Below are 40454 nucleotides of genomic sequence, written 5' to 3'. Positions count from 1 at the left end.
AATCCCAGCAAACACGCGCGCCCACCCACCAAACAGGCGAACCACGCGCATTGCCTCAAAGAAATCCCCACCACAAACCACCCCACCAACGGGACGGCCTGCGGCCACGGGGCGATCCACCCACCCCAAAAGGGCGAATGAACCGAAAAGGCACTGGCTTTTAACACGCTGTTGAGTTCTCAAGAAACGGACACCCACCGCGCCAGACCCGCTCACGCAAGCCCAGCCTCGGGGCAACCCTTCCATGGTACCCGAATCGTCCGATTTGTCAAGATTCGACCGATTCGGTAGCCCTCGCAGCATCGACCGCACGGATCGTCTCCGTGCCATCGAGTCATGAGGGATCCCCCGGGCCGGCCGCCTCTCGGCGTCCCGCTCCCCTTGGGGCAGATAAGAGATTAGGTCGGCCCCGTCACAGCGTCAAATCCGCGCCCACACGCCATGAAGTCGCAGGTGAAGGGCCGTTTTCGGGCGCTGGAACACACTCGGGCACGGGCCTTGTGACCGCACTGTTACCAGATTTCAGCGATCTTTTTCCTGGACGCCCCCCGCGAACGCGCCGGAACCCAGTCGAAGTCGACCCCGGCTCCCACGTCACGCCAAGCCCTGGGCATCCGCGACGCCGTGCGGGGACGCCTGTCAGGGATATCGGTTCAGAGGCGGCTTCAGCCGAGCATCCGCGCCGGCTGGGATGCGCGTCGTCCTCGCCCCTGTGAAGGACGACGCGTCAGGCCGCCGCGAGGAGCCGGCACGGTGCGTAAGCGCGGTTCACAGCATCCAAAGCCCAGCGCATCCTCTCCCTGTAGACCTCCGGATGGTCACCGGCCTCCTGCGCGACATGAGCGGCGCAGACGTCCGGACCGGCCATGAGCAGCCGCTCCCCTATGGCCGCCCGCACCCGCGCCGCCGTCGGGCGGCCGGAAGCCTGCAGCGTCGTGGTGTACAGCACCTGCGCCAGATCCGAGGCGTTCATGATGGCCTTCTCTCCCAGCGGTGGCCTCCCGCTCCACCAAGAACGCTACGCGGGGGGTCTGACAATTTCGGGACGGGCCGAGACCGCTCAGGAGATCACATAGCGGTCGTACCCCAACCGCGCGAGCCGCTCATGGGCCGCCCAAGCCACCTCATCGACCTCCATAGGGGGTCCAAGGCGTACCCCCCAGCTCCCCGTTTCAGGCCGGACAGCACCGGTTGGCCGGCACGTCCACCCGCCGCTGAGTTCACTCGCCATGGGCTCCTTCCCGCCCTTCACCCATAGCGCTTGGGGCGGTTGAGGCCGCACTGGACAGCGCGAGCGCGACAGTGGCCAACCGCGTTCAGCACGTCCTGACAGACAACGCCTGGGCCTACCGCAAACCGGCCGCCTGACACCAGACCCCGAACCAGCCAGGCGTCTCCGCACGACTCACCCACGCCTACCTGCGCCGCCGTGGCATCGCCGCCGACCTGAACCCGACACCGGCAACCGATGCGACCGTCCACCCGCCTCCGCCCCGACCGACCATCAGGCATCACGTCCTGCAGCGCGAAACCAACCACCTCACACACCACCGCCTTACACCAGACCCCGAACCAACCAAACATCCCCGCACAACTCACCCACACCCACCCCCACCGCCACGACATCACCGCCAACCAGAACCCAGCACCAGCAACCGATACAACCACCCACCCGCCTCCACCCCAACCATCGGCATCACCACCCGCAGCACGGAACCAACCACCTCACACACCACCGCCTTACACCAGACCCCGAACCAGCCAGGCGTCTCCGCACGACTCACCCACGCCTACCTGCGCCGCCACGGCATCACCGCCGACCTGAACCCGACACCGGCAACCGATGCGACCGTCCACCCGCCTCCGCCCCGACCGACCATCAGGCATCACGACCTGGAGTGCGGCATCAACCGCCTCACGCGTCACCGCGCCGTGGTTACCAAGCTCTCCGTCCGTTACCAGGCCAGCCTCCGCATCACCGCTATCAAGGACTCCGCCTACTTCGCACACGTCATAGAACGCCATCGGTGGATGATGGGCTCAGCCGCTCGTGTGCCACCGGCCTCCGGATGCTTTTCGTGGCATCGGGTCCTTTTCGGGCGGCTGATTCCCCTGGGCCGCCGCAGTACGGCGCCACGGGGCACGGCCCCGGTTGACGGGCACCATGGTCCTCCTCTGGCTGGGCGCGGGAGCATGGACGGCAGGCCGATTGGGGGTACCAAGATGCACTGGGCCGGGATCGGTGTAGCCGATCCCGGCCCAGGGGCGTGTCGCCTTCCTTCCCGGTGGCCGGTGCCGCGCCGGGGACGGCGTCCCTGCGTTGTCAGGGGCGCGTGACCTCGATGCCGCCCACGTTGCGCTTGCCTCGGCGCAGGACGAGGAACCGGCCGTGGAGGAGGTCCTCGGCCGTCGGGACGGCGTCCTCCGACTCGACCTTGACGTTGTTCACGTACGCGCCGCCCTGGCTGATGGTGCGCCTGGCCTCGGACTTGCTCTTGCACAGGCCGGACGCGGCGAGCAGGTCGACCACCGGCGGCAGGTCGCCGGGGGGGACCTCGGCTCGGGGCACCTCGGACAGGGCCGCGACCAGGGTCCGTTCGTCCAGCTCGGTCAGGGCGCCCTGGCCGAACAGGGCACGCGACGCGGCGATCACGCGGGCCGTCTCGTCGGCGCCGTGGACGAGGGTGGTGACCTCCTCGGCCAGGGCGCGCTGCGGGACGCGGGCGGCGGGACGGTCGATGCCCTGCTTGACCAGGTCCTCGATCTCCTCCCTCGGCCGGAAGGAGAACACCTTGAGGTAGCGTTCCACGTCGCGGTCGTCGGCGTTGAGCCAGAACTGGTAGAAGGCGTACGGCGTGGTCAGCTCGGGGTCGAGCCAGTACGTCTCGCCGCCGGCGGTCTTGCCGAACTTGGTGCCGTCGGCCTTGGTGAGCAGCGGGGTGGTGAGGGCGTGCGCGGAGCCGCCCTCGACACGCCTGATCAGGTCCACCCCCGCGGTCAGGTTGCCCCACTGGTCGCTGCCGCCGGTCTGCAGGACGCAGCCGTACCGACGGTACAGCTCCAGGAAATCCATGGCCTGGAGGAGGACGTAGCTGAACTCGGTGTAGCTCATCCCCGTCTCAAGGCGGCTGCGGACGGTCTCCCGGGCCAGCATGCGGTTCACCGGGAAGTGCTTGCCGATGTCGCGCAGGAACGCGATGGCCGACAGGGAGCCGGTCCATTCGAGGTTGCTGACCATGGTGGCCGCGTTGGGGGCGTCACCGAAGTCCAGGTAGCGGGACACTTGGACGCGGATCCGCTCGACCCAGCCGGCGACGGTCTCCTCGGAGTTCAGCGTCCGCTCGGCGCTCTTGCCGCTGGGGTCGCCGATCAGCCCGGTGGCGCCGCCGACCAGCCCGATCGGACGATGCCCGGCCTGCTGGAAGCGGCGCAGGACGAGGATCTGGATGAGGTTGCCGAGGTGCAGCGAGGGCGCCGTGGGGTCGAAGCCGCAATAGAGCGTGACCGGTCCCGCGGCGAGCCGTGCCCGCAGTTCGTCCAGGTCGGTGGACTGCGCGATCAGGTCGCGCCACGCGAGATCCTCAAGGATGTCGGTCACGTTCTCCCTCGTCTCTCCTTCGGCTCAGGTGCCACTGGTGGTGCGTTCCCACCAGGGTGCCCGATGGCTCGCCGTTCACGGTAACGGTATTCACCGGCCGACCATGAAATACCGGGACGGCATGAAGATCTTGTGTCCGGAGGTGAACCGCGCGTCGGCGGGCCTGCCGGTGTAGAGGCTGTACCGCTTCGCGCCGCCGAGGTCCCAGGACGATCCCGGCGTAGTGGGTGCCGCCGTCGGCGTAGTGATCGTGGCAGGCTGCCGATGCCGGTCACGGAACGCGGCGCCTGGTCATGATCGGCCTCCGTCCCCGCGCGAGCCGCCGGACGCCGCCGGTCTGCGCTTGCGTGGGACGTGGGGACGGTACGGGGAGACGGTCGGGTCTCCGTCGATCCAGAACCGCCAGGGGGTGTCCTTGCCCCCGTTCACGCCCGTCCGGGGTCCGGTCCGGATGAGGGACGGGTAGGCGGGCTGTCCCGGTGTGATCCGCATGGGACCGGTGGGCGAGCACACGTCCAGGCCGTTCTGCTCACGGGCGATGCCCAGCGCCATGCACAGCCGTGCGGGGCCGCGCGCCAGGTCGCGGTCGGTGGAACGGGGCCGCCGTGAACGGGCGGTCTCCTTCCCCGCGACGATCTCGCCCGCGCGCAGCAGGACGGCGGAGGCCGTGCCGTCCGGCCCGCAGACGAGGTTGACGCAGTAATGCATGCCGTAGGTGAAGTACACGTAGGCGTGCCCAGGGGGGCCGAACATCACGGCGGTGCGAGGGGTGAGTCCCCGGTACGCGTGCGAGGCCGGGTCGAGGGGACCCGCGTACGCCTCGACCTCGGTGAGGCGCACCGCGACGTTCTCGTGGGCGAACACCCGTCCGAGCAGGTCCGGGGCCACCTCCTCGACGGGACGGTCGAAGAAGTCCCGCGGCAGCGGTTCGGGAGGTTCCGCCGTCATCCCCTCATCCCCGCTCAGAGGCCGGTGCCGTTGTTCTCGGAGCCCGCTGCCCAGGCGGCGTGCCCGTCCACGAGGCCGCGCAGCTCGGCGATCTGCTCGCGGACGCGGTCGGGCGCGGTGCCTCCGTGCGCCTTGCGGGACGCCAGCGCGCCCTGCACGTTGAGGACCTCGCGCACGTCCGGGGTCAGGTGCGGCGACACGTTGAGCAGTTCGTCGTCGGTGAGGTCGTCGAAGTCCTTGTCGTTGACCTGGCACCAGACGACGAGGTGCCCGACGACCTCGTGCGCGTCCCGGAACGCCACGCCACGCCGGACCAGCAGCTCGGCAAGGTCGGTGGCGAGCGCGAAGCCGTCGGGCGCGGACGCCTCCAGGCGCTCGGTGTTCACCCGCATGGTGGCGACGAGCCCGGACATGGCGGGCAGGACGAGCAGCAGCGTCTCGACGGCGTCGAACGCGCCCTCCTTGTCCTCCTGGAGGTCGCGGTTGTAGGTGAGCGGCAGTCCCTTCAGCGTGGTCAGCAGCCCGACCAGGTGGCCGATGAGCCGCCCGGCCTTGCCGCGGGCCAGCTCGGCGACGTCCGGGTTCTTCTTCTGCGGCATGATCGACGACCCGGTGGCGTAGGTGTCGTCCATCTCGATCCACCGGAACTCCTGGGACGCCCAGAGGCAGATCTCCTCGCCGAGCCGGGACAGGTGGACGCCGGTCAGCGCGGCGGCGAAGAGGAACTCGGCGACGAAGTCGCGGTCGGCGACGGCGTCCATGGAGTTCGGCGCGGCCGAGTCGAAGCCCAGCTCGGCGGCGGTGGCCTGCGGGTCGAGCGGCAGGGACGAGCCGGCCAGCGCGCCCGAGCCCAGCGGGGACACCGCGGCGCGCCGGTCCCAGTCGCGCAGCCGGTCGATGTCGCGGGTGAGCGGCTGGACGTGGGCGAGGAGCTGGTGGGAGAACAGCACGGGCTGGGCGTGCTGCAGATGGGTCATGCCGGGGGCGGCGACGCCGAGGTTGTGCTCGGCCTGGGTGATCAGCGCGGTCTCCAGCTCGACCAGCCGCGACACGATCTGCCGGACGTGGTCGCGCAGGTAGAGCCGGAGGTCGGTGGCGACCTGGTCGTTGCGGCTGCGGCCGGCGCGCAGCTTGCCGCCCAGGGCGCCGAGCCGTTCCAGCAGGCCGCGTTCCAGGGCGGTGTGCACGTCCTCGTCGGCGGCGGTGGGACGGAACGCGCCGGACCGGCACGCCTCCTCCAGGTCGTCCAGGGCACCGAGCATGCGGTCCAGCTCGTCGGCGGTGAGCAGCCCCGCCCGGTGGAGCACGCGGGCGTGGGCGCGCGAGCCCATCAGGTCGTAGGGGGCGAGCCGCCAGTCGAACTGGACGCTCACCGAGAGCCGCGCGAGCGCGTCCGACGGGCCGCCCTCGAACCGGCCGCCCCACAGTCGCGTCGGTGCCTTGGTCACGTGGATTCCTCTTCTTCCCACCGTCGGGGGTCGTCCGGGCATGCCACCGCGGGCCTTCCGGCATGGGCCGGCCGGAAGGCCGCGCGCGATGTGCCCCTTACGGTACTGCCACCGGCGTGCGCACCGGCAACGGACGGCGGGGACCCCGTCCCCGGGCCGCCCGGGCGCACGCTGCCGCGGTCAGAGCGCCTGCTCGCGGTCCCGCATGGCGGCGATCTTGCTGGGCAGGCTCCACAGCTCCACGAAGCCCTTGGCCAGGCTCTGGTCGAAGGTGTCGCCGGTGTCGTAGGTGGCAAGGTCGTAGCTGTAGAGGGACGAGCCGGAGCGCCGTCCCGTCACCACGGCGCGGCCGCCGTGCAGGGTCATCCGGATGTCGCCCGAGACGTGCTTCTGGGCGTCGGCGATGAAGGCGTCCAGGGACTCCTTGAGCGGCGAGAACCACAGGCCGTCGTACACCAGCTCGCCCCAGCGCTGGTCCACCGACCGCTTGAAGCGGGCCAGGTCGCGCTCGACGGTGACGTTCTCCAGCTCCATGTGCGCGGTGATCAGCGCGATCGCGGCGGGCGCCTCGTACACCTCGCGGCTCTTGATGCCGACCAGCCGGTCCTCGACCATGTCGATGCGGCCGACGCCCTGCGCGCCGGCGCGCCGGTTGAGCTCGGCGACGATCTGGTACGGGGTGAGGCGGCGGCCGTCCAGCGCGACCGGGACCCCGGCCTCGAAGGTGATGATCACCTCGTCGGGCTCGCGGGGCGCGGCCGGGTCGGAGGTGTAGTCGTAGACGTCCTCGATGGGGCCGTTCCAGACGTCCTCCAGGAAGCCGGTCTCGATGGCGCGGCCCCACAGGTTCTGGTCGATGGAGTACGGCGACTTGGCCGACACGTCGATCGGCAGGCCCTTCTCCTCGGCGAAGGCGATGGCCTTGTCCCGCGTCCAGGCGAAGTCCCGCGCGGGGGCGATCACCTTGAGCTCGGGGTGCAGGGCGGAGAGGCCGGCCTCGAACCGGACCTGGTCGTTGCCCTTGCCGGTGCAGCCGTGGGAGACCGCGGTGCCGCCGAACTCCTTGGCGGCGGCCACCAGATGCTTGACGATCAGCGGCCGGGACAGCGCGGACACCAGCGGGTAGCGGTCCATGTAGAGGGCGTTGGCGCGCAGTGCCGGGACGCAGAAGTCGGCGGCGAACTCCTCCTTGGCGTCCACCACGACGGCCTCGACGGCGCCGCAGGCCAGGGCCCGCTTGCGGATGGTGTCCAGGTCCTCGCCGCCCTGGCCGACGTCGACGGCCACGGCGATGACCTCGCCGCCGGTCTGCTCGGCCAGGAACGGGATGGCGACGGAGGTGTCCAGGCCCCCCGAATAGGCGAGTACGACACGCTCGCTCATGCTGTTCGGTCTCCTCTGGAAAGAATGCGGGATGTCGGATGGACGGCTGGTCACGGGGCCTGGGCGGTGCCGCCGCCAGGCCCCTGGCTTCGTCGTTCGCGGCCAGCGGCCAGCCTGAGCAGGGCCTGCGCCAGCTCCTCCCCGCCGTCCGGGCTGCGGGCGATCACCAGGATCGAGTCGTCGCCCGCGACCGTGCCCAGCACCGAGGGCCACTCGGCGTGGTCGATGGCCGAGGCCAGGTACTGCGCGGCGCCCGGCGGGGTGCGGACCATGACCAGGTTCGCCGACGCCTCCGCCGAGACCAGCAGCTCGGCGGCCAGCCGGCCGAGCCGCCCGGTGAACGACTCGGTGTCCCCGCCGGTGCGGGCCCGCCGGATCCGCTCGCCGCCCTCCCCCGGGACGGCGTAGATCAGGCTGCCGTCGTCGGCGCGAAGCCGGACCGCCCCGATCTCCACCAGGTCACGCGAGAGCGTGGCCTGGGTCACCTCGACGCCCTCGTCGGCCAGCAGCTTGGCCAGCTCGGCCTGGGAGTGGACGGGGTGACGCGTCAGGATGTCCACGACCTTGGCCAGCCGCGCCGCCTTGGTCATCGGGATGCTCATGGGACCACCCCTCCGCCACGGTGGGGCCACGGCCCGCCGCGCCCTCCGGCCGGGGCCGCCGGCATGTCCGCGCCGTGCCCGGTCATGACAGCAGCCATGTGAGGAGGGCCTTCTGGGCGTGCAGGCGGTTCTCGGCCTCGTCCCAGACCAGGCTGCGCGGGCCGTCCAGCACGGCGGCGGAGATCTCCTTGCCGCGGTAGGCGGGCAGGCAGTGCAGGACGACCGCCTCGGAGTCGGCCTGGGCCAGCAGCGCCTCGTCGACGCGGTACGGCTCGTACAGGGCGGTGTCCTTGCCCTCCTGGCCCATCGACACCCACGTGTCGGTGGCCAGGACGTCGGCGCCGGCCGCGGCCCGCCTGGCGTCGGAGGTGACGGTCACCGAGCCGCCGGTGGACGCGGCGATCTCCTCGGCGCGGGCGACGACGGCGGCGTCGGGCGGCAGCTCCTCGGGGGCGCCGATCCGGACGTGCATCCCCGCGGTGGCGCAACCCAGCAGGTAGGAGTGGGCCATGTTGTTGGCGCCGTCGCCGAAGTAGGCGAGGGTGACCCCGGCGAGGCCGCCCTTGGCCTCCCGTACCGTCTGCAGGTCGGCCAGCACCTGGCAGGGGTGGAACTCGTCGGTGAGCGCGTTGATCACCGGGACGGTGGTGCCGTCGGCCATCTCCTCGATCCGCGACTGCCCGGCCGTGCGCCACACGATCGCGGCGGCCTGCCGTTCCAGCACGCGGGCGGTGTCGGCGATGGTCTCGCCGCGCCCGAGCTGGCTGGTGCCGGCGTCCAGGACGAGGGCGTGCCCGCCGAGCTCGGCGATGGCGACGGCGAAGGACACCCGGGTGCGGGTGGACGGCTTGTCGAACAGCACCGCCACGGTCTTGGGGCCGTCGAGGGGACGCTTGGCGAACCGGTCCCGTTTGAGGGCGGCGGCCAGGTCCAGCACCTCGGCCTGCTCGGCGGGCGCCAGATCGTCGTCCCGGAGGAAGTGCCTGGTCATGAAGTCTCCTTCCGGTCGGCGTCCTCGGTCGCCGCGTCCAGGATGGCGGGGAGGGCGTCCACGAAAGTCCGCGCCTGCTCGTGGGTGAGGACGAGGGGAGGCGCGAGCCGTACCGCGTCCGGCTGGAGGGCGTTCACCAGGAACCCGGCGTCGCGGGCGGCGGCCTCGACCTTCGCCGCCCGGTCGGCCGTCAGCACCAGCGCCCGCCACAGGCCGCGTCCCCGGACGCCGTCCAGCAGCGGATGGTCGATGGCGGTGATCCCGGCGGCCAGCCGTTCCCCCACCTCGGCGGCACGGTCGAGCAGGCCCTCCCCGGCGATGGTGTCCAGCACGGCCAGGGCCGCCGCGGCGCCGACCGGGTTGCCGCCGAAGGTGCTGCCGTGATCGCCCTTGGCGAAGATCGTGCCGTGCGGGCCGAACGCGACGCACGCGCCGATCGGCAGCCCGCCGCCCAGCCCCTTGGCCAGCGTCAGGATGTCCGGGGTGGCGGTGCCCAGCTCGTGCTGGAAGGCGAACCAGGCCCCGGTCCGCCCGATCGCCGACTGGATCTCGTCGGCCACCAGCAGCGCGCCGGTGGCGTCGCACACCTGCCGGGCCGCCGCGAGGTACCCCTCGGGCGGCGGGACGACTCCGGCCTCGCCCTGCGTGGGCTCCAGGAACACCGCCGCGCAGTCCTCGGTCACCGCGGCCTTGAGCGCGTCCGCGTCCCCGTACGGGACGAACCGCACGTCCCAGGCGAAGGGGCCGAACGGCTCGCGGATGGACGCCTTGCCGGTCAGCGACAGCGCGCCCAGGCTCCGGCCGTGGAAGCCGTTCTCGGCCGCGACGAAGTACGAGCGGCCGGTGGCCTTGCCGTGTTTGATCGCGAGCTTGAGCGCGGCCTCGTTGGCCTCGGTGCCGCTGTTGGCCAGGAACACCCTGGCCTCGGCGCCCAGCAGTTCCAGCAGCCGCTCCGCCAGCAGCACCTCGGGCTCGTTCAGGAACAGGTTCGAGGTGTGCGCGATGCCCGCGACCTGCGACGACACCGCCTGGACCAGCGCCGGGTGGCCGTGCCCCAGGCTGCTGACCGCGATACCGGCGATCAGGTCGAGGTAGGCGTTGCCGTCGGCGTCCCAGACCCGGCAGCCCTCGCCGCGCACCAGCGGCAGCGGCGGCACCCCGTAGTTGGGCATGAACGCGGCCTCGAACCGCTTTCTCAGGTCGTCGTTACCACTGGTCATGGGGTGGTCTCCTCGGCGTCGGCGGGGGTGGCGCCATCGAAGGCGGCGGGCAGCACCATCGTCCCGACGCCCTCATCGGTGAAGATCTCCAGCAGCAGCGCGTGCGGTACGCGGCCGTCCAGCACGTGCGCCTGCGGCACGCCGCCGCGCACCGCGCGCAGGCACGCCTCCATCTTCGGGACCATGCCCGACGACAGGCCCGGCAGCAGCTCGGCCAGCTCGTCGGTGGTCAGGCTGTCGATCACGTCGTCGGAGTCGGGCCAGTCCGCGTACAGGCCCTCCACGTCGGTGAGGACGACCAGCTTCTCCGCGTCCAGCGCGACCGCCAGGGCCGCGGCGGCGGTGTCGGCGTTGACGTTGTAGACCTCGCCGTCGTCGCCGCGCGCCACGCTGGAGACCACCGGGATCCGGCCGTCGTCCAGCAGCGCCTTCACCGCGCCGACCTGCACCTCGACGATCTCGCCGACCTGGCCGATGTCGACCGGCTCGCCGTCCACCACCGCCCGCTTGCGCTCGGCGGTGAACAGGTTGGCGTCCTCGCCCGACATCCCGACCGCGAACGGGCCGTGCCGGTTGACCAGGCCGACCACGTCCCGTCCGACCTGGCCGACCAGGACCATCCGGACGACCTCCATCGCCTCGGGCGTGGTCACCCGCAGCCCGGCGGTGAAGGTGGACTCGATCCCGGCGCGGTCCAGCGCCGCGTTGATCTGCGGGCCGCCGCCGTGCACGATCACCGGCCGCAGCCCCGCGTACCGCAGGAACACGATGTCCTCGGCGAACGAGGAGCGCAGCGCCTCGTCCGTCATCGCGTGCCCGCCGTACTTGATCACGACGGTCCTGCCGTGGAACCGCTCCAGCCACGGCAGCGCCTCGATCAGCGTGGCGGCCTTCTCCAGGGCGCGCTTCCTCCGCTCGGTGCCGGTCATGTCGAGTACGCCGAGTTCTCGTGGACGTAGTCGGCCGTCAGGTCGGTCGTCCAGACCGTGGCGCTGTGCGGGCCGGCGGACAGGTCGACGGTGATGGTGACGTCGCGGGCACGGAGGTCCACCTTGTCGCGGTCGTCGCCGATCGAGCCGTTGCGGCAGACCCAGACGCCGTTGATGGCGACGTTGAGCTGGTCCGGCTCGAAGACCGCGCCGGTGGTGCCGACCGCGGCCAGCACCCGGCCCCAGTTGGGGTCCTCGCCGTGGATGGCGCACTTGAGCAGGTTGTTGCGGGCGATGGCGCGGCCCGCCTCGACCGCGTCGTCCTCGCTGTCGGCGCCGACGACCTCGATGGTGATGGCCTTGGCCGCGCCCTCGGCGTCCACCAGGAGCTGGCGGGTGAGGTCGGCGGCGACCTCGGTGAGCAGCGCGGTGAACGCGGCCTCGTCCGGGGTGACGCCGGACGCGCCGGAGGCCATCAGCAGGACGGTGTCGTTGGTGGACAGGCAGCCGTCGGAGTCCAGCCGGTCGAAGGTGACGCGGGTGGCGGCGCGCAGGGCGCGGTCGAGCGCGGCGGCGTCCAGGTCCGCGTCGGTGGTGATCACGCAGAGCATGGTGGCCAGGGACGGGGCCAGCATGCCCGCGCCCTTGGCCATCGCGCCGATCCGGTAGCCGCCCTCGCCCTGCCGGAAGGCGATCTTGGCGACGGTGTCGGTGGTGCGGATCGCGTCGGCGGCGGCCAGCCCGCCGTCGCCGCGCGACAGCTCGGCGCCCGCGGTCTCGATTCCGGCCAGCAGCGCGTCCAGGGGAAGCCGCTCGCCGATCAGCCCGGTGGAGCAGACCGCGATCTCCCCGGCCGAGTCGTCCAGCACGGCGGCGGCCTTCTCGGCGGTGGCGTGGGTGTCCTGGAAGCCCTCCGAGCCGGTGCAGGCGTTGGCGCCGCCGGAGTTGAGCACCACGGCGCGCAGCCTGCCGCCCTTCAGCACCTGCTCGGACCACAGCACCGGCGCGGCCTTCACGCGGTTGCGGGTGAAGACGCCGGCGGCGGCGCGGGACGGCCCGTCGTTGACGACCAGTGCCAGGTCGCGGGCTCCGCCGCCCTTCAGCCCTGCGACGACGCCGGCGGCGCGGAAGCCCTGTGGGGCCGTGACGCTCATGGGGACACTCCGATCGTGGTGAGACCGAGTTGCTCGGGGAGGCCGAGGGCGAGGTTGGCGCTCTGGACGGCGCCGCCCGCGGTGCCCTTGGTGAGGTTGTCGATGGCGACGACCACGACGGCGCGCCCGGCCCGCGCGTCGTGGGCGACCTGGACCAGCGCGGTGTTCGCGCCGAGCGTCATGGACGTGGCGGGCCACTGCCCCTCGGGCAGCAGCGAGACGAACGGCTCGCCGTCGTAGGCCAGCCCGTAGGCGTCCCGGAGGGTCCGCAGGGTGACGCCGGGCAGGACCTTGGCCGTGCAGGTGGCCAGGATGCCCCGGCTCATGGGCGCCAGCGTGGGGGTGAACGAGACGGTGACAGGCTTGCCGGCGACCCGGCTGAGGTTCTGGACCATCTCCGGGGTGTGCCGGTGGACGCCGCCGACCCCGTACGCGGACATCGAGCCCATGACCTCGCTGCCCAGCAGGTGCGGCTTGAGGGAGCGGCCCGCTCCGGAGGTGCCGGACGCGGCGACGACGACCACGTCGGGCTCGACCAGCCCGGCGGCGTACGCGGGGAACATCGCCAGCGTCACGGCCGTCGGGTAGCAGCCGGGCACCGCGATGCGCCTGGTGCCGGTCAGGGCCTCCCGCTGGCCGGGGAGCTCGGGCAGCCCGTACGGCCAGGTGCCGGCGTGCGGGGTGCCGTAGAAGGCGGTCCAGTCGGCGGGGTCGGCGAGCCGGAAGTCGGCGCCGCAGTCGACGATCAGGACGTCCTCGCCCAGCCGCTCGGCCAGCGGCCCGGACTGCCCGTGCGGCAGCGCGAGGAAGACCGCGTCGTGCCCGGACAGGGTCTCGGGGGTGGTCTCCGCCAGGACGCGCCCCGCCAGGGAGCGAAGCTGCGGCTGGAGCGTTCCGAGTTCGGCGCCGGCGTTGGAGCCCGCCGTGAGGGTGCCGATCTCGAACTCGGGGTGGCCGGCGAGGAGGCGCAGCACCTCGCCCCCGGCGTATCCGCTGGCGCCGGCGACCGCCACCTTGATGCCCATGTGTCCCGTCCTCCCCAGGTCAGCAAGCAAGATTATGCATGAGCTTGAAAGAGTATTCAAACACGGGTGCCGTTCCGAGGCGCTTCGCCGACTAATGATTTGACAACTAAATATTCGAGAACTCAGGATGTCGGCCATGGACGACCGGGAGTTCGGCTTCGGGGACCTGACGGCCCTCGGCCCGATGGAGGACTGGCCCATCGGCCGCCTGTTCCTCGCCGCGGCCCGGCTCTCCGGGCCGGTCATGTGGCGGCGGATCGAAGGGCACGGGATCAGCCCCGCGGGGTTCTTCCTGCTGCGCGCGCTGGCCGGCGACGACTGCCTGCGCGCCGGTGACCTCGCCAAACGACTGATGATCTCCCCCGCCACGGTCACCTCGGTGGTCGATACCCTGGAACGCAACGGCCATGTGGAACGGCACCGCGACCGGCGCGACCGGCGGGCGGTGGTGGTGCGGATCACCGAGTCCGGGCTCGCCCTGGTGAAGGTCACCGGGGAGGCGATGGCCGACGACCTCTGGGACCTGTACGAGGTCGTCGACGAGGAGGACGAGCCCGCCGTCCGCCGCTTCCTGATCCGGCTGATCGAACGCTTCGGCTCGGCCCAGAACGGCAGGCCCCCCGGCGAAGCGTCCACGCACTCGAAAGGTTCCACGGCCGCTCCCACGTCCCCGGGTCCCCGCGACACCCCCGAAGGGCGGGACGACCCGATGACGACATCGTGAGAGGAGACAACGTGTCCGCACCCCCCGAGGTCCCGGTGGACACCGGGCCGGACGGAGGCCCGCCCATGGCCGTGCGCGCGGTAGGTCTGCACAAGACCTTCTCCAGCGCGCGCGGCGAGGTGAAGGCGGTCCAGGGCGTCGACCTGGACGTGGCGCAGGGCGAGTTCTTCGGCCTGCTCGGCCCCAACGGCGCCGGCAAGTCCACCACGATCGGCATGCTCACGACGCTGGTGGTGCCCACCGCCGGGCGCGCCGAGGTGTGCGGCCTGGACGTCACCAAGAGCCCCGTCGACGTCAAGCGGCGGATCGGCATGGTGTCGCAGAACAACACCCTCGACACCGACCTCGACGCGTTCGAGAACCTGGAGTTCCGCGGCCGCTTCTTCGGGATGGGACGCAAGGACGCCCGCCGCCGCGCCGACGAGCTGCTGGAGATGTTCAACCTGACCGACCGGCGCAAGGGCAAGCCGATGGAGCTGTCGGGCGGCCAGGCCAAGCGGCTGATGATCTGCCGGGCCCTGGTGCACCGTCCCGAGGTGCTGTTCCTGGACGAGCCGACCGCGGGCCTGGACCCGCAGACCCGGGTCAACCTCTGGGAGGTGCTGCGCAAGCTCCAGGCCGACGGGCAGACCACCGTCCTCACCACGCACTACATGGAGGAGGCCGAGGCCCTGTGCGACCGGGTCGCGGTCATCGACCACGGCAGGGTGCTGGCCATGGACACGGTGGAGGGCCTCAAGACGTCCGCGGGCGCCGACACCGTGATCACCGTGACCTATGACGGCCCGGCCCCCGAGGGCGTGGCCGCACTGCGCGACCGCGAGGCCATCGGCAAGGTGGAGATCACCGGGTCGCAGGTGCGGGTGTTCGCCCGCGAATCCGAGGGCGTGCTCGGCGAGCTGGTCGCCGCCGGGGCCGCCGCGGGCGTCGGCGTCACCGACGCCGCGCAGCTACGGCCCAGCCTGGAGAGCGCCTTCCTCACCCTCACCGGACGGGAGTACCGAGAGTGACCACCGACCAGGCGCTGCTCGCGCCACCGGCGATGCGGACCGGCCTGTCGCGCACGTTCCTGGCGATGATGGCGCGCGACGCGCGGGTGCTGCGCAAGAACTTCACCGGCACCTTCCTGCGGGTGCTGATGCAGCCGATCATGTTCGTCTTCGTGTTCTCCTACGTGCTGCCCAAGATCGGCGCGGCCGGGGCGATGGGCGGCGCCGCGGGCGACGCGAGCTTCGCCACCATCCTGGTCCCCGGGCTGGTGGCCTCCTCGATGGTCATGCAGGCGATGATGGCCGCGATCATGCCGCTGATGATGGAGCTGACCTGGCAGCGCTCCATCACCGACCGGGCGCTGGCGCCACTGCCGATCCCGCTGCTGGCGATCCAGAAGATCACCGCGGCCGCCCTGCAGGGCCTGCTGGGCGGGCTGCTGGTGTTCCCCGCCGTGCTGTTCATCCACGCCGAGGGCCAGGCCCCCGAGGTCCACGTGGGGAACTGGGCGGTGCTGATCGTGATGCTGGTGGCGGGCTCGCTGCTGGCCGCGTCCGGCGGGATGCTCATGGGCACGGTGATCGACCCGCAGAAGGCGCAGATCCTGTTCGCCGTGATCCTGCTGCCGGTCACCATGCTGGGCTGCGTCTACTACCCCTGGGCGGCGCTGCACGACGTGCGGTGGCTGCAGATCGCCAGCCTGGCCAACCCGCTGGTGTACGTGAGCGAAGGGTTGCGGGCGGCGCTCACCCCCGATGTGGGGCACATGGCCACCTGGGCGTTCATGCTCGCGGTCCTGGGCGGCACCGCCGTGCTGATGTGGATCGCCACCCGCACCTTCACCAAGCGCGTGCTCACCTAGCCCGACATCAGCCCTCCATGGGCTCGATCTCGGCCAGCCCGGCGTCCCGGTCCATGCGCAGCCAGCGGGTGATCCCGATCTCGCGCAGGAACGGGACGTCGTGGCTGACCACGATCAGCGCGCCCTGATAGGCGTCCAGGGCCTCGGCGAGGCGGCGGACGCTGTTCAGGTCGAGACTGTTGGTCGGCTCGTCCAGGAGCAGGAGCTGCGGCGCGGGCTCGGCCAGCAGCAGCGAGGCCAGCACCGCCCGGAACCGCTCCCCGCCCGACAGCGTCCCGGCGGCCCGCTCCGCCCGGTCGCCGCGGAACCCGAACCGCGCCAGTCCCGCCCGGATCCGGTTGACCGGGGCGGACGGCGCGGCGGCCCGCACGTTGCCGGCCACGCTCAGCGTGTCGTCCAGGACGTCGAGCCGCTGCGGCAGGTAGCGGACGCCCTCGACCGTGGTTTCGGCCGTCAGCCCGGTGCGCCCCTCGTCCTGCCCGAGGATCGCGCGCAGAAGGGTCGTCTTGCCCGCGCCGTTGGGTCCGGTCAGGGCGATCCGCTCGGGCCCGCGGACGACCAGCTCGGCCAGGGCGGGCGGCTCGGGCGCGTCCAGCCCGGTGAGGGTCAGGACGGTCCGGCCCGCCGGTACGCGGGTCGCGGGCAGGTCGATGCGGATCCCGGCGTCCTCGCGCACGGCGTCCTCCGCCTCCGCCAGCCGCTCCCTGGCGTCCGCCAGCCGTTCCTCGTGCATGATGCGGTGCTTGCCGGCCGACACCTGCGCCGCCCTCTTCCGCGCCCCCATGACGATCTTCGGCTCGCGCTTGCTCTCGTACATCTTGGTGCCGTACCGGGCGCGGCGGGCCAGCTTGACGTGCGCCTCGTCCAGCTCCCTGCGCTGCCTGCGCACCTCGCCCTCGGCCGCGCGGACGGCGCGTTCGGCGGCCTCCCGCTCCACCTCCAGCAGCTCCTCGTAGGCGGACAGGGTGCCGCCGAAGACGCGGACGGAGCCGTCCCGCAGGTCGGCGATCTCGTCCACGCGTTCCAGCAGCTCCCGGTCGTGGCTGACCACCACCAGCACGCCCGGCCAGGACTCCACCGCCTCGTACAGCCGGCGCCGCGCGTCCAGGTCGAGGTTGTTGGTGGGCTCGTCCAACAGCAGCACGTCGGGCCGCGCCAGGAACCGGGCCGCCAGCCCCACCATGACCGTCTCGCCGCCGGACAGCGTGGCGACCGTGCGGTCGAGGCCGACGTGCGCGAGGCCGAGGCGGTCCAGCTCGGCCCGGGCGCGTTCCTCCACGTCCCAGTCGTCGCCGACCGCGGTGAAGTTCTCCTCGGTCGCCTCGCCTTGCTCGATCGCGTGCAGCGCCCGCCGCACGCCGGTGACGCCGAGCAGGTCCGACACCGTGCGGGCCGTGCCCAGCGGAAGGTCCTGCGGCAGGTACCCCACCTCGCCGGAGACGCCGACCGTCCCGGACGTCGGGCGCAGCTCGCCCGCGACCAGCCGGAGCAGGGTCGACTTGCCTGACCCGTTGAGGCCGATCAGGCCGGTGCGGCCCTGGCCGAAGGCGGCGTCCAGGCCGTCCAGGACGACCGTGCCGTCCGGCCACGCGAACGACACCGCGGAACAGACGACGGAAAAGGGGGAAGACATCGCGGACCTCCGAGAACGCGTCGACATGGATCACTGACACGTGGGAGACACCGCGAACGCGCAGCGCGCGGGCACGAAAAAGCCCGGGACGAGGGTCCACACCGAGGTCACGAACGCGTGTGGCGACGGCCACCACGCGGTGTCTGCGACCTCAGTTCTTCAACGGACTCCCCTACCGGGCGACGACAGGACCAGGCCAGCCTACACGACGCCGGCCTCGACGGCACGGACGCGGAAGCGGCTCCACGTCACAACGCGGAGCCGCTTCCCAGGTATTCCTGCGGCCCGGTCAGCCGCGCAGCACGGCCCCCGTGCGCTCGGCCGCGGAGGCGACCGCGGCGTCGCGGGACGCGTTGGCCTCCTCGGTGGTCAGGGTCCGGTCGGGGGCGCGGAAGCGCAGGCTGTAGGCCAGCGACTTGCGGCCCTCCCCCACCTGCTCGCCGGTGTAGACGTCGAACAGCCGGATCGACTCCAGCAGCTCGCCCGCGCCGGCGCGCAGCGCGGCCTCCACCTCGGCGGCGGGCACGGCGTCGTCCACGACCAGCGCCACGTCCTGCGTGGCGACCGGGTAGGACGACACGCGCGGCGCCCTCACCACGCCCGGCTCGCCGAGCAGGCCCAGTTCGAGCTCCATGGCGCAGGTGCGCGCGGGAAGCCCGTACGCCTGGATGACGCGGGGATGCAGCTCGCCGGCGTGACCGACCAGCGTCTCCCCGCGGTAGAGCGCGGCGCAGCGGCCCGGGTGCCAGGGCGCGTGCTGGTCGGCCTTGACCGTCAGCTCCACCCCGGCCTCGGCGGCCACCGTGCGGGCGGCCTGGACGGCGTCGGCCCAGGACGCCGGGCGGCCCCTGCCCCACCAGCCGGACGGCTCCCGCTCCCCGGCCAGCACGACCGCGACCCGCTCGGGCTGGTCGGGCAGCGCGGCCTCCACCGTGGCGATCTCCTCGGCCGTCGGGCCGCGGTCGACGGCGAGCCGCGGCGCGCGCGACGGGGCGCCGGGACGGGGCCGGAACACCAGGCCCATCTCGTACAGGCCCACGTCGCCGAATCCCCGGCCCACGTTGCGGGCCAGCGCCTTCAGCAGACCGGGCAGCAGCGTGGTGCGCAGCAGCGGCTCGTCCTCCGACAGCGGGTTGGCCAGCCGCAGCGCGCGGCGGCGCGCGTCGCCGGCCGGGAGCTGGAGGGCGTCGGCGTCCTTCTCGGCGGTGAACGGGAAGCTCAGCACCTCCACGTACCCGGCGCCGGCCAGCGCGCGGCCGACCCGGCGGCGCAGCCGCTGGCGGGCGGTGAGGCCGCGCCCGGCGACCGGGCGCGGCGCCCGTGCCGGGATCTCCTCGTAGCCCTCCAGCCGGATGACCTCCTCGGCCAGGTCGTTGGGGTCGCGCAGGTCCGGACGCCACGACGGCGGCGTCACCGTCAGCGTGCCGTCCCCTTCGACGGAGCAGCCGATCTGCTGGAGGCGGCGCACCACCGTCTCGCGGCCGTAGCCGACGCCCGCGACGCGGTCGGGGTGCCCGGCCGCCATCGTGACCGTGACCCGCCCGACCGGCGCCTGCACGTGCGTGACCCCCGGGACGATCTCCGCGCCGCCCAGCTCGGCCAGCAGCCGCACCGCCCGCAGCGACGCGTACAGCGGCAGCTCGCGGTCGACGCCGCGCTCGAACCGGTAGGACGCCTCGCTGTGCAGCTTGTGGCGGCGCCCCATCCGGGCGGTGCCGATGTCGTCGAAGTGCGCGGCCTCGATGACCATGTCCCGGGACCGCTCGTCGATCTCGGTGGCCAGGCCGCCCATCGTCCCGGCCATGGAGATCGGGCCGGACCGGTCGGTGATGAGGATGTCCTCGGGGTGCAGCTCGCGCTTGACGTGGTCGAGGGTCTCCAGCCGCTCGCCCTGCCGCGCGCGCCGCACCACGATCTCGCCGGTGAGCTTGGCGCGGTCGAAGGCGTGCAGCGGCTGGCCCAGCTCCAGCATCACGTAGTTGGTGACGTCGACGGCCAGCGACACCGGGCGCATCCCCGCGCGGTGCAGCCGCACCCGCATCCACATCGGGGACTGGGCGGACGGGTCGAAGCCGCGCACCTCCCGCAGCACGAACCGGTCGCACGCGGTCGGGTCGGCGATGCTCGCCGGGTACGCCTCGCCCCGCTGATCCTCGGGCGGAAGCTCGATCGCGGCCGGATCGGTGAACGGGACGCCGTAGGCGATGGCGGCCTCACGGGCGATGCCGCGGATCGACAGCGCGTACCCGCGGTCGGGGGTGACCGCGATGTCGAGGATGTCGTCGCGCAGGCCCAGCAGCTCCATCGCGTCCGCGCCGGGCTCCTCGTCACCGGGCGGCAGGACGAGGATGCCGGTGTGGTCGTCGCCGATACCCAGCTCGCGCACCGAGCAGATCATGCCCTCGGAGACCTTGCCGTAGGTCTTCCGGGCGTCGATCCGGAACCCGCCGGGCAGCACGCCGCCGGGCAGGATCACCACGACCCGGTCGCCCACCGCGAAGTTGGTGGCGCCGCAGATGATGTTCTGCGGCTCGCCGGTGCCGTTGGCGTCCCCCACGTCCACCTGGACGTAGCGGATCGGCTTCTTGAACCCGGTCAGCTCCTCGATGGCCAGCACCCGGCCGACCACCAGCGGGCCGGTCACATCGGCGCCCGCCCGCTCGACCGTCTCCACCTCGAGCCCGGCAGCGATCAGCCGCGCGGCCAGCTCCCGGCCCGTCACCTCGGCCGGGAGCGCCACGTACTCCCGCAGCCACGAAAGCGGGACCCGCATCAGATCTCCATCCCGAACGGGAGGGTGAACCGCACGTCGCCCTCCACCATGTCGTGCATGTCCTCGACGCCGTGCCGGAACATCAGCGAGCGCTCCACGCCGAGCCCGAACGCCCAGCCGCTGTAGCGGTCGGGGTCGATGCCGCAGGCCACCAGCACGCGCGGGTTGACCATGCCGCAGCCGCCCAGCTCGATCCAGCCCTCGGAGGCACAGGTGCGGCACGGCTCCGCGCCCGGCTCGACCGACCCCCCGCGGCACACGAAGCACTGCATGTCCACCTCGGCCGACGGCTCGGTGAACGGGAAGTACGACGGCCGGAACCGCGTGCCCAGGCCCTCGCCGAACATGCCGTGGACGAAGGCGTCGATGGCGCCGCGCAGGTCGGCCATGGTGAGGCCCTCGTCCACCGCCAGGCCCTCCAACTGGTGGAAGACCGGGCTGTGCGTGGCGTCCAGCTCGTCGGTGCGGTACGTGCGCCCCGGCACGACCACGTACACCGGGAGGGGACGCGACAGCATCGCGCGGACCTGCACCGGCGAGGTGTGGGTGCGCAGCACCAGGTCGGTGTCCTCGGACTCCACGAAGAAGGTGTCCTGCATGGTGCGCGCCGGATGGTCCGGCTTGAAGTTGAGGGCGTCGAAGTTGAACCAGCCGGCCTCGACCTCGGGGCCCTCGGCCACCTCGAACCCCATGGAGACGAAGACGTCGGCCATCCGTTCCTGGAGTGTGGTCAGCGGATGCCGGGCGCCGCGCGGCGCGCGGTCCCACGGCAGCGTGACATCGACGGTCTCCTCGGCCAGCACGCGCTGGTCGCGTTCCTCCTCCAGCTCGGCCTGGCGCGCCTTGAGCGCCTGGCCCACGGCGGCGCGGGCGGCGCCGATCCGCCGGCCGGCGTCGGCGCGGGCCGCGGGCGGCAGCGCGCCGATCTCGCGGTTGGCCAGGGCCAGCGGGGACCGGTCGCCGGCATGGGCCAGCCGGACCTTCTTCAGCTCTTCGAGATCGGCCGCCGCGGCGATGGCCGCGATGGCCTCGTCGCGTGCCGCGTCGAGCGCTTCGGGTTGCAACGCGGACACCTCGACAGGGTCGTAGGACTTGTTGGGTGCAGACATGGTGGTGTGAGAACTCCGGTCGGCGTGGAACGCCCGCAGTCTAGTGGGCGGGCGGGAAGGATCCGGAAGGCTCGGCCCGGCCCGCCAGGCCCGCCCGGAAGGCGTGGACGCGAGGTGGTGCCGGGCGTACGGCCCGCACGGAGCTCCTAGGAGGGGTAGTCCGGGGCTCCGGCGGGCACGGTAAATCGGAACTCGGCGCCACCGCCGGGGGCGCGCCGGACGGAGATGGCACCGCCGTGCGCCTCCACCAGGCCCTTCACGATGTAGAGGCCGAGGCCGGTGCCGCCGCGGCGGTTGCCGCCTGGCCCGCGCCAGAACTGCCGGAAGACGCGCTGGGCCGCCTCGGGCGGTATGCCCTCGCCCTCGTCGCGTACCGACACCGCGGCCCCCTCCTTGTGCGCGTCGGGTTCCACCATAACGGTGACGGTGCCGGCGCCGTGCCGCACCGCGTTCTCCAGGAGGTTGCCGAGGATCTGGTCGATCTTGTCGGGGTCGAGCCACATCTCGGGCAGCTCCCCGCGCTCCTCGAACCGGAACCGGTCCTCGGGGTCGCCCGCCGCGACCCGTCCGGCGATCACCTTGCGGACCTGCTCGGGCAGGTCCACCACCTGGCGGCGCATCTCCAGCCGCCCCGACTCGATCCTGGACACGTCCAGCAGCTCGGTGATCAGCCGGGTCACCCGGTCGGCGTCGGCGTTGACCGTCTCCAGCATCACCCGCTTCTGGTCGTCGTTGAAGCGGTGCCACTTGGCCAGCAGCGTCGCGGTGAACCCCTTCACGCTGGTCAGCGGGGAACGCAGCTCGTGGGCCACGGTGGAGACCAGATCGGCCCTGTCACGTTCCTGCCGGGCGCGGTGCGCGGCGTCGCGCAGGCACACGGTGAACCGGCTGACCTTCCCGTTCTCGTCGCGGCGGTAGGCCGCGGTCACCAGCAGCTCGCAGCCGCCGGGCAGGAACAGCGACCGCTCGGGATGCCGGGTGCGGGTGGACAGCCCTTCATAGGGCGCCAGGTACTTCCACCAGTCGCGGCCCTCGGCGTCGTGGAGGGGCAGCACGTCGCGGAAGTCACGGCCGATGGCCGACTCCGCGGGGATCTTGGTCATCCGTGCGGCGGCGGCGTTGAAGGCGATGACGCGGGCGTCACCGTCCGCCACCACCAGCCCGTCGGGCAGATCGTCGCTCATGTCCTCTTGTACGGAACGGGACGCGGCCCCCGCCGGGGGCACGCGGCGAGGCGCGCGGGGGGATTCTCCGCCCACAACGGCCTCCAGGATGCGGGAACAGGATCGGACGCGGCCTGTCGAGAAGAGACTCTATCCGGAGACGGGCGCCTTACGGGACCCGCGAAACTCCGTGTGGCAAGGCTTTTGTGGCCCTCGCGTGCAGAATCCCGCTCTGTCACCCGCCCTGCCTGCGCACGGGCTCGCTTACCCGGCCGGGCCGGATCTCCGCCCCCGGCGCGTCAGCCGCGGGGGAAGGCCGCTTGGACGGAGGGGCCGCCCAGCGCGGCGCCGGGACCGTCGTCCAGAGGGAAGACGCGGTGCAGGCCGGTGACGCGCAGCAGCTTGCGCTGGGCCGGGCGCACGGCGGCCAGGCGGATCTCGCCGCCGGCCGAGGCGACGCGGTTGTGGGCGGCGACCAGCGCGCCGAGCCCGGCGGCGTCGCAGAACACGACCGCGCCGAAGTCGACCACCAGTGTGCGGTAGCCGGCGTCGGCCAGGTCGAGCAGCCGGCCGCGCAGCAGGTCGGCGGTCTGCAGATCGATCTCCCCGGCGACGGCGACCGTCGCGGTGCGGCCGCGGGTCTCCACGACCTCGGCGGTCAGCAGCGGTCCGGCGCCGCCGGGCCGGTCGGCGGCCGGGATGTGATCACGGCCGGGCCGGGCACGGCCGTGGGCGGCCCGGCAGCGCAGAGCGGGCCCCCGGCGATCGTGCCGCCGTCCCGTTCTGCCATCGTCGATCATCACGTTCGCCCCCCAAGTCGCACGGCCTCGTCGCCGTCCTCACCAACACCGTAGGCCCCGGGCGGATTCCGCTGGATCCGCCGCCGGACCGGTATCACGCTCCTCCTTAGGAACGAGTCGGCCGATCGGTCGGCCCCGGGAAGCGGGGATTCAGGCGCGCTGGGCGCGGGCGGAGGCGTACAGGCACACCGCCGCGGCGGTGGCCAGGTTGAGGCTCTCGGCACGGCCGTGGATGGGGACGCGGACCACGTCGTCGACGTGCCCGAGGATCTCCTCGGGCAGGCCCCACGCCTCGTTGCCGAAGACCCACGCGGTGGGACGGGCCAGCAGCCCGTCGTCGATGGCGTCGTCGAGGGTGAGCTTGCCCGCCCCGTCGGCGGCCAGGACCGTCAGCCCGGCCGCCCGCAGGTCGGCGATCAGCTCCTCGAAGCGCGGGCCGACCACGACGGGCAGGTGGAACAGGCTGCCCGCCGACGCGCGGACGCACTTGCCGTTGTAGGGGTCGACGGAGGCGTCGGTGAACACCACCGCCTCGGACCCGGACGCGTCCGCGGTGCGCAGGACGGTGCCCGCGTTCCCCGGGTCGCGGACATGGGCGAGCACGGTCACAAGGCGGGGGGACGTCCCCAGCGCGGTCGCCAGGGGGACGTCCACGAACTCGCAGACCGCCAGCAGCCCCTGAGGCGTGACGGTCTGGGCGAGCTCGGTCATGATCTCGCCGCTGACCCGCAGCACGGGGGCGCCCGCGGCCTCGGCGGCCCGCACCAGGTCGGCGTGCCGGGCCTCGGCCTCGGCGGTGGTGAACAGCTCGGCGAGGCCCCCGGGAAGCTCCAGGGCCTCGCGCACCGCCTGCGGTCCCTCGGCGAGGAAGCGGCGCTCGCGCCGGCGGAACGCGCGTTTGGCGAGCCGCCGAGCCGCCTTCACCCGGGGTGAACGGACGGAGGTCAGCTCGCGGCCCGCCATGGCATGCCTCTCGGCGCCGGTCAGGCGGCCTCGCTGCCCTGGGCGGGCAGCGCGGCCTTGGCCACCTTCACCAGCGCGGCGAACGCCGGGGCGTCGTTGACGGCGAGCTCGGCCAGCATCCGCCGGTCGACCTCGACCTCGGCGGCCTTGAGGCCCTGGATGAACCGGTTGTAGGTCATCCCGTTGGCGCGGGCCGCGGCGTTGATGCGCTGGATCCAGAGCCGGCGGAACTGGCCCTTGCGGTCCTTGCGGTCACGGAACGCGTAGGTCATCGAGTGGAGCTGCTGCTCCTTGGCCTTGCGGTACAGGCGCGACCGTTGGCCGCGGTAGCCGCTCGACCGCTCCAGGACGACCCGACGCTTCTTGGCGGCGTTGACCGCCCGCTTCACGCGTGCCACGTGTTGACTCCTTCGTGGGGGCCGGGCCCTCCGGGCCTCGGCCGGTCGTACGGGTTCGGATGGGCCGGCGGCCTACTTGCGCAGCAGCTTCTTGACGTTCTTGGCGTCGGCCGGGGTGACCACGGCGGGAGCGTCGAGCCGGCGGGTGCGCTTGCTCGGCTTGTGCTCGAGCAGGTGGTTGCGGTTGGCGCGGCGGCGGATCACCTTGCCGGTGCCGGTCAGCCTGAAGCGCTTCTTGGCGCCGCTGTGGGTCTTGGTCTTCGGCATGATCGCCGTCGTCTCCCTCTGTGTCGGCCTCCGCGGCGGGCACGGAGGCGTGCCTGACGGGGCGCGCCCGGCGCCCCGGATCCACGCGGACCACGCCGATCCGGCCGACGCGTCGGGACGCGCCCGGTCAGGCTCAATGTACGTGCGTCACGACCCTGCGCGGCCACGCGGGGTGGTTCACGCGCTCGAGCGCAGGATCAGATCGGGGCGGTCGCGAGCGGCCGCCCCGCCGGGCCCTGACGGGCCCCGGGCCTCAAGCGGAGGCGGAACCGGAGTCCTGCCTGGCGCGGGCCGCGGCGCGCTCGGCCTTGGCCTCCGCCTTCTTCTTGTGCGGTCCGATCACCATGATCATATTCCGCCCGTCCTGCTTGGGCCGGGACTCGACGAAACCGAGCTCCTCGACGTCGTCGGCCAGCCGCTGCAGCAGCCGGTACCCCAGCTCGGGGCGGCTCTGCTCACGGCCGCGGAACATGATCGTCACCTTGACCTTGTCCCCGGCCTTCAGGAACCGCACCACGTGACCCTTCTTGGTCTCGTAGTCGTGCGGGTCGATCTTCGGCCGGAGCTTGATCTCCTTGATGACCGTGTGCGCCTGGTTCTTCCGCGCCTCGCGCGCCTTCATCGCGGACTCGTACTTGAACTTGCCGTAGTCCATGAGCCTGGCGACGGGCGGACGCGCGGTGGGCGCCACCTCGACCAGGTCGAGGTCCGACTCACGCGCGATTTCAAGGGCCTTGGCGATGGGCACGATGCCCACCTGTTCGCCGTTCGGACCGACGAGCCGGACCTCGGGCACGCGAATGCGGTCGTTGATACGCGGTTCGGCGCTGATGGGACCTCCTTGGGGCCGTTCTCACGTCTTTTGTCAGGTCTTGTGGACCGGTCGTACCCCAGGCCCTCCATGCGAAAAGCCCCGCACGACTCGCATGCGGGGCCACCTTCGGCCTCCCGGCATCGGCCGATGCCGGGGTGCCGGCGGCACGAGCGCCGCTGCGCCCGTACGCCGAACCGGGACCCACCGGCTTCGGATCCGCCGGTCAGGTGGGAGGTGGCCTCCGCTTGAGCGCCCCGCGCGAGACGGCGCCTCCGGTCGGGAGACCGGTACGCCGACACCCGTGCAGGGCCGGTCGATTGCTCAGCTTATCACCCGCCGGGGCCCGCGAAAGCCCGCCACGGGCGCGCCTTCGGCGTGGTCCGCGGCCGTTCCAGGACACCCGGCGTGTGCCGGGCTCTTCGTAGAGAGCCGGTTGGAGTACTCGAACCAGCACAACACCCCGGTGTCACCGTTCATTCCCCGGTGGGCCGCCGCTGGTTACGGTGGTCCCGAGACCGGCGCCGACCCACCGGAGCCGCCCCGACCGAAGGTTCCCCGCCATGCCCCTATCCAGGGCGGAGGCCCCGCCCCACTCCACCGCCGCGGGCTCCGGGCTGCGGCTGGAGTTCGCGCAGAAGGCGTTCATCGTGGACCGGGACCGGCTGCTCATGGTCCGCAAGGCCGCGTCCGACCCGTACCACCCGGGGCGCTGGGAGGTGCCGGGCGGGCGGCTGGAGGCGGTCGCCGACGCCGACCTCGACGACCACATCAGGCGTGAGGTCTGGGAGGAGGTCGGCCTCAGGGTCGCCCCCGGCCCGCCGTTCCACCTGTGGCAGTGGTTCATGCCCGCCGCGAGCGCCGCCTGGCACGGCCGGGCGGAGGTGAGACGGGTGGTGGCGGCCGCCCGGCTGTGCCGCCCGGTGACCCTGGAGGTCAGCCTGGCGAACCAGACCGACGAGGACCATCTGGCCGAGCCGGCCTGGGTGCCGCTGCCGGAGATCGATGGCTATGACCTGATCCCCTCGCTGCGGCCGGTGATGCGGGCGTTCCTGATGATGCTCCCGGTGCTGACGCGCCTCGACCCCGTCCGCTCCGAGCAGGCGCACGCCCCGGACCTGCCCGCGCGCGGCTGAGGCGGCACCACCCCCGATGGAGATCACCGAGAGCCCCGCGCGTCCTCCCGTGGACTGGCCCGGCCTGGACGGCGTCGCCCGGCGCCGCTTCCGGCTGATGGTGGTGGGGGACGTCCGGATCGAGGCCCGCACGACCCTTCCCGACCTGCGGTTCACCGACCTCGACGCCGACCGGCTGGTCTACGCGCCGACGCGGGCGGTGGTGGCGGGCACGGCGGTCAACCTGGCCCGCCGGGCGTCCGGCTACTTCCGCCGCGTGGCCGTGCTGGCCCGGGTCGGCGACGACGACTACACCCGCGTCATCCGGCGGGAGCTGCGCAGGCTGGGGCTGCGCGACCTGCTGCGCGTGGAGGCGGGCTCGCCGAACGGGGTCACGCTGATGGTGCGGGACGGGCCGCCTCCCGGGCCGCCTCCCGGGGCGGCGGCCGGGGACGCTGGCGGCGGGCGGCGGGGCGTGCGGCTGCTGGTCGCCGACGAGGACACCGCCAACCGGCGGCTGTCGGTGGCGGACGTGCGCGGCGCCGCCGCCGAGATCCGCCGCGCCGACGTGCTCTTCCTGGACGGCTACCCGCTGCTGTCGGCGGTGTCGCGGGCGGCGCTGGGCGAGGCGGCCGCCATCGCCAGGCGGCGGGGCACGGCGGTGGCGTTCGACCTGGTGCCGCACGACATCGACGCGCGCCTGCCCGCGGCGGAGGTCCTCCCGCTGATGAACCTGGCCGACATCGTCATCACCGAGGTCCCGACGATCGCGCGGCTGCTCGGCCGGCCCGCCGCGACCACGTCCGGCGAGACGCGCGAGCTGCTGCCCGTCCTGGACGAGGCGGTGGACGGCCGCCCGCTGTGGTTGCTGCGTTTCGGGGCCAGCGCCCTGGAGCACACGCTCGCCTACCAGAGGGACGGGCTGCTGCTGGAGTACCCCACCGGCTACGCGCAGGGCGTCCAGCGCACCGGGTACGGCGACCGGCTGGCGGCGGGGGAGCTCTACTGGTGGCTGGCGGTGCGGGACGCCCGCTGAAGCTCGTCGTCCAGCGCCACGGCGGGACGCAGTACGTCCAGGGTGCGCTGGAACAGCACGCGGCTGCCTGGCAGGCCGAACCGCTCCTGCCACCGCCACGGCTGCCCGTCCGCGTCGCCGCACAGGACCCGCAACGCGGCCCGACGCAGGTGCTGGCTCGCCACACCGTCCCCCGGGTGCACCGTGGCCAGCCCTTGCTCCTCCACCATGAGGTAGGAGCGTCCCGCGAGGTAGCGGCGGTGGACGGCGTCGCGCGTCGCCGGCACACCGGGGAGCCCTTGTTCCTCCAGCAGTGCCCGTACGCTTCGTACGCCAGGCGCCCCCGATTCACCGGACGTGCCGTCGGGGACGGGCAGCAGGTGCCAGTGGACGTGGTCGACGCACGCGCCCCCGCCCTGGGAAGTGGCCGGGCCGTGTTCGAGCAGCAGCAGGTCGGAGCTACCGTACGCGGCTTGGTAAACCCGCCCGGCGCGGTGACGCCATTGCCACGCCCCGGCCCACAGACGCTTTCCGAACGCTCCCGCACACTGGACATGCCTGGACGCCACCAGCAGCAGGTGGCCCTCGACCAGCGGAGCCAGATCCGGCATGAGGAAGAAGTCGTCGTCGGCCGCCAGCACCGCCGGTTCCCCCGGCAGATCCGCCATCTCGTTGAAACGGAAACGCAGCGGCGGGCACAGCACGCAATCGGGCGCCGCCCCCGGTCGTGCCGCTCTTTCTTCCATTCCCACCCCCGGACCTCGGCTTGACAAGGACTCCTAACTCCGAACTCCCCCTGAAACGTGCCCGCGAACAGGCATTCCTTTGCGCGGCCACGGATGACAGCCGTCAGACCAACGAGGTAGAGAACCTGACCGAACGGGAACATAACCATTGAGTCATTCCGTCCCGGCCCTGGTCGCCAGGCCGAACGGTACGAGCGTGCCGAGGACGAGAGGACTCGCAGAAGGCGGTTACCGTGCAGTACTCCTACCTCGTCCGCAGGACGGCGATCTCGGCCCCCCGGCCTCCCGCGCTGGACATGGCCGTCCTCACTGCTCGTCTTGACGAGTCCATCGGCCTTCTGCGCGACTCGTACGCGGTCGCCGAGGGCGACGGCGGCGGCTGGTACCACGACCTGACACGTCCGGAACCGGGCAGCACGGCGACCGCCGTGGGATTGCTCGCCTTCACCGAGACCGGACACAAGTTCGAACACTTCGACGAGGGGCTGGCGTGCCTCACCTCGCGGCAGATCTCGTCCGGTGACCGGCTCAGGGACGGCGGCTGGTCCACGAAGACGAGCCTGGGGATGCCCGTCGTCGAGGCCACCGCGTGGATCGCCAGGTTCCTCATCCGTTCCCGGTGCGACCTGCGCGGCGACGCGCCCGACGCGCGGCGCGCCTACGACTGGCTGCTGAACAACCAGAACCCCGACGGCGGCTGGGGCTCGCTGCTGGGCTGCCCGTCCCGGGTGTGGCTGACCTGCCTGGCGCTGCGCGCCCTCACCCAGCTCAACCCGTACGACCCGGCCATCGAGCGGGGCGTGCAGTGGCTGACCGCCGACCGGACGGGGCAACGCCCCGGCTGGGGGCCGACGCCCATGGCCTCGCCCACGGTCACGCACACCGCGTTCGTGCTGGTGACGCTGGCCGAGGCGCGCCCGGACCAGCACGACGACCGGCTGCTGGCCGCCTACGACTGGCTGCACGACCACTTCGATCCCGACGACGAGCACAAGTGGATCGAGACCTACGACGTGTCCCCGCACGGCGACGGCGCCAAGCCGGTCTGGCGGCTGGCCCTGTGGCATTACGGCCTGCCGATCGCGCTCATGGCGCTGCTGAAGGATCCGCGGGGGCCGCGCGGCCCCACCATCGCGCACGCGTTCCAGACCCTCGTCGAGGGGAAGGACACCAACCCGCGCTGGAACGGCTACCCCGGCAGCGGCCGCGCGTCCCTGTGGACGCTGTGGTGGCGGCTGGAAGCGCTGATCGAACTGTCCAGGTATCCCCTGCTGCACCCGAAGGAAGTGGTGCACTGGATGCCGGACGCCACGGTCGTCCAGCGGGCACACGCCCGCGACCGGCCCCTGTCCAGCCTGCTGCCCGCGCCTCCGCCGTACATCGACGTGGTGCGGTTGTTCAAGCGGCACTGGACGGTCCTGGTGCTCGCACTGGTCACGCTGGGCAGCCTCGCCGGTGTCGCCGCCGGCGCCTGGGGCTGGAAGGACTTCTGGTTCAGCGTGATCCTGCCCATCGTGCTGACGCTGACGCACGAGGCCATGAAGCGCCGCCGGACACCGTCGATCCCGCCGGCGCCCCGTCCCCGCGACCACACCCCGGCGTAACGCGGAAGGCGCTCAGGCGCGGGCCTCGGCGGCGCGGCGCGCCAGTTCGGCCTCGCCCGCGGCGCGCATCGCCGCCACCGGCACGTCCGCACGGCCCGTCATCAGCTCGACCTGTCGCGCGGCCTGGTGGAGCAGCATGTCGAACCCGCCGACCACCACGCCGCCCGCCGCCCGCACCGCCGCCGCCGACGTCGTCGGCCACGGCGCGTACACCACGTCGAACAGGGCCGCGCCGGACGCCGCGATCTGGGCGGCGTACGGGTCCGCGGCGATCCCCGGCAGCGTCGAGACGACCAGGTCGGTCCCCAGCAGGTCCGGCAGCCGGTCCAGCGGCCCGACCCGCAGCGTCAGCCCGAACCTGCGGCCCACCGCGACCGACTCCGCGGCGCGGTCGGGGTTGCGCACCGCCATCGACGCCTTGGTCAGGCCCAGCTCGGCCAGCGCCGCCAGCGCCGAGGCCGCCGTCGCGCCCCCGCCCAGCACCAGCGCCGACGCCGGGGCGCCCAGCCCCGCCTCGGTGAGCGCCGCCACCATGCCGTGCACGTCGGTGTTGTCGGCGTGCCTGCGGCCGTCCCGCAGCACGATCGTGTTCGCGCCGCCCACGGCCCTGGCCAGGCCGGACACGGTGTCCGCCAGCTTCAGCGCCGTCCGCTTGAGCGGCATCGTCAGCGACAGCCCCGCCCAGCCCTCGTCAAGCGCCTCAAGGAACCCCCACAGACCGGTCTCGTCGCACTCGTACGCCTCGTACACCCAGTCGTCCAGGCCCATCGCCGCGTACGCGGCGGTGTGCAGCACCGGGGACAGCGAGTGCTCGATCGGCTTGCCGAGCACGGCGGCCCGTGCCACTAGTTCCCTCCCTGGGCCCTGAGGTTGCGTTCCAGTTCCGCCCTGAGCCGGTCGAACTCGGCCTCGGTGGTGGCGAACTTGGTGATCCGGTTCTTGGGGTCGGTGGCCACGAAGAACAGCCACGTTCCCTCGGCGGGCTCGAAGACGGCGTCGATCGCCGCCTCGCCCGGGTTGGAGATCGCGCCCGGTGGCAGCCCCGGGTAATTGTAGGTGTTGTAGCGGTTCTTGGATCTGATGTCCTCGTTGCTGGCGATGATCCCGTACTTGCCCAGGCCGTACAGCGTGGTGCTGTCGAACTTCAGGAACAGCGGCGGTTTGCGCTGCAGCCGGTTGTAGATCACCCGTGAGATCTTCGGCATGTCGTCGGGACGGCCGCTCTCGGCCTGGATCAGGCTGGCCATCGTGATCACCGTGCCGGGGTTCATCCTGGCCTGCCGCGCCCGCGCCACCAGGTCCTTGTCCTGGGCGAACCGGTGGAACCTGTCCACCATCGCCTTGAGGATCTGCTCGGCCGAGCCGTTGGGGTCCAGATTGTACTGGCCGGGGAACAGGTAGCCCTCGACCTTGCCCTTGGCGTAGGGCGGCAGCCCGAGCCGGTCGGGGTCCTTGAGGACGGCCTGGAAGTCCTTGAGCGGGATCCCCGTCTTCTTGGCCAGTTGGTCGATGACCTGGGTCACCCGCAGGCCCTCGGGGATCGTGATCTGGTTGCCGGACCGGGACTTGGGGTCCAGCAGCAGCGCCACGGCCGCCGCCGACGACATCCGTCTGCGCATCTGGTAGAAGCCCGGCTGGATCCCCGACGCCTTCGGATGCTTGGCGTACTCCTCCACGAACGCCTGCGTGCTCTTGACGACCTGGTGGTTCAGCAGCGTGCGGGCGATGGTGAGGCCGGTGTCGCCGTCCTTGATCTGGACCGTGACGGCGCCCGTGCCCGCGCCCTCGTAGTCCGGCGGGTTCAGCCGCTTGTCGATCCACGCGACGCCGAGCACGCCGCCGGTGCCGAGCACCGCCACCAGGAACGCCAGGGAGAACAGGAACGCCGCGCGCCCGCTGCGGCGCTTGCGTTTCTGCCGGTCGGGCCGGCCGTACCGCTCGCGCTGGCCTGGCCGCTGACCTGGCCGCTGACCTGGCCGCTGACGCTGACCCTGCCGCTGACGCCCGCGCTGGTCCCGCTGCTGCCGCGCCGGTGGCCTGCCGCCCCTCCGGGGGTCGCGACCGCCACGGTGGCGGCGGTCGCCGTAGCCGCGGTCACCGTAGGGGTCGGGGTCGGAGAACAGGTCCAAGTCGTTCATGAGCCTCTCCGGACGATCTCGCCTGGGGGTTGCCCAGTCAACCTCTCCCCGTCCAGAGCCGCCTGCAGCAGCACGGCCGCCGCGGCCTGATCCACGACCTGGCGGCGGGCCCTGCCGCGCACTCCCCCGGCCCGCAGCCCGTTCTCGGCCGTCACCGTCGTGAGCCGCTCGTCGTACAGCCGGACGGTGTCCGCGGGCAGCCGTGCGGCCAGCCGTACCGCGAACTCCCTGGCCGCCTGCGCGGCCGGCCCCTCGCGGCCCGACAGCGACGTCGGCAGCCCCACGACCACCTCCACCGCCTCGTGCTCGGCCGCCAAGGCGACGAGCCGGTCGAGATCCCCCTTCCCCCGTGCGACCGTCTCAAGGGGCGTGGCGAGGATCCCCCCTGGATCGCTGCGCGCCACGCCGATCCGTACCGACCCCACGTCCACCCCGAGCCGCACGCCCTGTCTCATCGGCCCGCCGAGCCGCGCGCCCCGGACTGCTCGATCATGAGGCCCCTACGGCGTTCTCGACGGCCCTCAGCGCCTCGTCGATGGCGGCGGGGTCGCTGCCGCCGCCCTGCGCGAGGTCGTCCTTCCCGCCGCCTCCGCCGCCGAGCGCCTTGGCGGCGACGCCGACCAGCGCACCGGCCTTCAGGCCGCGTCCCCTGGCGCCCTCGGTGGTGGCGATCACCACCACCGGGCGGTCCTTGGGCACCCCGGCGACCACGACGACCGCCGGCCCGGCGCTGAGCCGCCCGCGCACGTCCACCGCGAGCTTGCGCAGGTCGTCGGCGCCGGTGCCGTCGGGCGCGCGGTGCGCCACGAAGGCCACGCCGCCCAGGTCGCGGGCGCCGCCCGCCAGGGACGCCGCGACCGCCAGCACCTCGCGGGAGCGCAGCCGCTCCAGCTCCCGCTCGGCGTCGCGGAGCCGGCCCACGACACCGGAGATCCGCTCGGGCAGCTCCTCCTTGCGCGCCTTGAGCTGCTCCGAGAGCTGCGCCACCAGGACGCTCTCGCGGGCCAGGAACCGGAACGCGTCGATGCCGACCAGCGCCTCCACCCGGCGCACCCCCGCGCCGATGGACGACTCGCCCAGCACCTTGATCAGGCCGAGCTGGCCGGAGCGCGCGACATGGGTGCCGCCGCACAGCTCCCGCGAGTAGTCCCCGACCTCCACGACCCGGACCTCGTCGCCGTACTTCTCGCCGAACAGCGCCAGCGCGCCCATCGAGCGGGCCTGCTCGATCGAGGTGTGGAAGGCCCGCACGTCCAGGTCGTTCACCAGGACCTCGTTGACCTCGTCCTCGACGTCGCGCAGGACGCTCGGCGGGACGGGGCCCGAGGCGGTGAAGTCGAACCGGAACCGGCCCGGGGAGTTCTCCGAGCCCGCCTGCGCGGCCGACTCGCCCAGCGCGCGGCGGAACCCGGCGTGCACCATGTGGGTCGCGGTGTGCGAACGGGAGATCGCGCGGCGCCGCCCAAGGTCGATCTCGGCGTAGACGGTGTCGCCGACCTGCGCCTCACCGGACACCACCCGGCCGCGGTGGACGATCAGCCCGGTCAGCGGGGACTGCACGTCGTCGACCTCGATGACCGCGCCGTTGCCCGCCCGGATCACGCCGTGGTCGGCGAGCTGGCCGCCGCCCTCGGCGTAGAAGGGCGTGCGGTCCAGCACCACCTCGACCTGGGCGCCCTCGCCCGCCGCGGGCACGTTGGCGCCGTTGATCAGCAGCCCGGCCAGCCGCGCCTCGCCGCTGACCTCGCCGTAGCCGGTGAACTCGACCGCGCCGCCCGCGCTGGTGAGCAGGTCGTCCAGGACGGAGACGTCCAGGTTGCCGGACTTCTTCTCGCGGGCGTCGCGCTTGGCCCGGTCCCGCTGCTCCTGCATGAGCCGACGGAACCCTTCCTCGTCCACCTGGAGGCCCTGCTCGGCCGCCATCTCCAGGGTCAGGTCGATCGGGAACCCGTAGGTGTCGTGCAGCTTGAACGCCTGGTCGCCCGCCAGCGCCGGGCGCCCCGCCCGCCTCGCCTCCTCCACCGCCGTGTCGAAGATGGCGGTGCCGGTGCGCAGCGTCTGCAGGAAGGAGTCCTCCTCCGCGTCGATCACCGTGTGGATCGTGGGGGCGGTGCGGATCAGGTCGGGGTACTGCTCGCCCATCGTGGCGATCGCGACCTCGGTCAGCGCGTGCATCAGGCCCGCCTCCTGGCCGCCCAGCAGCCGCAGGTTGCGGATCGAGCGGCGCAGGATGCGGCGCAGCACGTACCCGCGGCCCTCGTTGCCGGGGCGGATCCCGTCGGCGACCATCATCGTGCCGCTGCGCACATGGTCGGCGATCACCCGCAGCGACACGTCCGCCCGCTGGTCGGCGCCGTAGCGGGAGCCGGTGAGCTCGGCGGCGCGGTCCAGCACCTTCCAGAGCGTGTCGGTCTCGTAGATGTTGTCGACGCCCTGGAGGATCGCGGCCATCCGCTCCAGGCCCATGCCGGTGTCGATGTTCTTGGCCGGCAGGTCGCCCACGGTGTCGAAGTCGGTCTTGGACCGGACCTCGCCGAGCTGTGACTGCATGAAGACCAGGTTCCAGACCTCCAGGTACCGGTCCTCGTCCACGACGGGGCCGCCCTCGCGGCCGTAGTCGGGGCCGCGGTCGTAGTAGATCTCCGAGCAGGGGCCGCCGGGTCCGGGCACGCCCATGTGCCAGTAGTTGTCGGCCAGGCCGCGCCGCTGGATGCGCTCCTGCGGCAGGCCCACCTTGTCGTGCCAGATGGCGGCCGCCTCGTCGTCGTCGTGGAAGACGGTGACCCACAGCCTGTCCTCGGGGAAGCCGAACCCGCCGTCGGACCGGGGGCGGGTGAGCAGCTCCCAGGCGAACGGGATCGCGCCTTCCTTGAAGTAGTCGCCGATGGAGAAGTTGCCCAGCATCTGGAAGAAGGTGGCGTGCCTGGTGGTCTTGCCGACCTCGTCGATGTCGGGTGTGCGCACGCACTTCTGCGCGCTGGTCATCCGCGCGGCGGGCGGGGTGCGCTGGCCCAGGAAGTACGGCTTGAACGGGACCATGCCCGCGTTCACCAGCAGCAGCGTGGGGTCTTCGGCGATCAGGCTGGCCGAGGGCACCACGGTGTGCCCGCGCTCCTCGAAGAACCCGAGGAAGCGCCGTGCGACCTCTGCCGACTCCATGATCAGTGGCCATCCTTCTCATCGTCGATGATCGTGTAACGCGGTGCGCGCAGGACGCGGCGCGGCGGGCCCTCCGGATCGGGCGGCGCCTCGTCCATCCGGGCGGCCTCCCGAAGCTGGGCCTCGCGTGCCCGCATCTCCGTACGTACGTCCAGGGCGAAATGCCTCAACCGGTCGCCCGCGCCCTGTCCCGCGGTGACGGCACGGGCCGCCACGCCCCCGGGTGACCAGGCTTGAGCGATGCGCTCCACCCGCCGCTTGACCCGGTGCGTGGCGTAGATGCCCGCACCGGCGCCGACCGAGAGCCAGAACAGTCTTCTCATTGTGCCTCGCTTCGCCCGGGATCCGTCCGCGGGCCGGTCCGCGGGCTCACCCGCGCCTCTTGCCGTCGTGCCGCGCCTGGAGCTGCGGCCGGGACGCGCCGTCGCCGCCGTGCGGCTGCCCGGCGCGGTTGCTCAGCGCCTTGCGGACGCCGTAGGAGAAGGCGGCGGCCTTCACCAGCGGCCCGCCCACCACCGAGGTCATGATCGTGGTCACCGCCGAGACGTTCCGCGTGACCCCGTGGACCTGCCGGGTGATGACGTCGGTGCGGCCAAGCTGCTCGTTGGCGCGGCGCACCGTACGGGTCATGTCCTCCATCAGCGGGCCTGCCTGGTCGGCGAGGTCGGCGACGAGCTTGCCCGCCTCGTTCAGCAGCCGGGCGAGCCTGAGCAGGGTCAGCGCCAGGAAGGAGACCAGCACGGCCCAGAACACGGCCACGATCAGGCCGGCCACCTGTCCACCAGTGAGCATCGGGGTTCGTCTCCGCTGAGTCGCTGTGTTCGTGGGCTCGGGCCGGGCGGCGGGACGGGTGGCCGGCCCTCCGGCGGGCGCCCGGCCGCCTCCCGGGCCCGGTCTGCGAAGACCCTACCGTGGTCACCGGCCCCCGCCGTGCCCGGTCGCCGCACCTGCCCTGCGGGCAGGCTACCGGGCGGAAGCCGCCGATGCCGGGAGCAACGGCGGGAAAGATCGGATCACTCGTGCCCGCCGGACCGGCCGCCGTCCGGCCCCTTCCCACCCCGCAGGACGGAACGGATGCGCGCCAGCACGTCCGAGAACCGGGCCTCGGCGCCGTGCCGGGTGGGCCGGTAGTACCGGCGGCCGTGGATCGCGTCGGGCGCGTACTGCTGCTGGACGACGCCGCCCGGGTGGTCGTGGGCGTACTTGTAGCCCTCCCCGTGCCCGATCCTGGCCGCACCTTTGTAGTGCGTGTCGCGCAGGTGCCCGGGGACGGGTCCGGCGTCGCCCTTCCTGACGTCCCCGAGCGCCGCGTCCACGGCCGTGACGACCGCGTTGGACTTGGGCGCGAGGGACAGGTGGATCACGGCCTGCGCCAGGTTGATCCTCGCCTCGGGCAGCCCGACGAACTCCACCGCGTGCGCGGCCGCGATCGCGGTCTGCAACGCCGTCGGGTCGGCCATCCCGATGTCCTCGCTGGCGTGCACGATCAGCCGCCGCGCGATGAACCGGGGGTCCTCGCCCGCCTCGATCATCCGGGCGAGGTAGTGCAGCGCGGCGTCGACGTCGCTGCCCCGGATGCTCTTGATGAACGCGCTGATGACGTCGTAGTGCTGGTCGCCCTCGCGGTCGTAGCGGACGGCGGCGCGGTCGACGGCCCTCTCCAGCACCTCCACGCCGATCCGCGCGGGCGCCCCGTCGCCGCCGTCCCGCTCGACGGCCAGGGCGGCGGCCTCCAGGTAGGTCAGGGTGCGGCGGGCGTCGCCGCCGGCCAGCCTGATCAGATGGTCCTCGGCGGCGGCGTCCAGCTCGACCCGGCCGTTCAGGCCGCGTTCGTCGGCCACCGCCCGCCGCACCACCTCACGCAGCTCGTCCTCCCCGAGCGGCTCCAGGGTGAGCAGCAGCGAGCGGGACAGCAGCGGGCTGATCACCGAGAAGAACGGGTTCTCCGTGGTGGCGCCGATGAAGGAGACCCAGCGGTTCTCGACCGCGGGCAGCAGCGCGTCCTGCTGGGCCTTGTTGAAGCGGTGCACCTCGTCGACGAACAGCAGCGTCTGGCGGCCGCTCATGCCCAGCTCCCGCCGGGCCAGGTCGATTTCGGCCCGCACCCGCTTCACCCCGTCGCTCACCGCGGAGATCTCCACGAAGCGGCGGGAGGTGACATGGCTGACGACCGTGGCCAGGGTGGTCTTGCCGGTGCCCGGCGGGCCCCACAGCACCAGCGACATGGGCGCGTCCCGGTCGACGAGCTGCCGGATGGGTGTCCCCGGGCCGAGCAGGTGCCGCTGGCCGACGACCTCGTCCAGCGACCGCGGCCGCATCCGCACCGCCAGCGGCTGCCGCGCCCCGTCGCCCGGCGGTACGGGGGCGGGCTCGGGATCCGGCGCGGCCCCCGGGTAGTCGAAGAGCCCTTCGGGTTGGCTGCTGGTCACGCTCCGACAGTATCCCGCGGGACGGACATCCCTGGCGGTCCCCGTCCGCGGTTAGTATGCGGGCGTGATCGTGGGCCGGACCGACCCCCGCCTCCGCCATGGGCCCGCCGGGCTGTTCGTGGCGCTGTTCCTGGCTGCCGGTCTGGTCTTCAGCTACGGCCTGGGGCACGGGCCGCCGCTGCGGGTCTGCACCGCGCACCACACCAGCGTCCCGGCGGCCGTGGCGGACGCGATGGCCGCGCACTCCGCCGACGCCTCCGCCCCCGCCGCGCAGTCGTTCGCCGATCCCGCCGGCCTTCCGCCGACCGGCCCGGTCGACGCGTGCCTGACCCTGGCCGTCCTGCTCGGGATGCTGGCCCTGAGCCTGGCCGCCAAGCCGCGCCGGACGGGCGGACGGCGCCCGCCGCGCTCGGGCTGGGCCCACGCTCCCCCGGCGCCGCGCGCGCTCCCTGGTCGTCCGCTCTCCTCCTTGCAGGTGCTCAGGCTGTGACGGGCCTGCCGCAGTGGCGCATGCCCCTGCGGCGTCCGCGCATGCCCCCCCAACTCAGCACCGCAGAACTTGAGAGCGAGTCCCACAATGTCCAAGAGCGCACGCAACCGCGCGCAACGCAACGTCCTCACCCAGCGGCAGGTCCCCTGGGGCACCATCGCGTTCTTCTCCGTGATCGGCCTGGTGGCGATCGTCGCCATAGGCTACGCGTTCCTGCAGAGCCGCCCGCCCTCGGCCGACTCGATCGAGGGCCTGATCGAGAAGGACGGGCTCAGCTCCAACCACACCACCGCCGCCGTCCGGTACGACACCACGCCCCCCATGGGCGGTGACCACGACGCCATCTGGCAGAACTGCAACGGCCGCGTCTACACCAGCCCGCTGCGCAACGAGAACGCGGTGCACTCCCTGGAGCACGGCGCCGTCTGGATCACCTACCGTCCCGGCCTGGCCGCCGACCAGATCGACCGGCTCAAGAACAAGGTGGAGAACACCGACTACACGCTGATGAGCCCGTACCCGGGCCTGGACTCCCCGATCGTCATGACCGCCTGGGGCAAGCAGCTCAAGCTGCAGAGCGCCGACGACGCCCGCGTGGACGCCTTCCTGCGCGCCTTCGTGAAGGGCGAGCAGACTCCCGAGCCCGGCGCCCCCTGCACGGGAGCCAAGGACACGCCATGACGGCAGGCACGGCACCGGCGCCGCGGGGACGGCGGGTCGCCGTCGTCCTCGCGGTGCTCCTCGTCGCGGCCACCGCGTTCCTGTGGCTGAGGCCCGGCGGCCCGGCCGCCGACGGGCCCGAGGCCGGGTTCGCCCGGGACATGAGCGCCCACCACGCCCAGGCGGTCCGGATGTCGTTCATCGTCCGCGACCGGTCCAAGGACGAACGGCTGCGGGTGCTGGCCTACGACATCATCACCACCCAGTCCGCTCAGATCGGGATGATGACCGCCTGGCTGGACGAGTGGCGGGCGCCCAAGGCCGACCCGTCCGGCCCCATGCGCTGGATGGGCGGCGGTCACGCGGGCCACGGCGCGTCCCCTGCCGGCGGCATGCCGGGCATGGCGACGCCCGCGCAGCTCGCGCAGTTGGAACGGGCCTCGGGCCGCGACGCCGAGGTGCTCTACCTGAGGCTGATGATCGCCCACCATCGGGGCGGGGTCGGCATGGCCCGCGCCGTCCTGGCCCGCACCGATCACCCCCGGGTGCGCAGGCTCGCGCAGACCATGGTCAACGCCCAGAACTCCGAGATCGCGCTGATGAACGACATGCTCCGCCAGCGCGGCGCCGAGGCCGTCTAGGCGCCCCAGGAACGGGTGAGGCCAACCTTCCCATATCGCTTGACACCCACCCGCGTTCGCGGGTCACTGGCCACCATGGCGCAGAAACTAGGCGGGTACCACCGGGCACTGGATCTCTTCGAGGGCGTCGTCGGCGGGGTCCCGCACGACCGCTGGTCCTCGCCCTCGCCCTGCGCCGGCTGGAGCGCGCGGGACGTGACCGGCCACGTCATCGGCGGCCAGTACGCCATCATCGCCCTGGCCACCGGCGAGGAGGCCCCGGACGCCGACACCGAGCCCGGCAGGTTCGCGGCCGGTGACGCGCTGCTGGCCTGGCGCACGGCCCGCAAGGAGTGCGACGCCGCGCTGACCCCGGAGGCGCTGCGCCGCCCGATCGCCTTCGGCGGGCTGGGCGAGCTGCCGCTGGGCGACTTCCTCGGCGGGTACGTGCTGGAGCCGCTGGTCCACGCCTGGGACCTGGCCCGCGCCACCGGCCAGCCGGCCCGCCTCGACCCGGACCTGGTGCATCACGCGTTCGCGACCGCCCAGGTGGTGGCGGCCGACCTTCGCGCCGACGGCCGCCTGGGCCCGCCGCTCACGCCGCCCCCGGGCGCCACCGAACAGACCCGGCTGCTCTCCTTCCTGGGCCGCGAGCCGGGAACCGCCTGAGACGAACAGGCCCCGGAG

38 protein-coding genes are annotated in these 40454 nt (G+C 72.7%); 10 read left to right on the top strand and 28 right to left on the bottom strand.

What is annotated here, in order from left to right:
• Window positions 1-727: 727 nt before the first annotated feature.
• The 11 genes from QSK21_RS21810 to argC form a co-directional block, all read right to left on the bottom strand.
• On the bottom strand, window positions 728-973 hold the full coding sequence (locus tag QSK21_RS21810) for a hypothetical protein (protein ID WP_285698427.1): 246 nt from the start codon (window positions 971-973) through the stop codon (window positions 728-730).
• Window positions 974-2323: 1350 nt separating this feature from the next.
• On the bottom strand, window positions 2324-3598 hold the full coding sequence (gene tyrS, locus QSK21_RS21805; protein ID WP_285698425.1) for a tyrosine--tRNA ligase: 1275 nt from the start codon (window positions 3596-3598) through the stop codon (window positions 2324-2326).
• Window positions 3599-3889: 291 nt separating this feature from the next.
• Window positions 3890-4546 carry a DNA-3-methyladenine glycosylase gene (locus QSK21_RS21800; protein ID WP_285698423.1) on the bottom strand — a complete coding sequence of 219 codons (657 nt, stop codon included), beginning with the start codon at window positions 4544-4546 and terminating at the stop codon, window positions 3890-3892.
• A 14-nt stretch (window positions 4547-4560) separates the two neighbouring features.
• Entirely contained in the window at window positions 4561-5994 is a 1434-nt protein-coding gene (gene argH / locus QSK21_RS21795; protein WP_502871585.1) for an argininosuccinate lyase, read from the bottom strand.
• A gap of 180 nt (window positions 5995-6174) precedes the next feature.
• The gene (locus QSK21_RS21790; protein WP_285698419.1) at window positions 6175-7377 is read right to left on the bottom strand and encodes an argininosuccinate synthase; all 1203 of its coding nucleotides are present in this window, start codon (window positions 7375-7377) and stop codon (window positions 6175-6177) included.
• A 50-nt stretch (window positions 7378-7427) separates the two neighbouring features.
• Complete coding sequence (locus QSK21_RS21785; RefSeq protein WP_285698417.1) at window positions 7428-7979, bottom strand: arginine repressor; 552 nt, start codon at window positions 7977-7979, stop codon at window positions 7428-7430.
• An 82-nt stretch (window positions 7980-8061) separates the two neighbouring features.
• Entirely contained in the window at window positions 8062-8970 is a 909-nt protein-coding gene (gene argF / locus QSK21_RS21780; RefSeq protein ID WP_285698414.1) for an ornithine carbamoyltransferase, read from the bottom strand.
• Window positions 8967-10190: an acetylornithine transaminase gene (locus tag QSK21_RS21775; RefSeq protein ID WP_285698412.1), complete on the bottom strand. Its 1224-nt coding sequence runs from the start codon at window positions 10188-10190 to the stop codon at window positions 8967-8969. Before QSK21_RS21775 ends, argF begins: the two co-directional genes overlap by 4 nt.
• Window positions 10187-11119: an acetylglutamate kinase gene (argB, locus tag QSK21_RS21770; RefSeq protein ID WP_285698410.1), complete on the bottom strand. Its 933-nt coding sequence runs from the start codon at window positions 11117-11119 to the stop codon at window positions 10187-10189. The genes QSK21_RS21775 and argB overlap by 4 nt, the downstream gene beginning before the upstream one ends.
• Entirely contained in the window at window positions 11116-12273 is a 1158-nt protein-coding gene (gene argJ / locus QSK21_RS21765; RefSeq protein WP_285698408.1) for a bifunctional glutamate N-acetyltransferase/amino-acid acetyltransferase ArgJ, read from the bottom strand. Before argJ ends, argB begins: the two co-directional genes overlap by 4 nt.
• Complete coding sequence (gene argC, locus QSK21_RS21760) at window positions 12270-13298, bottom strand: N-acetyl-gamma-glutamyl-phosphate reductase (protein WP_285698406.1); 1029 nt, start codon at window positions 13296-13298, stop codon at window positions 12270-12272. The genes argJ and argC overlap by 4 nt, the downstream gene beginning before the upstream one ends.
• 136 nt (window positions 13299-13434) lie before the next feature.
• Between argC and QSK21_RS21755 the strand changes: the two genes are divergently transcribed.
• From QSK21_RS21755 to QSK21_RS21745, 3 genes are read left to right on the top strand one after another with little or no spacing between them, the layout of a single operon-like run.
• Window positions 13435-14022, top strand: a complete 588-nt coding sequence (locus QSK21_RS21755) for a MarR family winged helix-turn-helix transcriptional regulator (protein ID WP_285698404.1) — start codon at window positions 13435-13437, stop codon at window positions 14020-14022.
• 11 nt (window positions 14023-14033) lie between these two features.
• Window positions 14034-15032, top strand: a complete 999-nt coding sequence (locus QSK21_RS21750) for an ABC transporter ATP-binding protein (RefSeq protein ID WP_285698402.1) — start codon at window positions 14034-14036, stop codon at window positions 15030-15032.
• Window positions 15029-15874: an ABC transporter permease gene (locus QSK21_RS21745; protein ID WP_285698399.1), complete on the top strand. Its 846-nt coding sequence runs from the start codon at window positions 15029-15031 to the stop codon at window positions 15872-15874. Before QSK21_RS21750 ends, QSK21_RS21745 begins: the two co-directional genes overlap by 4 nt.
• A 7-nt stretch (window positions 15875-15881) precedes the next feature.
• Here QSK21_RS21745 and QSK21_RS21740 read toward each other — a convergent pair whose 3' ends face one another.
• From QSK21_RS21740 to infC, 9 genes are all read right to left on the bottom strand, one after another.
• A complete protein-coding gene (locus QSK21_RS21740; protein WP_285698397.1) occupies window positions 15882-17507 on the bottom strand; it encodes an ABC-F family ATP-binding cassette domain-containing protein in 1626 nt (541 codons plus the stop codon).
• Between the two features lie 289 nt (window positions 17508-17796).
• Entirely contained in the window at window positions 17797-20280 is a 2484-nt protein-coding gene (gene pheT / locus QSK21_RS21735; protein ID WP_285698395.1) for a phenylalanine--tRNA ligase subunit beta, read from the bottom strand.
• Window positions 20280-21389 (bottom strand): phenylalanine--tRNA ligase subunit alpha, encoded by a 1110-nt coding sequence (pheS, locus tag QSK21_RS21730; protein WP_285698393.1) that lies wholly within the window; start codon window positions 21387-21389, stop codon window positions 20280-20282. Before pheS ends, pheT begins: the two co-directional genes overlap by 1 nt.
• 146 nt (window positions 21390-21535) lie before the next feature.
• Entirely contained in the window at window positions 21536-22663 is a 1128-nt protein-coding gene (locus tag QSK21_RS21725; protein ID WP_502871587.1) for a sensor histidine kinase, read from the bottom strand.
• 188 nt (window positions 22664-22851) lie between these two features.
• Window positions 22852-23352, bottom strand: a complete 501-nt coding sequence (locus tag QSK21_RS21720; RefSeq protein ID WP_285698436.1) for an STAS domain-containing protein — start codon at window positions 23350-23352, stop codon at window positions 22852-22854.
• A gap of 150 nt (window positions 23353-23502) precedes the next feature.
• Window positions 23503-24315, bottom strand: a complete 813-nt coding sequence (locus tag QSK21_RS21715; protein ID WP_285698386.1) for a TrmH family RNA methyltransferase — start codon at window positions 24313-24315, stop codon at window positions 23503-23505.
• Window positions 24316-24335: 20 nt separating this feature from the next.
• Window positions 24336-24713 (bottom strand): 50S ribosomal protein L20, encoded by a 378-nt coding sequence (rplT, locus tag QSK21_RS21710; protein WP_285698384.1) that lies wholly within the window; start codon window positions 24711-24713, stop codon window positions 24336-24338.
• 72 nt (window positions 24714-24785) lie between these two features.
• Window positions 24786-24980 (bottom strand): 50S ribosomal protein L35, encoded by a 195-nt coding sequence (gene rpmI, locus QSK21_RS21705; RefSeq protein WP_285698383.1) that lies wholly within the window; start codon window positions 24978-24980, stop codon window positions 24786-24788.
• 253 nt (window positions 24981-25233) lie between these two features.
• On the bottom strand, window positions 25234-25794 hold the full coding sequence (infC, locus tag QSK21_RS21700) for a translation initiation factor IF-3 (protein WP_285698435.1): 561 nt from the start codon (window positions 25792-25794) through the stop codon (window positions 25234-25236).
• Between the two features lie 560 nt (window positions 25795-26354).
• Between infC and QSK21_RS21695 the strand changes: the two genes are divergently transcribed.
• Complete coding sequence (locus tag QSK21_RS21695; RefSeq protein ID WP_285698381.1) at window positions 26355-26927, top strand: NUDIX domain-containing protein; 573 nt, start codon at window positions 26355-26357, stop codon at window positions 26925-26927.
• A 16-nt stretch (window positions 26928-26943) separates the two neighbouring features.
• A complete protein-coding gene (locus QSK21_RS21690; RefSeq protein WP_285698379.1) occupies window positions 26944-27942 on the top strand; it encodes a carbohydrate kinase family protein in 999 nt (332 codons plus the stop codon).
• Here QSK21_RS21690 and QSK21_RS21685 read toward each other — a convergent pair.
• The gene (locus QSK21_RS21685; protein WP_285698378.1) at window positions 27909-28589 is read right to left on the bottom strand and encodes an HIT family protein; all 681 of its coding nucleotides are present in this window, start codon (window positions 28587-28589) and stop codon (window positions 27909-27911) included. The genes QSK21_RS21690 and QSK21_RS21685 overlap by 34 nt on opposite strands.
• A gap of 311 nt (window positions 28590-28900) precedes the next feature.
• On the opposite strand from QSK21_RS21685, the gene QSK21_RS21680 reads away from it, so the two are divergent.
• On the top strand, window positions 28901-30271 hold the full coding sequence (locus QSK21_RS21680; protein WP_285698377.1) for a prenyltransferase/squalene oxidase repeat-containing protein: 1371 nt from the start codon (window positions 28901-28903) through the stop codon (window positions 30269-30271).
• A 12-nt stretch (window positions 30272-30283) separates the two neighbouring features.
• Here QSK21_RS21680 and QSK21_RS21675 read toward each other — a convergent pair whose 3' ends face one another.
• The 7 genes from QSK21_RS21675 to QSK21_RS21645 form a co-directional block, all read right to left on the bottom strand.
• Entirely contained in the window at window positions 30284-31117 is an 834-nt protein-coding gene (locus QSK21_RS21675) for a shikimate dehydrogenase (RefSeq protein ID WP_285698375.1), read from the bottom strand.
• Entirely contained in the window at window positions 31117-32409 is a 1293-nt protein-coding gene (gene mltG / locus QSK21_RS21670) for an endolytic transglycosylase MltG (protein ID WP_285698373.1), read from the bottom strand. Before mltG ends, QSK21_RS21675 begins: the two co-directional genes overlap by 1 nt.
• Window positions 32406-32864, bottom strand: coding sequence for a Holliday junction resolvase RuvX (gene ruvX, locus QSK21_RS21665; protein WP_285698370.1), 459 nt, complete (start codon window positions 32862-32864; stop codon window positions 32406-32408). Before ruvX ends, mltG begins: the two co-directional genes overlap by 4 nt.
• Window positions 32865-32898: 34 nt before the next feature.
• Entirely contained in the window at window positions 32899-35568 is a 2670-nt protein-coding gene (alaS, locus tag QSK21_RS21660; protein ID WP_285698368.1) for an alanine--tRNA ligase, read from the bottom strand.
• Window positions 35569-35570: 2 nt separating this feature from the next.
• A complete protein-coding gene (locus QSK21_RS21655; protein WP_285698367.1) occupies window positions 35571-35891 on the bottom strand; it encodes a hypothetical protein in 321 nt (106 codons plus the stop codon).
• 46 nt (window positions 35892-35937) lie between these two features.
• Window positions 35938-36360 (bottom strand): DUF948 domain-containing protein, encoded by a 423-nt coding sequence (locus QSK21_RS21650; RefSeq protein ID WP_285698365.1) that lies wholly within the window; start codon window positions 36358-36360, stop codon window positions 35938-35940.
• Window positions 36361-36581: 221 nt separating this feature from the next.
• Complete coding sequence (locus QSK21_RS21645; RefSeq protein ID WP_502871584.1) at window positions 36582-37997, bottom strand: replication-associated recombination protein A; 1416 nt, start codon at window positions 37995-37997, stop codon at window positions 36582-36584.
• Window positions 37998-38061: 64 nt separating this feature from the next.
• On the opposite strand from QSK21_RS21645, the gene QSK21_RS21640 reads away from it, so the two are divergent.
• The 4 genes from QSK21_RS21640 (at window position 38062) to QSK21_RS21625 (ending at window position 40436) form a co-directional block, all read left to right on the top strand.
• A complete protein-coding gene (locus tag QSK21_RS21640) occupies window positions 38062-38487 on the top strand; it encodes a hypothetical protein (protein ID WP_285698364.1) in 426 nt (141 codons plus the stop codon).
• Between the two features lie 87 nt (window positions 38488-38574).
• Window positions 38575-39168 (top strand): thioredoxin-like domain-containing protein, encoded by a 594-nt coding sequence (locus QSK21_RS21635; protein WP_285698362.1) that lies wholly within the window; start codon window positions 38575-38577, stop codon window positions 39166-39168.
• Entirely contained in the window at window positions 39165-39788 is a 624-nt protein-coding gene (locus QSK21_RS21630) for a DUF305 domain-containing protein (RefSeq protein ID WP_285698360.1), read from the top strand. Before QSK21_RS21635 ends, QSK21_RS21630 begins: the two co-directional genes overlap by 4 nt.
• Window positions 39789-39863: 75 nt before the next feature.
• Window positions 39864-40436 (top strand): TIGR03086 family metal-binding protein, encoded by a 573-nt coding sequence (locus QSK21_RS21625; protein ID WP_285698358.1) that lies wholly within the window; start codon window positions 39864-39866, stop codon window positions 40434-40436.
• Window positions 40437-40454: the final 18 nt, after the last annotated feature.

The sequence above is a fragment of the Actinomadura sp. NBRC 104412 genome, assembly GCF_030269515.1.
Taxonomy (GTDB): Bacteria; Actinomycetota; Actinomycetes; order Streptosporangiales; family Streptosporangiaceae; genus Spirillospora.
The sequence above is the reverse complement of the archived record's forward strand: the minus strand, read 5'-3'. Positions and strand labels throughout refer to the sequence as shown.

Coding starts and splice junctions, on each gene's coding strand:
- QSK21_RS21635 (WP_285698362.1), top strand. CDS start 38,575: ATGTCCAAGAGCGCACGCAACCGCGCGCAACGCAACGTCCTCACCCAG.
- QSK21_RS21715 (WP_285698386.1), bottom strand. CDS start 24,315: ATGGCGGGCCGCGAGCTGACCTCCGTCCGTTCACCCCGGGTGAAGGCG.
- QSK21_RS21685 (WP_285698378.1), bottom strand. CDS start 28,589: ATGGCGGATCTGCCGGGGGAACCGGCGGTGCTGGCGGCCGACGACGAC.
- QSK21_RS21630 (WP_285698360.1), top strand. CDS start 39,165: ATGACGGCAGGCACGGCACCGGCGCCGCGGGGACGGCGGGTCGCCGTC.
- QSK21_RS21655 (WP_285698367.1), bottom strand. CDS start 35,891: ATGAGAAGACTGTTCTGGCTCTCGGTCGGCGCCGGTGCGGGCATCTAC.
- ruvX (WP_285698370.1), bottom strand. CDS start 32,864: ATGAGACAGGGCGTGCGGCTCGGGGTGGACGTGGGGTCGGTACGGATC.
- QSK21_RS21625 (WP_285698358.1), top strand. CDS start 39,864: ATGGCGCAGAAACTAGGCGGGTACCACCGGGCACTGGATCTCTTCGAG.
- QSK21_RS21775 (WP_285698412.1), bottom strand. CDS start 10,190: ATGACCAGTGGTAACGACGACCTGAGAAAGCGGTTCGAGGCCGCGTTC.
- rpmI (WP_285698383.1), bottom strand. CDS start 24,980: ATGCCGAAGACCAAGACCCACAGCGGCGCCAAGAAGCGCTTCAGGCTG.
- QSK21_RS21740 (WP_285698397.1), bottom strand. CDS start 17,507: ATGTCTTCCCCCTTTTCCGTCGTCTGTTCCGCGGTGTCGTTCGCGTGG.
- argB (WP_285698410.1), bottom strand. CDS start 11,119: ATGACCGGCACCGAGCGGAGGAAGCGCGCCCTGGAGAAGGCCGCCACG.
- QSK21_RS21785 (WP_285698417.1), bottom strand. CDS start 7,979: ATGAGCATCCCGATGACCAAGGCGGCGCGGCTGGCCAAGGTCGTGGAC.
- argJ (WP_285698408.1), bottom strand. CDS start 12,273: ATGAGCGTCACGGCCCCACAGGGCTTCCGCGCCGCCGGCGTCGTCGCA.
- alaS (WP_285698368.1), bottom strand. CDS start 35,568: ATGGAGTCGGCAGAGGTCGCACGGCGCTTCCTCGGGTTCTTCGAGGAG.
- QSK21_RS21690 (WP_285698379.1), top strand. CDS start 26,944: ATGGAGATCACCGAGAGCCCCGCGCGTCCTCCCGTGGACTGGCCCGGC.
- pheT (WP_285698395.1), bottom strand. CDS start 20,280: ATGCGGGTCCCGCTTTCGTGGCTGCGGGAGTACGTGGCGCTCCCGGCC.
- argC (WP_285698406.1), bottom strand. CDS start 13,298: ATGGGCATCAAGGTGGCGGTCGCCGGCGCCAGCGGATACGCCGGGGGC.
- QSK21_RS21790 (WP_285698419.1), bottom strand. CDS start 7,377: ATGAGCGAGCGTGTCGTACTCGCCTATTCGGGGGGCCTGGACACCTCC.
- QSK21_RS21800 (WP_285698423.1), bottom strand. CDS start 4,546: ATGACGGCGGAACCTCCCGAACCGCTGCCGCGGGACTTCTTCGACCGT.
- QSK21_RS21650 (WP_285698365.1), bottom strand. CDS start 36,360: ATGCTCACTGGTGGACAGGTGGCCGGCCTGATCGTGGCCGTGTTCTGG.
- mltG (WP_285698373.1), bottom strand. CDS start 32,409: ATGAACGACTTGGACCTGTTCTCCGACCCCGACCCCTACGGTGACCGC.
- QSK21_RS21755 (WP_285698404.1), top strand. CDS start 13,435: ATGGACGACCGGGAGTTCGGCTTCGGGGACCTGACGGCCCTCGGCCCG.
- argF (WP_285698414.1), bottom strand. CDS start 8,970: ATGACCAGGCACTTCCTCCGGGACGACGATCTGGCGCCCGCCGAGCAG.
- QSK21_RS21810 (WP_285698427.1), bottom strand. CDS start 973: ATGAACGCCTCGGATCTGGCGCAGGTGCTGTACACCACGACGCTGCAG.
- QSK21_RS21720 (WP_285698436.1), bottom strand. CDS start 23,352: ATGATCGACGATGGCAGAACGGGACGGCGGCACGATCGCCGGGGGCCC.
- pheS (WP_285698393.1), bottom strand. CDS start 21,389: ATGTCTGCACCCAACAAGTCCTACGACCCTGTCGAGGTGTCCGCGTTG.
- QSK21_RS21695 (WP_285698381.1), top strand. CDS start 26,355: ATGCCCCTATCCAGGGCGGAGGCCCCGCCCCACTCCACCGCCGCGGGC.